This window comes from Psychrobacter sp., assembly GCF_041554015.1.
GTDB lineage: Bacteria > Pseudomonadota > Gammaproteobacteria > Pseudomonadales > Moraxellaceae > Psychrobacter.
The window spans coordinates 1-40828 of record NZ_JBFFMS010000027.1 but is presented as its reverse complement, the minus strand read 5'-3'; the positions used below and the strand labels follow the sequence as shown (position 1 = coordinate 40828).

Sequence of the window (40828 nt, the reverse complement as noted above, 5' to 3'; positions counted from 1 at the left end):
CCAGTACGTCTAGTTGCCCAAATGCCTGCATGATGGTTTGGGTCAGATGCTCAAGAGTATCAGCCTGATTAACCACTGCCAAATCTGCAACAATAACCGCGGCGCTATGAGCGCAATTATCATTTAGCTCATCTGCTAAGGCATGGGCCTCTTGCTCACTATGATGACAATGGATAATGACGCGATAGCCTTGATTATGAGCCGCACGAACAATAGCAGCACCGATACGCTTAGCACTGCCCGTAACGAGCATGACGGGCGCAGGTGTCGTCATAGTCTGAATAGGTGGAAGTTTTTGAGTCATATTAGTATTTTAATCAAAATATGGGTTTAAAGTTTCAAAGCGTATTCAGACTCTTTTAGTCAGACAGCTCGCATTTGTAAATGCTCAATCCTACCTTGACGCAGCGCTTGACCGATCGCTGGACCTTTGAGATTTTGATCAATATCATCCATACCAATAGCGTGGAAGCTATTCAACGCCAACATCATTTGTCGATGTTGTAATGCGAGCTGCATGACTTGGCTTGTGACCAAGAGTTGCGAGAGTTTTTCAGGTACTTTATGGGCGCTACAGGCTTGAATAAGGTCTACTTTTTCAGCCGCCGTGAGATGGTTAATAGTACTTAATTTTGCAATTTGTTGAATAAATAAGCTGGCAAACTGAGTTTGTGCCTTTGGTACTTTAGCCGTGTTGCCAATATCATTCATGCTTTTACAGGCCATTGTCACATCAGAGGTGTCTAAATCGCTAGGATTAAGGTGAGATATAGAGGATAACAGGCTGGTCATCAGTATGGCCCAGCGCTGCGATAAGTTAAGCTGCATTTGACCAGCAAAATATAGTGCTGTTTGTACCGTTTCTCGTATCTGTCCGTCATTCCAAGCCTGATGTAATGGGGCAAAGTATTCTGTAAGGGCACCGATATCAAATAACTGTTGCCAGTATACCTGAGGGGAGAGTTGCATCATTGCACGGCTTGATTCCTGCCAAATACGCTCGCTACTTAAATGGGTAAGCTCTTTTGAGTCCACCAATTCACGCATCAGTACTAACGTATCATGAGCGATGGTAAAGCCTAAATCATAGTAGCGGCTATAAAAGCGTGCTGTTCTTAACACGCGTAAAGGGTCTTCGCTAAAGGCATTTGAGACGTGACGTAAGGTCTTGCTTTTTATGTCGTCCAGTCCGCCATAATAATCAATCACGTCACCATTTATCGGCGTATCATCAGTTAAGCTCGTGACTTCTATAGCCATGGCATTAACAGTCAAATCGCGCCGCTGCAAATCGTCTTTTAAGCTGACATCAGGGCTTGCATGGACGCTAAAGCCCTGATAACCCAAACCTTGCTTACGCTCAGTACGTGCGAGGGCATATTCCTCGCGGCTTACCGGATGCAAAAATACGGGGAAATCTGCGCCTACTTGCTGAAAGCCTGCGTCAAGCATTTCAGTCACCGTTGCCCCAACGACAACGAAGTCTCTATCTTTAATAGGGCGCCCTAATAGCTGATCACGTACTGCACCACCGACGAGATACACTTGCATAATATTCTCTTTATATTTACTGCCCATTAACCTAAATTTTTACCAAAAAAACCAGCCAAGACTCAATGAGCATTGGCTGGTTTTAGTATAGCAGACGGTCTCCATAAAAAATGCTAGAGACCGCCTAAATGACGAACTTTACAGAGCGACATCGATTACTGCTACTCGTTGTCTAAATCCTGAGATTCTGTGACCGCAAGGGCTGTCATATTAACCACACGGCGCGCTGTGGCTGATGGCGTCAGGATATGTACAGGTTTGCTTGCACCTAACAAGATAGGACCAATAGAGGCGCTACCGGTTGCTGTCTTCAGCAGATTAAAAGCAATGTTCGACGCATCTAACGTTGGCAAGATAAGTAGATTTGCTGAACCTTTTAAATTGCTTGATGGCAAATCATTGGCACGGATATGCTCGTCAAGTGCTGCATCACCTTGCATTTCACCATCAAATTCAAAGTCGACATTCATTTCGGTCAGCAACTGATGCACTTTACGCATTTTGACGGCGCTGGCACGATCAGAGGTTCCAAAGTTCGAATGCGATACCAATGCCACACGCGGGGTGATGCTAAAGCGGCGCAGTTGCTCAGCTGCCAATACCGTCATTTCAGCCAATTGCTCAGCAGTTGGATCTTCATGAATATGGGTATCAGCGATAAAGATGTTACGATCTTGCATGAGTACTGCATTCATCGCATAAAAATCATTAACGCCTTCTTTTTTATCAATCACTCTACCAACGTATTTTAAATGTAGCTGATAGTGGCTGAATGTACCACAAATCATGCCATCGGCATCGCCATTTTCAACCAACAGCGCGCCGATTAAAGAGGTTTTGCGGCGTACATCACGGCGAGCAAGCTCGATACTGACGCCATTACGCTGGTTTTTCTCGTAATAACCTTTCCAGTAATCAGTATAGCGCGGGTCATCATCAACATTGACGATAGTGATGTTTACGCCATCTTTCAAGCGTAGTGCCAGCTTTTCGATATTTTTTTCAATCACCGAAGGACGACCGACCAAGATTGGATACGCCAACTGCTCATCGACGACCACTTGTACCGCCAATAGTACGTTGCTGTCTTCACCTTCACAGTAAACGATACGTTTTGGATCGGCTTTTGCACGAGCAAAGATAGGCTTCATCACAAACGCTGAGTTATAGACAAACTCAGACAGACGTTGGCGATAGGCTTTCATATCGGCGATAGGAAGCGTTGCTACGCCTGAATCCATCGCCGCTTTGGCAACAGCAGAGGCGATTTCAATGATTAAGTTTGGCTCAAGTGGTCCTGGGATTAGGTAATCACGGCCAAAGCTTGGCGTACTTTCCACGTTTTTGATATTGCTCATTGGCGTCGCTTCAACATGTGCCATGGCAGCAATGGCGCGTACGCACGCAATTTTCATTTCTTCATTGACGGTGGTTGCGCCCACATCTAGCGCACCGCGAAAGATATAAGGGAAACATAGCGCATTGTTTACTTGGTTCGGATAATCAGAGCGACCGGTTGCCATGATTACGTCTGGACGGACGGCATGAGCAAGCTCTGGCATGATCTCAGGCGTTGGGTTAGCAAGCGCAAAGATGATAGGGTCTTTTGCCATACGGCGGACCATATCTTCTGTCAATGTACCAGGCATAGATAAGCCTAGGAACATATCGACATCATCCATCAGCTCTTCGATGGTTGTCGCAGTGGTTTCACGAGCATAGCGCTGTTTGGTTTCATCCAAGTTTTCACGGGTAGTTGAGATAATACCGCGTGAGTCTGAAACGTAGATATTATTCTTATTGACGCCAAGGGCACAAATGATATCCAAGCAAGAAATCGCTGCAGCACCAGCACCAGAACAGATGACTTTAATATCTTCAATTTTTTTATTGGTGATAATCAAGGCATTGAGCATCGCTGCTGCCACAATGATTGAGGTACCATGTTGGTCATCATGAAAGACTGGAATGTTCATACGCTTACGCAATTCGCGCTCGATTTTGAAACATTCTGGTGCTTTGATGTCTTCTAAATTAATCCCACCAAAGGTAGGCTCTAAAGAAGCAACCGCCTCAATGAATTTATCCGGATCGTTTTGAGCAATTTCAATATCAAAAACGTCAATACCAGCGAACTTTTTAAACAGTACTCCTTTACCTTCCATTACAGGCTTCGATGCCAATGGACCAATATTTCCCAAACCAAGTACCGCAGTACCGTTGGTAATCACACCAACTAAGTTGCTACGTGCGGTATATTTTGCCGCAAGAGACGGGTCTCTTTGAATCTCAAGACAAGGTACCGCCACACCGGGTGAATAGGCGAGCGCCAGATCACGTTGGTTAGCCAATTGTTTGATAGGGGTGACCGAAATCTTACCTGGTCGTGGATGAGCATGATAATGTAAGGCAGCTTGTTCAAACTGTTCTTTTTCCGTACTAGGGGTGTCCGTATTCAAAGTGATATCGTCATTCATAATAATTGCCATGGTTAGGAGAAATTGGAATAAATTAAATGGTGATAAAAACTAATGCCCAATGCTCAAAAATCATCAAATAAGATCATGAGTGTACATTGATTGTTATGGAGTGCTATGCGGTGCCTAAACATCAGCAATAAACAATAATAGTGCCAAATAGAGAGTCTACATTATCGCTAATAACTTGCCTAGCTAAGGACTATGAACTGCGCACACAATATAATAAATTGATATTCATTATTTAGCTAGTTGATAATGCCAAAAAAATGACCCAAATATCAACCCTAAATGCAAAATATTTCAAAATATTACAGAATAAAAATATATTAAGACGAGCAGCTGATAGGCATTTGCGGTGCATGAGGCGCAGGCGGCAAGGTATCTAGGTCAGTGGCGCTATCATGTAGCATATAAGGCTTAGCAAGCAGCTCAAACACTCTATTTAGTTCATCCAACTGTCCTTGCTCGGCGGCGACGATAACACGCTGAGCCATGCTGTTACGCAATACATAGATAGGATTGCTGCTTTGCATCTCCTCAATTGCTTGAGTAATTGACCCCTGCTGTAGTTGAGCTAGATAACGGGTTGACCATGCTTGCAAGTCTTGCTGTGCTTTAGGATTTAGCTCCGCCGTCATGGTTGCCAGCAACTGCTGCTCATAAGGATGCGTGTCCGGTGCAATCAAGCCGAGTAATGCACGGAAACTATTGGTATAGTCGAGTAGGTTATCCTCTAACAATGTTAACCATTCAAAGGCTAAGCTTAAACTTTCACGCTGATGCGCCAAGCCAAGCTTACGGCATAGCCCTTGCTGATAATGCTGCATAAAGCTTGCCTCATAAGGTGCTAGACAATCTGCTAGCGTTTCACGCGTCACACCGTCGAGGCGCATAAAGTGCGGTAACCAAACATTGAGATTCCAATGTCCGATGGCAGGTTGATTCTGATAAGCATAGCGACCACTGTGGTCTGAATGGTTATTGATCCAAGCCGGGTTAAAGCGTTCCATAAAGCCAAATGGACCAAAATCTAAGGTGCTGCCAGTTATAGATAGGTTATCTGTATTCATAACGCCATGTGCAAAACCAATTAGTTGCCAGTCGGCGATCATCCGTGCGGTTCGTTCAACCACCGCCTGCAAAAATGTCAGTATGGGAGTATCGCTACCACGGCACTCTGGATAATAAGTATCGATCATATAATCGGTAAATTCAGCGAGCAAATCGGGCGCAAAGCTGGCAATCCATTCAACATGACCCAAACGAATATGACTGTCAGCGACACGCATCAGAGCTGCTCCGGTTTCGATACGCTCGCGGCGTACCTTGGTATCTGATATCACAAACCCCAACGCATTAGAGGAGGAAATACCAAGCTGGGTCAATGCATGACCACATAAATACTCACGAATGGTACTGCGTAATACCGCACGCCCATCGCCCATGCGTGAATAGGGCGTCAACCCCGCACCCTTGAGATGTAAGTCTTGTAACTGATTGTTTTTATCGAGTACTTGCGCCATCAATAAGCCGCGCCCATCGCCCAGTTGCCCCGCCCATTGCCCAAACTGGTGACCGGCATAGGCCATTGATAAAGGCTGAAATTCAGCTGGCACGTACTGTCCACCAAGTATCTCAACCCAACGATTCATCAAATCTGCATCTTGCGTCCAGTCCAGCTGCTCTGCAACTTGAGTATTAAAATGACCAGCACGAGGATTGTCTAATGGGTTTGGCAGTTGCTCATGATATAGGCGAGTGTCCAATTGAGCATAGGTGTTTTGATAGCGCATAAGAGCCGTTCCAATTGAGAAGTAAAAGCTAAAAAATGAGAGATAAACTCACTATAGCATAGCCTTGATATCGCAGCATTGCACTCTGTCCGTCTCTTGTAAATCATGATGTCTTATCATATGACATGATTGTTTAACACAGCATCAATTATCAAGAGATAAGATATGTAATGTCGCATAAAAAATCCCCCTATCTTTTACAGATAGAGGGAAGGAGAAACATCACAATAAAATATTAAATCGTTCAGCTTAAGCCGCTTTTGGGCGTTCACCGATAGAGCGGAATGCTGTTTTTAAGTTGCTGTTATGCGCCAATATCTTTTGTTCAATCTTAGCATAATCATTTTTCAGCTCATCCTCAACTTCATGCAGGCGATCAGCAAACTCAGTCTTTTTCAGCTCAATGGTTTTTGCTTTTAATGCTTGCCATTCTTCGACCGTTTGCGTAAAGGCTTCGTATTCAAACTTAATACGATCTTGGAAGCTTTTCATCGCATGAGGAATATCGATACCACTTGATGTTGCCGTTTCAATCTGCTGCTGCGCCGCTTTAAATTGCATTTGTACTTCAGCATGCTTGATAGTAGTGTCATCAACAGTGCGTAGCTCAGTGGTTAAGCCAAGCTTTGACAAGCCAGCGATGAGCCATTTGGTTGGATCATACTGCCACCATTTTACGCCATTACGATAATCGTACTGGAAGAAGTGATGATAGTTATGATAACCCTCACCCCACGTAAATAGCGCCAAGAAGAAGTTATCACGGGCAGTATTGGTATCGGTATAAGGACGCGACCCAAACATATGACAGAGTGAGTTGATAAAGAAGGTAAAGTGATGCGTCAGTACCAAACGTAGCAAACCGACGATGACTAGCGTACCCCAAACGTCACCCAGTAACCAACCGATCGCGGCGACTGCACCAATGTTCAATGCAGCGACCCATAAACCGTAATACTTATGCTGAATTTGCAGCGTTCTATCTTTGGTCAAGTCAGGAATATTTTTATAGTCAAACTTACCACTAGGATAATTGCGTAGCATCCAGCCCATATGACTAAAGAAAAAGCCACGTTTTGCTGAATACGGATCTTCTAAGCGATCATCGACATGACGGTGATGCGTACGGTGACCAGAAACCCAATCAAACGCCGAACCTTGTACCGCAAAGGTAGAACCTAGCAATAAAAAGTTTTTGACAATAGGATGCGCTTTATAAGCACGATGCGACAATAAACGGTGATAACCTGCTGTGATGCTGATGCCAGTCCAAACCATAAACGCACCAAATACGCCCCAAACCGGTGCGCTGACTTGATGGGTAAATAGATACCATGGCGTAATGATAGCCGCAGCAATAGGCGTGGCTACCAGAATAGTCGCTGGAATCCAGTTAATCGGTGCTTTGGTAAACTCAAACTCACGCATATCGATGCTGTCTGCACCAGTAGGCAGATCAGTCTGATTAGAGGCGCTTGCGTAGTTGCGTTTGGCAACAGGCATCTCATCGAGTGTGCTTTTTGCTTTGTTCTCATCGAAACGTGTTTTAAAACGGGTCACTTGAGTGCTGGCGGTCTTTACAAGCGCATCACCAGATTTGATAGCGAAACGTAAGCCTTTAAGCGGTAAGCCAAGTGCTTTTTTTGCAATCATATAATATCCCTAACGGTATTAATTTAAGCGTCTATATTACCCTAAAGCAATCATAAAGTGAACACTTATGCACTATAAAAATATTGCTAAATAACAATAACTTGTATGGGTTATAGTAGGTGTTACGACAAATAGGCCATGACTTATCAGCCATAAGGTAAAAATGTAACTAAAACAATAAATATGTAGACGATAAAAGTGAGTCTACAAGTGATAATAAGGCATTAAGGTCGCAATAAATAGCTCGGATAATCAGTAATAATGACATCAACTTGCCATTCTATAAGCTGTTTGATGGTATCAATATCATTGACCGTCCATGCACTGACAGGTAAATGGTAACGATGACAATACCTTATGACTTCACGACTCAAAAGTGGATAGTGAATACCTAATTGCTTACATCCAAGTTGTAAAGCGGTATTGGGCGCCTGTATCAATAGTTTAGGATCTCGAATAAGCAGCCCACGTGGTATGTGCCTCATAAGACTACTGCGTTGTAGGTAGGCGTGCAGCTCAACATCGAAACTGGTTAACACAATCGGCAGGGCAGCAAGCGGGCTATCAATCAAGTCGCGTACCAAGGCTTTTACGAGTTTGGCATAGTTAGTGCGACTATGGGTTTTAATCTCAAGCTCAATATAAGTATAGGTCGTGAGCGTAGGGGCAATATCAGATAAGCTAAGAATAGGCTGACCAAACTGCCGATAACGCTGGATTTTGCTGATATTTAGCTGATCTAAGCGTGCTTGCTGGGCGCACATACGTTCAAGCGTATCATCATGAAAGACGATAAGCTGTCCATCTTGGCTAAGTTGTACATCGAACTCAACGCCTACCAACCCAAAGCTTTGCAGCTTTTGCGCATACTCAAAGCCCGATAAGGTGTTTTCTAAGGCTTCACCGCGTGCACCGCGATGACCAAGTAGCAGGGTGTTCTTAAGATCTATCATAACCAGTAACCAACACATATTTTGAGCATTATAATGGAAATACTACACCCTCTGTTATTCAGCGCATCCAATCCTATCATTTATCCTGTGATGTTAAATAAAATATCTATAAAAGTTTTGTCCATATAAAAATTTCTGTCATCATTCTTATATTTATTTAAGTAAATATATATTTGTAGCTTTTTTGCAACTAAAGCCAGATTTCGGACACAATGTTGGACGTTATTTGTATATCGCTTGGCTACATAGATGAACATCGGCTGTAAACACCGTATAATAATGGGATTTTCAAATCTATCGCAGTGCCTGTTTCGGTTAGATTTGAGTTTTATAGGGTAAATGGCAAATACTGTCCGTGAGTGGCGGTACGAATCAGTGAATGGGAGCAAAAAAGATATGAGCGTAGCAAATAAAAGTGTGAGCAAGTGGTATAAAGTTGCTGGTATCGGCATGGTATGTGGTTTGGCGCTTGCTGGTTGTGATCGCTCAGACAAAGACGATACTGAAGTGGCGGATGTGACCGAGCAAGAAGCACAGGTCAGTGAAAACGCTGCTGCCACGGCCGTAAGCTGTGATGATCCTATGGTACAAGACCGTCTCAAATCCGCTTTGAAAAATACGTTCAATCAACAGGCGCAAACACTGGCTACAAGTTATGCTAACGATGCAGAGATTGCTCTAAATGGTGGCGCTGTTACCACTAAAGCAAATGGTATCATCATTGACGTGCAAAACGCTGCTGTATTGCAAGCGACCAATGAAAATGGTCTGACTACTTGTCAGGCAAGCGTTAGTATGACCTTGCCAAGTGAAGACTTATATCAAGCAAGCCAAGTGCAAGCCGCTAACAATCAGCCGAGTCTGCAAACACGCTTAGCCAATGACAATATTCGTATCAATAATAATATGCTCATTGATGATGCTTTCACTTATGTTGTCGGTACGCAAGGTGGACAAGTTCGTACACGTATCGCAGGACAGCCAGCATTACTGACAGTGGTATCAGAAGTGATCGCTAGCTCAACGCTGCAGTCAGCACTGGAGGAACAGCGCGCCAAACGTGCTGCTCAACAAGCTGAAAGCCGCCGTGAACCAGCACAGAATACACAAAGCAATAATAATGCCAGTCAGCCAAGAGCGGTAACGCCAGCTGCCCCTGTGCGTCCGGCACAACCTGCTAAGCCACCAGTCGTTAATCAAAGCAATCAAAATAGTATTCAAAGTACGCCAAAGACGCCAAATAGTAATCCGTCAGCGGCAGCCCCTAGTACTGCGGCTCCTACACCGGCTGCCCCAGAAGCACCAAAAGCCACGCCTAAAGATGAAAGCATTGATATGGTGATTATTGAGGATAAAAACGCGACTTACTAATCATCTTACTGCTGAACTTTGATAAATAGATTTCGATAAAAAACACCCGTCATTGATGAATGACGGGTGTTTTCTTATTTATTATTCAGTAATTTTTATTTATCTGCTTTATTATCAAATTTTTGTAATACTTGATTGTCCCATAACACTTCAGAGACTTGTTTAGGGTCTGTACAAAAACGTGCGGCGACAAAGAGCCAATCAGACAAGCGATTGATAAAGCTCACTGCTGTCGGGCGGATGGCTTGTGGACGCTGTGTTTGTAATAATACCGCTTGACGTTCAGCACGGCGACAAACTGTACGTGCTACATGCAATTGACTGACCAGCACTGAGCCTGTCGGCAAAATAAAATCTTTAAGCGGCGGTAATGTGGTATTCATCGCATCGATTTGCTGCTCAAGCCACTCAATATGAATGGCGTTGACGCCTTCATATTCGGGCATGGCGAGCTCACCACCGATATTGAATAATAAATGCTGAATAATGACTAGCGCTTGAGTAAAGTCAGCTGGTTGAGTGTGCTCAAGCACCGTTTGCGTAAGATGCGCGCGTACCAAACCAATGTGCGAGTTGAGCTCATCTACATCACCCATCACACTAAATAGACTATCAGCTTTACTGACGCGGCTACCATCTGCCATGCCGGTACTGCCATCATCACCAGTACGTGTATATATTTTACTTAAACGATTGCCCATGTCTTTATCCTTAACGGTCAGTATTTTTATCATCACGAAGTCTTACTTGCGTGCTCATTGTAGTATTTTACGAGCATTTTCGCTAAGATAATGGGTTAAGTTTTATATTGATATCCTCTTTGCCACGTATTTAGGCGTGATTTGCTGATATCAGCGCTTTTTTATTGGCGAAGTGGACATGATTGCTGGACTTGTTTTTTCCTATACTTTTAATTTAAAGGCTTTATGACTATGACCACACCTCTTGCAGACGCGATGTCTCAGCTCGTCATCTATGACTCACTTACTGGACGCAAGCAAGCATTTAAGCCGCTTGCCAAAGGCAAGGTTGGCATGTACGTGTGTGGCATGACGGTCTATGATTATTGTCATATTGGTCACGCTCGAGTGATGGTTGGCTTTGATATGGCGGTACGCTGGCTTGCACAATTGGGCTATGAGGTGAATTACGTGCGTAATATCACTGATATCGATGACAAAATCATCACACGTGCGGCCGAAAATGGTGAAGAGATTGGCGCATTGACTCAGCGTTTTATTACGGCCATGCATGAAGATGCGACAGCTCTTGGCTGCCAGTCACCAAATGCAGAACCGCGTGCGACTGATCATATCGAAGAGATGCAGCAGATGATTGAGACGCTGGTTAGCAATGACTATGCATACGCGGGCGATAATGGTGATGTCTACTATGCCGTCGATAGCTTTGAAGGTTATGGCAAGCTATCAAAACGTAACCTTGACGATATGCAGGCAGGCTCACGGGTTGAAGTCGAGAACGACAAGCGCAGTCCATTTGATTTTGTCTTATGGAAAGCGGCAAAGCCTGGTGAGCCGCAATGGGCATCAGCGTGGGGTCAAGGACGTCCGGGCTGGCATATTGAATGCTCAGCGATGTCGACCAAATGCCTTGGTAATACCTTTGATATCCATGGCGGTGGTCATGATTTGCAGTTCCCGCATCATGAAAATGAGATTGCCCAATCTGAAGCAGCAACGGGTTGCGAGTACGCCCGTAACTGGATGCACGTTGGCTTTATCAATGTCGATGGCGAAAAGATGTCTAAATCATTGGGTAACTTTTTTACTATTCGTGATGTCATGGCAAAATATTTACCAGAAACGGTGCGTTTCTTCTTATTATCCAGCCACTATCGTAGCCAAGTAAACTTCTCTGATAGTGCCTTGGATGAAGCACATAATAGCCTAAGCAGACTGTACCAAGCATTAAAGGTAGCTGAACAACAAAAAGGTCAAGAAATCATCATTGATGATGATTTGATTAATAGCGCCTATGCCAGTGCAGTAGGGCAAGATTTTATCAAAGCCATGAGTGACGATTTTAATAGCTCAACGGCTATCAGTGTGCTGTTTGGATTGGCTCGTGATATCAATAAAGCAAGTAAGGCTGAAAATGTAGAGAGTGCGTGGCAATTGGCACAGCACTTAAAGGCTTTAGCGCAAACGCTTAATATTTTACAGCAGCCTGTGCAGCAGTTTTTACAAGCGGTTATTGGTGAAGCGCCAGTTGACGGTTTAACAGATGAAGCTATCGATACACTCATCATCGAACGTGCTGATGCCAAAACCAATAAAGACTTTGCCCGTGCTGATGAGATACGGGTGCAGTTAAAAGATGCGGGTATTGAGCTTGAAGACAGCCGTGCAGGTACCACTTGGCGCCGTGCTTAATTTGAGTATGCGTCTTTAATATTGCTCATTCACAAACCGTAATAAATTAAGCCAGCTATCTGCTGGCTTTTTTGTGTCTTCTGCATTAGCTTAATATCATCTCTATAGTAGAAGATTTTTTATGCAAACTCCTTCTGAATTTCTCAGGCGTCATTCTTTACAGCCGCTACCGCGACTGCTTTTTATAGTAGGTAGCTTATTTATCCTGTTAACTATGGCATTGCCTGTCTATGCAGCAAGCAGTACTGAGATAGCAGATGACCGAAATAGTGAAGCGGCAGTCGCCAGTCAACCTGAGAACTTGGTTGAGTATGCAGGGCAAAAAATCGATAAGCTCAAAGAGGACGGGCTATCCGTCTCTTCCGTTGCAGCAGAAGTCATTAGCCCATTAGAAAAAAAGACCGTGCAGCAAGCAGGCGTGCTACAGGGAGATTCGGGTCTTACAGGTGATTATAACGAGGGCTATTATGCATTAGATAAGCTCAATATAGGTTTGCCGCCTTTATCTGAGCCGCCAAACTTGTCGACACCCTTTGCCACCTTAGAGTTTTTTCAGTCGGCAGTCATGAAGCAGCAATATGACTTGGCCGCTTATGCATTAAATATGAACTTGATTGATAGTGAATTGCAGTCGAATCAAGCAGGGGATCTGGTCAAACAGCTTGATTTTTTATTGGTCGAAAAGCAGCTATATGTATTTGATAAGCTGCCGGATCGTCCCGATGGCTTAATTGAACCGCCGCTTGGTAGTACCAGCAGTATTCAAGGAGTTCCCAGACGTTCGATCCAGCTAGGTTATATTGATTATCGCGAGCGCCGAGTACCCTTACATCTAGAGCGTGTACGTATTGATGATGGCGCGCCTTTTTGGGTATTTTCAGCGCAGACAGTGGCAAATATTGATAAGCTTTATGAGCAATACCATCCGGCAAAGTTTGAGCGCTATTTGCCCGACTGGACCAAGCTAAAGTTTTTTAATATCGCTATCTGGGAATTTTTGGCGTTATTGATATTTTTCTCTCTTACCATGGGCATTGGCTGGCTATTGAGTACCGCCGCTGGCAAACTCCTCAATTGGTATGTCATGGACAAAGAAGGTAACCGTCTTGGTACCCTTCATCACAACAGTGTAGAGGATTTGGTCAATAAGCTGACAGTCCCTTTGACCTTTACCCTCAGTTTCTCATCGGTTTATACCTTGGTTTCAGGGGGTTTTCCCTATCTGGATGCCTTGGCGTCCTCAACCCGTCCTATTATTTGGGTGGCGCTGGTCTTTAGTGCGATGTGGCTTGGCATTCGAGCGATTAACTTTTTTGCCAATCGCTATAAAGATTTGCAAATCGAAAATCTCAGTGAAGAGAATTTTGATAAAGGCCGCAGCCGCCGTACCTACATGTCTATCTTTCGCCGCGTCTTTATCTTTGTCATGATTTTGGGCGGTATTTGGATTGGTTTGAGCGAATTTACCAATATCGATGGACTTGGCAAGACATTATTAACCTCAGCTGGTATTGCAGGGGCTGTCATTGGTATCGCCGCGCAGCCTATTTTAGGCAATATCATCGCAGGGATGCAGGTTGCGATTACCCAGCCTGTGCGTATCGGCGACACCGTGATGATGGAGGGCGAGTGGAGTACGATTGAGGATTTAGGATATACCTATGCGGTACTAAAAACGTGGGATGAGCGCCGTTTGATTGTGCCTATGCGGCATTTTATCACTGAAATTGTAGAAAACTGGTCGCATACTGAATCACATCAGACAACGGTAATTTATCTCTATGTCGACTATGGAGCTGATATTGGTGCGATTCGGCAGAAATATATTGAGCTGGTCAAGGACAATGCACTGTGGGATGGTGAAACGGAGCCTGAAATGTTTACGATTTCTGTGTCAGAGACGACGATTAAGCTGCGTTGTAGCCAAGCTGCTAATAGCCCTATTGATGCATGGACACTTGAATGTGAGGTACGTGAGCAGATGCTCGGTTATTTACATAGCGAACAGAGAGACTACCTGCCAGCTGAGCGTTTGATTGTGAAGAGTAGCGACCGCTCATCATAGATAAAAGTAATCATAGCGTGAGGGCGTATCGCATTTGTTTTTAGAATATCATGCCCATATGAAGCAATAAAATAAGTTGCTAAATATGTTATGCGAGTGCTGGTATTATTTGTTATAATATGGCGTTATTTTTAAGGGATAATTCAGTTATTAAGCATTGTCTGATTAGATTTTGGAATCGGTAAAGGCGCTGTATTAGCGAGTCTACTGAGCCAATGATTTAATGAGCGATGATAAATTGATGATGTGCCGAGCGAATGGTGGTATTTAGTATTTGTTCCCCACGGTTTTATGATTCTCTGCTAGGTTTTTAGGACCTTATGATGGTGATAAAACGTTCGTTGATTTTCTTGATGCTGTATTGTCCACCCATCAAAATAACCACTACTAGGGGTCTGTATGTTGCGAATTGTCGATGAAGCCTTAACCTTTGATGACGTTTTATTATTGCCAGCTTATTCAGAAATACTGCCAAAAGCTGCTAATCTAACGACCCGCCTAACCAAGAATATCACGCTAAATTTACCGCTCATTTCTGCCGCGATGGATACAGTCACTGAGTCTGAGATGGCCATTACCATGGCCCAGCTTGGTGGTCTAGGTATCTTGCATAAGAGCATGGATATCGACAAGCAGGCGATGCAAGTGCGCCGCGTCAAGAAGTTTGAAGCTGGTACGGTAGTGGATCCTATTACTGTACATCCAGAGATGACCATCGGTGAGTTATTAAGACTGACCCAAGACAATAACATCTCAGGTGTGCCAGTGGTTGAGAAGGGCACTGATAAAGTAGTTGGTATCGTCACCCATCGTGACTGGCGCTTTGAAACCAATTTATCATTGCCTGTCAGCCATATCATGACGCCAAAAGATCAGCTGGTCACCGTAAAAGAAGGTGAAAGCAACGAGAATATTAAAAGACTGCTACATGAGCACCGTATCGAAAAAGTCATCGTGATCAATGATGATTTTCGTTTACGCGGTCTGATTACGGTCAATGATTTTGCCAAAGCAGAAAACAATCCAAATGCTTGTAAAGATGAGCAAGGTCGCTTGCGTGTTGGTGCAGCAGTTGGTACGGGCGCTGATACCCAAGCACGCGTTGAAGCATTGATTGCCGCTGATGTCGATATCATTGTTGTTGATACCGCGCATGGTCACTCAAAAGGCGTGATTGACAAAGTTTCTTGGATCAAAAAGCACTTCCCGAACGTGCAAGTTATTGGCGGCAATATCGCCACAGGCGACGCGGCAAAAGCCTTACGTGATGCGGGCGCTGATGCGGTGAAAGTTGGTATTGGTCCAGGATCTATCTGTACCACGCGTATTATCGCTGGTATCGGTGTACCGCAAATCTCAGCAATCGATAGTGTGGCAAGTGCTTTGCAAGACAGTATTCCTCTGATTGCTGATGGCGGTATTCGCTATTCAGGTGATATGGCAAAAGCCATTGCTGCTGGTGCATCATGCATCATGGTTGGCTCACTGATGGCTGGTACGGAAGAGGCGCCAGGTGAAGTTGAGTTATTCCAAGGTCGTTATTACAAAGCTTACCGTGGTATGGGCAGCTTGGGCGCGATGTCAGGTCAAAACGGCTCATCAGATCGCTACTTCCAAGATGCTAAAGACGGCGTAGAAAAATTGGTACCAGAAGGTATCGAAGGGCGCGTACCTTATAAAGGTCCAGTCGCTGGTATCGTTAATCAATTGGTAGGTGGCTTGCGCTCATCTATGGGTTATACTGGCTGTGCTACGATTGAAGATATGCGTAGCAAACCGCAGTTTATCAAGGTTACCTCAGCGGGTATGAAAGAGTCACATGTCCATGATGTACAGATTACCAAAGAAGCACCTAACTACCGAGTTGACTAATAGCATTTTGATGCTATAGGATGCGATGACCTTTATCCTAACCGCGTCAAGTGCTATCAAGATACAAACAGCCAACAATGCCTTGTTATTGTTGGCTGTTTTTTTTGTAAAATATGATAATAGATTATTCTAATAATAAGTCACTGTATTATCAGAGCAAGATTACCAGAGCAAGACTATCAGAGCGAGTTATCAGCTGACTCAGCTTGCGCCCGCGTTTGGTCTTTTACTTTTAGATTTAAGGAAAAATAATAATGAGCTATTTTGGCACTGATGGTATTCGCGGTAAATTTGGTGAACTACCAATTACGCCAGACTTTATCCTAAAACTGGGTTACGTCACAGGACTGGTGCTGATAGAAAGCAATCAAAATTTGGCTCGTAAGCCAAGTGTGGTGATTGGTAAAGACACGCGCTTATCAGGCTATGTGATAGAAGGCGCACTACAGGCAGGCTTTAATGCCGCAGGCGTCGATGTCTATATGTTAGGGCCGTTGCCAACGCCTGCTATCGCCCATTTAACCCGTAGTTTTAATGCTGATGCAGGGGTGGTTATTTCTGCTTCTCACAACCCCTATTATGATAATGGCATTAAATTTTTCTCAGCTGATGGTAAAAAACTTACCGATGAGATGCAAAATGCCATCAATGATAAGTTGGATATCATCATGGCGGCTGACGGCAATAATGATGCCGTAATGCCTATTCTTGATCCGGCACAATTAGGTAAAAACAATCGGATTGATGATGCAAAAGGGCGCTATATTGAATTCTGTAAAGGCAGCTTTCCTTATCAATACGATTTAGATCATCTGACTGTGGTTGTCGACTGTGCCAATGGTGCAGGCTATAGTGTGGCGCCTCGCGTCATGCGTGAGCTTGGCGCAAATGTTATTGCCATTAATAACAAGCCTGATGGCGTTAACATCAATGCTGATTGTGGCTCAACTCATCCCAGAGGTTTGCAAGAAGCGGTTCTTAAGTATGATGCCGATGTTGGTATTGCCTTAGATGGTGATGGCGACCGTATCGTCATGGTCGATGAAGCCGGTAAACTGGTCGATGGTGATGGTATCTTGTACGTGCTTGCTACCCAAGGTCAGACGAAGGCGGCAGGTGTGGTTGGCACCTTGATGAGCAATATGGGCTTAGAGTTGGCATTAAAAGCGGCTGATATTGCATTTACTCGCGCCAAAGTAGGTGATCGTTATGTGATGCAAGAGCTAGAAGCCAACGGCTGGATACTGGGCGGGGAGCCATCAGGTCATATTTTATGCTTAGATAAAAGCCGAACGGGCGATGCTATTATCGCAAGTTTGCAGATACTTGCTGTTATGCAAGCAAGGGGCAAAGCGCTGAGCGATTTAACCGAAGGTTTTGAGGTATTGCCACAAAAACTGGTCAATGTGCGCTTGTCTCAAATGCAAGATCCGTTTGAGCATGAAGAGCTGGTCGCCGCTTTTGATAAAGCGCGTGCTACTTTAGAAGGCCGTGGTCGCTTGCTTATTCGCCAATCTGGCACAGAGCCGATGATTCGAGTGATGGTTGAGTCGGATGATGAGATAGAGTGTGATGTGATGGCCAATGATTTGGCAGATAAAATCAAAGCCATCTTGGGTTAATCGTCTTTTATATAAACAGACCAGAATAGAAAAATAAGGGACAACCATGAGTATGGACTTTAGCGATCAGCGTTTGTCGTACGAAAAAGGTCAATTAGACCAACAATCAATACCCGCATCACCGTTTGAGCTATTAAATGCTTGGATGCATGAAGCGATAGAGGCGCAAGTGGCAGAACCTTATGCGATGAGTTTAGCGACTTGCGGGGCGGATCACAAACCTAGCGTGCGTATTGTGCTATTGCGTGAAATCACGGATAAAGGTGTTGTATTTTATACCAATTACGAAAGTGCTAAGGGTCACGATATTGCAGAAAACCCCAATGCAGAAGCACTGTTTTTTTGGCACAAACTTGAGCGTCAGATTCGTATTAGCGGCAGTATTGCTAAAATCGATGCCGATAAATCTGCTGCTTATTTTCAAAAACGCCCGCACGATAGCCAAGTAGGTGCATGGGTCAGTCAGCCGCAAAGCGGTGAAGTTGCCAATCGTGAGGTGATGGAGCAGAGGTTTGAGCAATTGCAAATAGAGTATCCTAAAGGCGCAGCTGTACCGACGCCCGCGTTTTGGGGTGGTTATGAGATTAGGATCAATAAGATTGAGTTTTGGCAAGGTCGTGCCAATCGGATGCATGACCGCATTGTCTATCATAAAGAAGCAGAGGATAGCTGGACGACCAAACGCTTATTGCCTTAAACGTCATCAATAAAACGCGATACGAGTTTAGAAAAAACTCATCTCTATCAAAAGCCCCTTTACTTGCCGTATCAATCTGGCAAATAAAGGGGCTTTCTCCTCTCTTTTATAGTGAAACTATTTGGCATCAACATTTACCGACACAGACATATCAGGACGCAATCGAGCAAGCTCATATTGGTTAAATCAATCAACATTTATCGTACTATAAAAGCGTGAGGCAGTGTATCATTGTTATGTTTTTCTACTGAATCTTTTATTGATAACGGCTCTATGTCTTTGAAAAGGACTGCAAAATGGATTTTGCTCAAATTATTCCACCAAAAATACCCAGTGCATGGCTCGATATGGATGCGCTCGATCACAATATTGAGCTGGTTAATCAAAAAACCCAACCGGTCAATCTGCGTTTGGCGACCAAGTCTATTCGTTCTCTTGATGTTCTACGCTATATCCAAGCGCGCTCGCCAAATTTTATCGGTCTGATGTCTTATGCTGCTCCTGAGTCGCTGTATTTATTAAAAAATGGCTTTGATAATGTGCTTTGTGCTTATCCGACTCTCGATATGGATAGCGTTGTCGCAACCTTTGTCTATACCAAGCAAGGCGCTACGATGATATGGATGGTCGATCGTCCAGAGCATGTCGATAGGTTGCATAAAGTCGCTAAAGCCCATAATGTCACTATCGAAGTTTGTCTTGATATCAATATGTCGATGCCGTTACCAAAGCTGTATTTTGGTACCAAGCGCTCGGCACTGATGACCATAAAAGATGTTAAAAAACTGCTCAAACATATCAAAACGTGTCCAAATATTTGCGTCAGTGCTGCGATGGGCTATGAAGCCCAAATAGCGGGTCTACCTGAGCATCTGCCAAATAAAGCTTTATTGACACCTGCTATCCGCTTATTAAAAAAACGCTCACAAAAACAAATCAGCAAGCGTCGCCGTGCGATGGTTGATTACTTGACCAAACAAGGTTATAGACTAAGGCTGGTCAATGGCGGTGGTAGCGGCAGTATGGACTTTACCTCAAAACAATCTGAGATTACAGAAATCACAGTTGGTTCAGCGTATTACAAGCCGGCGTATTTTGATTATATGGAAAGTATGCAAGCATTTAAGCCCGCGGCTGGATTTGTTTTACCGGTGACGCGCCAGCCTGAATCAGCGGTCATTACTTGCCATGGTGGTGGCTTTATCGCTTCGGGCTCGGTTGGGCTAGAAAAGGCACCGGTGATACATTATCCACCGCATTTATCTTTATTAAAGGATGAAGGCTTTGGCGAAGTACAAACGCCGATGGCAATTTTAAAGACTAAAAAGGGCAGTTATAGTAGAAATCCTAGCATTGGTGATGCGGTGTGGTGTCGTCATGCCAAGGCAGGGGAGCTGTGCGAGCATTTTAGCTCACTGATCTGCTATCGAGAAGACAACGATGCTAATGCTAAGTGTGATACGGCAATAAGCGATAAAAGGCTACCAGAAACGGTTGTTCAGCAAACAATAACAACATACCGAGGAGATGGGCAATGTTTTCATTAAAGCAGTGGAATCAAAGCCCTGAGTGGCAAAACTGGGTCGGCTATGAGACAGCGCAGCCACAACAAAAACTCAGCCCGTCATCGGTGACTGAGCTTCAAGAGATTATTAAAAAAGCACGCGCTGATAAGCAGCGTATTAGAGTGACAGGTGCGGCGCACTCGTTTAGTGGCTGCGCCAAACCTGAAGAGATTGCCGTTAGTCTGCATCATATGCGCGGTCTCATTTCAGTCGATAAAGATGCCAAGCTTGCTACCTTGTATGCGGGTACGTATCTATATGAGATAGGTGATGCGCTCAAAGAGTATGGTTTGGCGTTAGAAAATATGGGCGATGTACAAGCACAGACCCTTGCCGGCGCTGTCAGTACTGCAACGCATGGCACTGGCATCACATTAGGTTCCATTGCCAATCAAGTTGAGGTATGGGAATGGGTCGATGGATGCGGTGAGATACATACGCATCATCGCGGTGACCCAGAGACGGATGAGCTGGGCGATGCGCTACATGCAAGCCTTGGTATGCTAGGTGTGTTTACCAAGCTGACGCTTAGGGTGGTTGAGCTATATGGGCTTAAAGAGGACAATCAGCTGTTGGATTTTGAAGAGGGCTTGGAGTGCTTCTATGAGACTGCTTATAGCCATCGTCATTTGGAATGGTTTTTATTCCCAGGGACCAATAAAATACAGCAAAAAACGCTAACAATGATAGCGCCTGTACCAATGACCGCTAAGCAAAAGCGGCGAGATAAGTTTGATAGTATTGTGACGCTAAACGGTGCATTTTATTTGCTGTGCGAGCTGGCACGTATCAAACCGAGCTTGACTAAAAAAGTGAGTGCCATCTCTGCAAGCGCCATACCGAACACCAAGCGTGAAGGCTATAGCTATGAGGTATTTCCCACACCGCGCGGCGTCAAATTTAATGAGTCTGAATACTTTATAAAATTGGCTGATTTTGATGAATGTATCTCTGAGATCAATCATATTTTATTAGCAGACAATAAAGGCTCACATTTCCCGATTGAGGTACGTACCCATAAGGGTGAGCGCGGTATGCTAAGTCCTACACAAGGAGAGGACTGCGCGGTACTATCATTTCATGTTTATAAAGGTATGGACAGCGAACCATTATTTATGTGGCTATATGAGTATATGAAAAAATGGCACGGTCGCCCGCACTGGGGTAAAGTCAATAAATTGAGCAATGCAGAGCTGCAAATGCTATATCCAAAGCTGGATCGATTTTTAGAGATTCGCCGTCAGTATGATCCTGATAATGTGTTTATCAACAGCTGGCTGAACGAGAAGTTTTCTATTTTATAAAACGACCAAGCTATACGTAAAAAAGCAGCCCATCAGGTAGGCTGCTTTTTCATTATTATGGATAGATTAAACCGTCTTTAAAATCGATAAAAGATGGCTCTGACTCCATTATAAATGGGTTACTCAGTACTGGTTTGATCATAATTTGCTTCCAAACGCATGGCGCGCTGATAGCTATCAAGGCTTGCCAGTTGTAGCGCGTACTGTCTGATATGAGGGTAATCCTCTAGCGCCTCACGCTTGACAAGCATAATCAAATCAAACGACAGCATAAAGTCAGCCCCACTTAGCTTATTACCGACGATAAAAGATTTACCTGCGACCTCATCATTTAGATAGCTCAGCAGTTTATGTTTTTCGTCAGCAATATACCCTTGCAAAAATGCATTATCACCAGCGCCCGCTTTATTGGTAAATAACTCAAGCAGAAGTGGCAGCATCAGCGAGCTTTCTGCAAAATTAATCCACTGCAAATAATGACCATAATCTGCGCTATCAGTAGCAGGGCGCAACCTATCAGAGGCATAGCGCTCAATCAATAGCTCAGTAATCGCGCCTGACTCTGCATAAAGCTCGCCATCCATCTCAATAACCGGAGATTTACCGAGAGGATGCACCGCTTTTAAGCTGTCTGGCGCAAGATGCGTTTTTGCATCGCGCTGATGGCTAATAAGCTCGTAAGGTTGCCCCAATTCTTCTAAAAGCCATAAGGTACGTAATGAGCGTGATTGATTAAGATGATGCAGACGAATCATAACTTTTGCCTTGATGATAGAGTGTTATTTGCCATTCTCGCTGTGATATTGCTTTCAAGATTTATGCTGAAATTAAGCTTGAAGCTTAGCAAGCAAACGCTTCGCCGCCTCTTCAGATGATGCTGGATTTTGCCCTGTGATCAGTAAACCATCTTCAACCACAAAAGACTCCCAATCAGCGACTCTTTCGTAGTTGCCGCCATTGGCTTTGAGCACATCTTCTAATAAGAATGGCACGACATCCGTAAGCTGAACCGCTTCTTCTTCAGTATTACTAAAGCCAGTCACGGTTTTACCTTTGACCAGATACTCGCCATCGACTTTAACGTTTTTAAGGGCAGCAGGAGAATGGCAAACAAAAGCCACTGGTTTGTCTTGTTTGATAAATGTCTCAATCAATTCAATCGAGTTTTTATCGACAGCCAAATCCCACATTGGACCATGACCACCAGGATAAAATACCGAATCAAAATCTTCCGCACTTACATCAGCGAGTTTTTTGGTCGTTGCTAGGCGCTCTTGTGCCTCAGCGTCTTCTTTGAAACGTTTGGTGTCTTTGGTTTGCGCATCAGGTGTGTCACTACTTGGATCAAGTGGTGGTTGACCGCCTGCAGGAGAGGCAAGTGTGATATTGACACCGGCATCCAAAAAAGCATAATAAGGCGCGGCAAACTCTTCTAGCCAAAAGCCAGTTTTCTTACCAGTATCGCCAAGCTTATCGTGTGAAGTTAATACCATTAAAATATTCATAGTTATCCCTGTTTATTGTTGAAAGTTATTATTGAGGTTTATTATTAACGCTGATAATTGCTGTGTCGCAGCCGGTATTGAAAATCCGTAACACTAAAAAACCGACTGCTGACAGTATTCCTCTTTTAACCATGACTTTCAGTAGCTGTCTTAACAAGTTATGTTGTTAACTGGTTGTTTTCATGATTTTTATGTTAGCTACCAGCTATTTAACGTCAGCCACTTTAATCACTGTCTTACCAAAATTCTTACCCTCGAGCATATCAAAGAACGCTTGTGGAGCTTGAGCTAAGCCATCGACCTGATGCTCTTTGGTCTTAATATCACCCGCTTCAAGCCATTTGCTCATCGTCGCTAAGAATTCTGGGAAGTGGTCGCCGTATTCTTCAAAGATAATAAAGCCTTTAATCGTTAGGCGTTTGCTTAGAATATTACCCATTAGGACACCCAAGCGGTCTTTACCATCAGGTAGCTCAGTAGCGTTATATTGTGAAACTAACCCACAAACTGGGATACGTGCATGGGCGTTTAATAGTGGCAATACGGCGTCAAAGACTTTACCACCGACGTTTTCATAGTAGATATCGATACCATCTGGGCAAGCGGCAGCTAGTTGCTCAGCAAAGTCATCGGCTTTATGGTCAAAACACACATCAAAGCCTAATTCTTCAACCGCGTAAGCACATTTCTCAGCACCGCCAGCGACGCCGACAGTACGTAATCCTAACTGATTACCAACTTGGCCAACGGTTGCACCAACAGGACCTGTTGCCGCTGCAACGACTAAGGTTTCGCCTTTTTTTGGTTTACCGATATCAGTCAAACCCATGTAGCCTGTAAAGCCTGGCATGCCAAGCACACCCAAACCGTATGACGGATTCGCCATATTTTTATCGAGCTTCAAGACACCTTCGCCATCACTGACGCTATAGTCCTGCCAGCCTGAGTTCGATACTACCAAATCACCGACTGCAAATTTATCGATATTAGACTCAACGACTTGAGCAACTGTTCCACCTAGCATGACATCACCGATCTGTAGCGGGTCAGCATAGCTTGCAGCATCACTCATACGTCCGCGCATATAGGGGTCAAGTGATAGATAGACGGTGCGTAATAGCATCTCGTTGTCATTAGGTTTTGGAATCTCGCCAGTAGCCAATTCAAAGTTATCGGCAGTTGGTGCGCCATGTGGGCGGCTGGCAAGTTTGATTTGACGGTTTTGTTGTTGGTTTTGCTGCTTATTAAAATTATCGTTAAAGCTCATAATAAAGCTCCTTATATTATTTATTTTTTTGATAAAGTTACCTGCCACTCTGGGGTGGCAGGCTAATGATGCCTATAAAAACAGTGTAACAATGGATAATTACTGCGACGTTAAAGGTGTTAGGCGTCAGCAGTAATGGCACGCTCTAGGATACGACGTGATACCGCTAAATCGTTTTTGCCATGTTCACCCAATTTCACCATACCATGTACTTCTAACTGCTTGATGATAGGATCAATGGCAGCAGCATCTAACTCGACATCTGCTAAGCTGACCGGCAGTCCAAGCTCACGGAAGAAGTTTTCAGTTTGTTTGATAGCGGCTTCAATGATGGCGTCATCGTTCAGCTCAGCACCATTATCGTCAGCGGTAATATTCCAAACGTTACGTGCATATTGGAGTAATTTGTCTTTTTTGCTGTCTTTAAGCTCACGTAGCACCGATGGCAAGACGATGGTCAACGTACGGGCATGATCAATCGCATGCAATGACGTCAGTTCATGACCGATCATATGCGTCGTCCAATCTTGCGGCACACCTGTACCGATCAGACCATTTAGCGCCATGGTTGCTGTCCACATGATATTTTTACGCGTCTCTATATTTTCTGGATCAGCTTTGACCGCTGCGCCTTCTTCAATCAGGATTTTTAACAGGCTCTCAGCAAAGGCATCTTGAACTTTTGCGTTAACCGGATAGGTCAGATACTGTTCCATTACATGAACAAAAGCATCCGCAACACCATTCATCACTTGGCGTTCAGGTAAGGTCATGGTTTTGGTTGGATCTAAAATTGAAAACTTAGGGAAGGCGAGTGGATTACCAAAGGGTAGCTTTGCTTGGCGCTCACTAAAGTTGATCACGCCGCCCGAGTTCATCTCAGAGCCAGTCGCCGGAATGGTCAATACCGCGCCCAAATCTATCGCTGAATCAATATTTCTGCAATAGCTGGTTAGTGCATCCCATGCTTTATCGCGTGATACCGTACCATCGGTGCTGCCATCTTCGGTTAATGACGATACGAGCGCGACAAACTTACTGCCATCAATAACTGAACCACCACCAACCGCTAATAAAAAGTCAATATCGTGCTCATTGACCATGTCCGCAGCTTTTAACAAAGTGGTAAACTCTGGATTGGCTTCGATACCGCCAAACTCAAACACTTGTCGCTGACCATTAGCAGTTAATGCTGTTTTTACTTCATCCAATGTACCAGTACGCTGCGCTGAACCACCACCATAGGTAATCAGGACACGAGCATCTGTCGGTACAAGATCAGCTAACTTCTCGATTTGACCTTCACCAAAGACGATACGGACGGGATTGTAATATTGAAAATTATTCATAAAATTCCTAATAGTTTTTTTTGAGCATAAAAAGCGTATTTAGTATTAAAGATAAAGTCTGCAACTCATTTGCAGTTGTCCGCATTATATATTAATTAGACCGGTCGTCTAGTAATTATGATAAATGGTTACAAAACTATCGTATAAACATGCTAGCCGATATTAGTTTGAATGCATCGTTCAGGTAGAGTATTGCTCGTACGGCTTCATATTTTCGAGATAAAATCTTAAAAAGATATCCTTGTTTAACACTGGATGATGCAGCGTCAAACAAGGGTGAGTAATGCAGAAAGGTAGACGAAACGAGAGCGGTAAAGTGTGAGAATATTAGTAATAAGATAGAGTATTAGCGACCCATAGCAGTAGTCGTCATCAGCCATACTTCGGCTAATGGTGTATCTGTTTGGCTGATCTTAGTCACCAAACTTGCGCCCAGCCAGGCAAAGTACCAACGCTTTGCCATACTCTCCGCAGCCACGTTCGCAGGATGAGGGACAGAGCCGTCGACCCAGCCTGCTTTGATTTGGGTCGCAAGCCACGTAATGGTCTGTTGGTAACCTGCATGTAATACCTTACGCATGGGCTCGGACATATCTGACACCTCAGCACTCAGCTTTACCACCAAGCACTTTTCATGATCGCAGCCGCTTTGCTGGGTGTCATACCAATTTTGAAAATAGTCATACAGTTTTTGCTGCGCGCTAACGTCTTGTGACCCGATAATATCAAGGCGACGCTTATACTGAGTAAAGTAGTGACTGATAATGGCCTCGCCAAAGGCTTCTTTGGAGGCGAAATAATGATAAAAAGAACCTTTGGGCACGCCTGCGGTATCTAAAATTTGTTTGATGCCTACAGCGGTAAAGCCTTTTTGTGCAATCAGCTTATAGCCCGTCGCTAATAGATGGTCTCTGGTATTTGATAACGCAATATGAGATGGCGCACTATCTGGTTGAAGATATTTTATAGCATTGGGTGTAGACATATGACGTATGTTCTCCTTAGAGAGACTGATTATATAAGAGGGTTTAATACATTTATAAATGCAGCTAAAAAAGTTACGTTTGTTCAACAAACAATAGGATAGAAATATTCTAATTTTTATAACGTTTATGGTAGCATTAGACCAGTCGTCTAGCAAGTTACGTTTGTTATCGTATGCTGCTATTGCTTATTAAACCTGTTACGGAACACGATAGGCGCTCATGATACGGTATAAGCATACTCTAATAATATTATTAAATAAAAAATAGGAATAATTATGTCAACAGAAGCTAAAAATACGCCAGTAAAGGTTTATACAGATTTTCATTTGCAATATATTGCAGGCGAATGGAAAAAGGGTGAGGACGATAGTATCAATACCAATACCAACCCATATAATGGTGAGACCTTGGTTGAGATTCAGCAAGTAACGGATAAGCAGCTGGATGAAGCTTATCAAGCGGCGAGTGCGGCTCAAAAACAGTGGGCACAGCAAACTCCGAACGAACGCGCTGCTATTCTTTATAAAGTAGTTAGTATCTTTGATCAGCGTCAAGATGAGATTGTCGATTGGCTTATTAAAGAGTCGGGCAGTACCCGTATCAAAGCGATGGTCGAGTTTAGTAGTGCGCGCGCGATTACCCTTGAAGCCGCCAGTTTCCCTAACCGTATACATGGCGAGATTCGCCCGTCAAATACACCGGGCAAAGAGAACTTTATTTATCGTGAGCCGATGGGCGTGATTGCGGTAATTAGCCCATGGAATTTCCCACTACATCTAACCCAGCGCTCGATTGCGCCAGCATTGGCGTTAGGCAATGCAGTAGTGCTAAAGCCTGCCAGCGATACACCGATTACCGGTGGGTTGCTGCTGGCAAAGATATTTGAAGAAGCGGGTTTGCCAAAAGGCTTATTAAATGTCGTCGTCGGTAGCGGCGGCGAGATAGGTGATGCGATCGTCACCCATGATATCCCAAGTTTGGTTTCTTTTACTGGCTCAACCTCAGTGGGCAAGCATATCGGTGAATTGGCAAATGGCGGTGATTATATCAAGCAAGTGGCGCTAGAGCTTGGAGGCAATAGCCCGTTTGTGGTGTTAAAAGATGCTGATATTGAGCAAGCAGTAAAAGCTGCTGCGTTTGGTAAGTTTTTGCATCAAGGTCAGATTTGTATTGCGATCAACCGTATCATTGTCGAAGATGAGATTTATGATGATTTTGTGACGCGTTTTGTGGCGCATGTTAAGACCTTAAATGTTGGTGATCCTAACAAAATTGATACTGCAGTCGGTCCTATTATCAATCAAAAACAAGTCAAATCCTTGAAAGATAAAATCGCTAAAGCTCAGAAAGAGGGCGCAAAACTGCTATTAAGTGATGAGATAAAAGGTCAAGTGGTGCCGCCGCATATTTTTAGTGATGTCACGCGTGAAATGGATTTGTCTTGCAACGAAGTATTTGGTCCTCTGGTGGGTATCATCCGCGCCAAAGATGAGGCCGATGCATTGTCGATAGCCAATGATTCTATGTATGGCTTATCGAGTGCGGTCTTTACTCAAGATATGGCAAAAGGCCTGCGTTTTGCTCGCGGTATCAAAGCTGGCATGACTCATATCAATGATATCTCGGTCAACGATGAAAGCAATGTACCCTTTGGCGGGGAGAAAAATTCAGGTATCGGACGTTTTAACGGCGAGTGGATACTAGAAGAGTTTACTACCTTGCATTGGATTTCAGTGCAGCATATGCCGCGCGATTATCCTTTTTAAAGACTTTAGATAAGTTTATGATAAAAAAGACTGCTCATCGGCAATCTTTTTTATGACATTAGAATGGTTTTATTTTCTCATTTACTATGGAAACCTAACAGCCCTTGTATCTCCTCAACGGTCATATGTCTGATAAGCGCCTGCTCCTCAACGCTCAAGCGATTGGTATGTTCTTTTAACATACTATAAAGACTACGAGCTATCTCAGAAGTCGTCGCATAATACATCTGCGGCTGCTCTTTGGTCAGTTTTATCAAAAATTTATCAATCAATTTGCGCTTGTGAGTAGCAGCATTTTCTTCGATTTTTTCAGTCATAATATTCTCCTAGGGATAAAGCATTTAAGCAGTCGGCGTGATTATAGTCAATGAGTGTATGGTGTCCATCCACTAATACCATCTACTAATATTAAGACCGCCCCTAAAATCATCATCTTACTTTATAATGAATGGCGCGCCAAACCCTATCAAAGGTAGTATCCCATAATGACCACGACCATTTTTGCCACTCACCATTATAATTATCCGCAAAATTTCATGGAGATGAAACCAAAGCTTATGCGGCTCGAGCAGGCGATCAAAAAGCTTGAAGCCAATTTGATCAATGCCGATGCCGAGGTATTAGATCAAAGGCTTGCCAGTCATTTAGGGTTGCAAGTAGATTATGCCAGCGAGCTTAATGCCAATCAGCTATTGGCTGCCACCACTATTGATGGCAAGGTATTGGTGATTGCTGGTGCGGGATCTGGCAAAACCAAGACTTTGACCTATAGAACCAGTTATTTGATAGAAAATGGCGTCTCGCCAAAAGAGATTTTACTATTAACCTTTACCCGTAAAGCCGCTAATGAAATCAAAGGACGGGCTAAAAAACTGCTGGCAAGCACACCATTTTTTGCTCAAGGGTTAAATGAGAGCTTGGCAGAAGATAGATTGCCAAAAAACAAAGCTTTAAATGACATTACCAGTGGCACTTTTCATTCTTTTTGCAATATGCTGTTGCGCCAATACTCGGGGCTACTGGGTATCAATCCGAGATTTACTATCTTAGATACGGGCGACAGTGAAGATGCTATTGATCTCATTCATAAAGAAAAAAAGTATCCGACCAAGGTAACCAGTCAAGCATTTCCGCGCAAAAAAACCTTACAGAATATCTTTTCAACTTCTAGAAATCGCCGCATTCATATACGTGACTTAATAGAAAACAGTTATCCTGATATCGCCGTCCATATTCCCGTCATTGAACAATTGGCCGTTGATTTTCATGAGTATAAGCGCGCCAACCACTTATATGATTTTGATGACATCATTAGCCAAGTGGTACGCCATCTAAAGACCAATGATACTTTTCGTCAGCTGCTACAAAATCAGTATCGCTACATCATGGTCGATGAATATCAGGACACCAATATTCCGCAAAAAGAGCTGATTGATCTTATCTGTGCGCCTGCATCAGTGTCGCTGATGGTCGTTGGCGATGATAATCAAAGTATTTATGCCTTTCGCGGTGCCAATTATGAAAATATTCTACTGTTTGGCGAGAGCTACCCTGAAGCTAAGCTGATCAAACTTGAACAAAATTATCGTAGTACCCCAGCGGTGCTTGATTATATCAATGCTTTATCTACTCAAATCACCTTTGGCTATCAAAAGCAGTTGTATTCTGACGTGTCGATAGAAGGTATAAAGCCGGTATTTCGCCGACTTAGCGATGAAACCCGCGAGGCAAGATATATCGCTGACAAAATTATTGAATTAAAACCGGATTATGATTATGAGGATTTTGCCATATTATGCCGAACGTCTTTTCAGTCCAACTACGTTCAGCTTGAATTTATGGAGCGCAATATTCCGTTTATTGTCGTAGGTGGTATTCGTTTTATTGAAAGACGCCATATAAAAGACGTCTTGGCGTTTGTCAAAATTCTTTATAACCCGAATGATACCATTGCATGGCACCGTATTTTGACCTTATTTAAAGGGGTAGGGTCTGTGACCGCGACGCGCTTGACCCAAGCAATCAACGCCGACAACAATTCTTTTGAGCCATTGATAACGGCAAAGTTTGCCAAAAAAAGCACCCAACTTGAGCCACTTTATCAGATGCTAAATAAAGCCAGTCAAGCAGAGTCGGTCGAAGTTATTATCGAGCTGATTCTGGATTTTTATATGCCCGTTTTAAAGATTAATGAGGACAATTGGCGCGAGCGTAGTGAAGATTTTCGGGTCCTAAAAAATTTAGCCACAGAGCATGACAGTCTGGATAAATTTTTAGAAAATCTGGCACTTGATCCGCCCAATGACTCTATTGCCACGACCGCCGCGTCCGAGACAGGGGATGAAAGTGGGGACGAGAATAGTGACAAAGTGATGATATCGACCATTCATAGCGCCAAAGGGCTTGAGTGGCCAGTAGTGTTTGTCAACTCATTGGTCGATGGTATGACGCCGCATTACCGCTCGCTAAGCGATTTTGAAGAATTAGAAGAAGAGCGCAAGCTGTTTTATGTTGCTTGTAGTCGCGCTAAGAGTAGGCTATTTTTAACGGCACCTGAGTATTTCTCAAGCTATTCAGGCTATTTTGACAAGGTATCACGGTTTATCGCTGAAATAGCAGCTGATAAAATAACGGTGGCAACGGTAAAACAGCCTTTAGACAAGAGTCCTGATCCAGTTTGGTGGTAATAAAGGCAACTATAAGGGCTAAAAATAGCTTAGATAAAACTTTTGTTTTGTAATATGTTGTTATTATTCCTATCAAAAATACCTTAGATAAAATCGCATAAAAAAAAGTATGGAATAGTAAAAATATTTATTAGATAAGGGTTTAAAATATCCGTCAATGCGTTACTATGACTACCTTGTCCATTATATTCATCTATTTGACATTCTGTATCAAAGCCATAAAAAAAGGATATGTTATGCGTCATGAAGTTATCGTTATCGGTGCAGGTATGGTTGGCACCTCGGTTGCTTGGCATCTACAAAAGAACAATGCTGAAGTTTTACTTATAGACAAAAAGCTACCGGGTTCAGAGACTTCATATGGCAATGCTGGCTTGATTCAGCGCGAGGCGATTCACACGCATCCGTTTCCACGTCAGTTGACTGAAATGATACGCGTATTGCCAAACCAAGGGACTGATATCCGCTATCGTATACCTGCGATTTTGCGTTATCATCAAGCGCTACTACAGTACTGGAAATACTCTACCCCAGCTTCAGTCAAAAAAATCGAAAGCGAGTGGCAGACACTGATTGAGCATTGCACCAGCGAGCATCAGACCATGATTAGTGCTTCTGGCGCAGATGAGCTGATTACCCGTGATGGCTGGTTGCAGCTGCATCGCTCTGAAGACACCTTTAAAGAAGCTATTGCTTCTGCTATCGATGCGCGTAATCAAGGTGTTGAGCACAAGGTATTGACGGTTGAAGAGTTAAGAGTCATGGAGCCTAGCGCCAATTTTGATGAGTTCGTCGGCGCAATTCATTGGCTTAACTCTTGGCAGGTCTCAAACCCAAGCTTTCTGGTCAAAGCCTATGCAAAAAATTTCCAAGAAATGGGCGGCACCATTAAAGAGACTGGCGTTCAAGAAATCGTACAAGAAGAGGGCGGCTGGAAGATTGTCACCGATACCGAGACTTTCTATAGTGATAAATTAGTCATCGCAGCAGGCCCTTGGTCAAATGATCTCATCAAGCCGCTTGGTTATGATTTACCATTATTCCCGATGCGCGGCTATCATCAGCATTTTAAAGTCAATGAAAAGAACACCATCCATCATAGTATGTTTGATATGGATAAAGGCTTTGTCATGGGACCAATGCAGCAAGGTATCCGTATTACCACTGGTGCTGAGATGACGACCATGAATGCGCCAAAGAATTTTGGACAGTTAAAAACCGTGCTTAAACTGGCGCGAAAAATCTTGCCATTAGAAGATGCAGTTGAGAGCGAAGCATGGGCAGGCTCGCGTCCTTGTATGCCAGATATGAAGCCAGTTATTGGTCCTGCGCCTAAGCACGATAAATTGTGGTTTGCCTTTGGTCACAGTCATCAAGGCTTCACCTTAGGACCGATGACCGGTCGTCTGGTTGAAGAGATGATCCATGAAAAGCCATTGCTGGTCGATATCAAGCCCTTTAGCGCTGATCGCTTTTCTCGCCAGTAAGATGTCATAAAACTTGAGTCATTTATATATTTTCAAGTATTAAAAATTAAGGATAATAATCCATGCAAAAGCTCCATAGCAATCAACGTATGAGTAAAATTGTGGTTCATAATCAGACTGTTTATCTATGTGGTCAAGTAGGTAATAGCGATGATGACATTCAAGCCCAAACATTGACGTGTTTAGAAAAGATACAAGCCTTGTTAGAAGAAGTGGGTAGCGACAAATCAAAGCTACTGTCAGTGACTGTCTGGATAAAAGATATGTCAGATTTTGCCGCCATGAATGAAGTGTGGGATAAGTGGTTTGAAGGCGTACAGCCACCAGCTCGTGCTTGTGGCGAGTCGGCATTGGCACGTCCTGAGCTATTGGTTGAGATGATTGCCATCGCTGCTGAGTAAATACCAGTACCTGCTACCTAAAACTGAATAATAATGAGAGGGCATGATATGACTATCATGCCCTTTTTGATGAGCGACGCATGCAAATAGTCTATAATCAACCTCGTTGACAGTATTGACAGTTATCTGATAAGTAGCAAAAAAGGGTTATAAAAAATGATTAATACTAAAATCTATCATTCAATTTATGTGTTGGCAGAAAAGCTATTAGAAGCGGACAGTGCCAATGATAAAAAGGCATTTGATACATTATATGTACAGTTAAAAGACTTATGTATTGAAAACGAGAAAGGCAATAAGGATCATCCGGAGCAGTGGGAGACATTGGCTGATTTTACGGAAGATTTGGATGAGGCGCTGGTTATTTACCAAAAAGCCTTGGATAAAGCCGCTGCAATTGATTCAAAAGAGCATTTATCGTCGATAGCCTTTTCAATGGCTGAGCTACAGAATGAGCTTGGACAGACGGAGGCAGCAATTAAGAGCTTACAGAGTGCTAAAATAACTGCCAGTAAGCTCGACGATAAAGCATTTAAAAGTGAGATAAATCAGATGCTTGCCAAATTACTGGCTGAGCAACCTTAGTTATCGATTTAAAAAAGTGGCGCTGTCAAAGCAAGCAGAAGTATTTTACATTATAAAATCATTATATCGCTCTTATCGTCCTGTCCATACGGCAGGACGCTTTTCGATAAAGGCATCAATGCCTTCGCTCACATCCTCCGCCATCATATTGCAGCTCATCACCTCGCTGGCATACTCATAAGCCTCTGCCAATTCCATATCTAGTTGCTTATAGAACATGGTTTTGCCAGTGGTTAGCGCGACTGAGGATTTAGCGGTGATGGCGTCTATCAGAGACTGTAGTGTCTGCTCTAACTGCTCAGCGCTTGCTACCCGATTGATCAATCCTTGCTGTAGTGCGGTATGGGCATCGATAAACTCACCGGTAATCAGCATCTCAAATGCGTGTTTACGAGAGAGGTTGCGACTGACAGCGACGGCAGGGGTAGAACAAAACAGACCTACATTGATACCAGAGGTGGCAAATTTGGCATTGTCCGAGGCAACAGCTAGGTCACAGGCTGCGACCAGTTGACAGCCAGCAGCAGTAGCGATGCCTTGTACCTTAGCTATCACCACTTGCGGCATACGATTGATGGTCAGCATCATCTGACTACATTGCTCGAATAACGCACGCTGAAATGCTTCCTCTGGATTGGCGCGCATTTCTTTTAAATTATGACCAGCACAAAATGCTTTGCCATTTGCGGCAATCACCAGCACTTGTATGGTTGCGTCTTGGGCAATCCTGTCCAGCTCCGCTTGCATCGCAGCTAACAATTCAACCGATAACGCATTAAATTGTTTGGGACTGTTCAGTGTTAACGTTACAACGCTGCCTAAGTTTTCTCTAATAACCAATGGCTCATTGGTATTCGTCGAGGGAGTCGCTGATTGAATAGGGTTAAACTGGCTCATTTATCGTCCTTGATAATAGGTATAGTGAATTCAGTATTAAAACGATACAGCGGGACTGGGATAAATTTTACGCAGCCTCTGTCGGCGTAGGCACAGCAAGCCAGAAAAATTTATAACAGTTCCGCGTTATAGTATGGCGTATTTGTTTTGTTCAAAATCGACTATATTTAAACTTAAGATAAAAGTGTAAAAGCTAATTAAATAATAATCCAAATAGTAGCATGCTTACTTGGTTAAGTAATAGGTTAGTGATGCTGAGATAGCTCACATAAAAATAGCGCCCTTATATGATAAGAGCGCTATTTTTATATTTTAAAGTATTTATTTGGCATGAGATTTTATAATAAAGTCTTGTACCTTGCTGTACGCCGCCAACAGGTACTACCAAATAGAATGCAAACCGTCCTCAATGAGGTGCAAAAATGGCTATAAAAGCGTCTAAAAGAGTATCTGAAATAGCCGTATAAAGCCTAGTTGATGCTTTGCCCAAGTTTTATTGCTGCAGCAATATTGGAAGCAGTGATTTCAATATTACGATGAGCGTTTTTAAAGATAGTATCGATGGACGCTAGCTTTTGGATACTGGGCATAATGACATCAAACTGACTGGTCTGCGCCGGCTCTAGCCCATCCACACTACCGCAAATAGCAATCACGGGCGTATGGCTGGTTTTGGCGATTTGGCTAATACCGCCAGCCACCTTGCCCATCGCAGACTGCGCGTCAAGCTTGCCTTCACCCGTGATGACCAAGTCTGCATCGGCGATATGCTGTGATAAGTTGGCAACTTCTGCCACTGTATCAAAACCTGACTTTAACTCAGCTTGGCAAAAGCTCATTAACGCATAGCCAAGACCACCTGCAGCGCCCGCACCTTCGACATGCTGGCAGTCTTTATAACCATGATGACCACACATATTGGCAAAGTGACTGAGCGCCTTATCTAAGACGTTGACCTGTTGCAAGCTAGCGCCTTTTTGAGGGCCAAATATCGCGCTGGCACCCAATGCCCCACATAAAGGATTGGTGACATCACAAGCGACTTCAAAGACGGTATCTAGCACACCAGTATGAAAGCTTTTAGCGTCCAATCGTTGCAAGTTGGCAAGCGCGCCGCCGCCGTGGCTCAGTACATTGTCATCGCTATCATGAAACGTCATGCCAAGCGCCATCAGCATGCCAAGCCCCGCATCATTGGTAGCACTACCACCAAGACCGATGATGATACGCTTAACACCTTCATTTAGTGCATCGGCAATCAGCTCACCGACGCCATAACTGCTGGCGACGACAGGGTTACGCTCTGCGGCAGTCAATAGATGTAAGCCACACGCTTGCGCGATTTCGATAACAGCAGTTGCATCAGGCAGCAATAAATACTTGGCGTTAATAGGGCGCATTAAGGGATCATTGACCACCACTTCTTTCCAGCGCCCGCCTAGCACATAAGACAATACCGCAGAGGTGCCTTCGCCGCCATCTGCCATGGGCAGTAGCGTATAGTCAGCGTCAGGGAATACTTGACTAAAGCCAGATTGGATAGCATGGCAAACATCTAGCGCGTCTAAGCTTTCTTTAAATGAGTCAGGGGCGATCAAAATTTTCATGACTTTCTCTTTAAGTATTTCTCTAAATCTATGTTAATAACGTAACTTTCAACAACTTAACTTTCAATGATCTAGTTTTTAATGATTTAACTTACAACCATTTATTTAAGACGTTAAATAAATACCAAGGTTAGTAACCAGATAAAGATGATGCTGGTCACGCCTTGAATACCAGTCGCCATAGAATGGGCTTTATAAGCCTGCGCCACACTCATACGGCTAAACTGGCTTACAATCCAAAAGAAGCTATCGTTAGCATGAGAAATAGTCATGGCGCCTGCACCAATAGCCATCACACAAAATACACGGCCAAGCTCACTATCGAGACCTATTTGACCCAATAACGGTGCAACCATCGCAGAGGTGGTCACTAAGGCAACCGTGGTTGAGCCTTGTGCTGTTTTTAGGGCAGCAGAGACGATAAACGGCATAAAGATACCAAGCCCCAAGGCGGATAACGTCGTGCCTAAATAGTCGCCAATTGGGGTGACCTTTAGCATAGCGCCAAACGCGCCACCAGCACCAGTGATTAACAGAATAGGCGCTGCGACCACCAAGCCTTGAGAAATACTGTCGCTGATTTGCTGCGTTTTTTGTTCAGTATTGATGAGTAAAAATGATAAGAATAAACCAATCAGTAAGGCAGTGAGAGGATTACCAATAAATACTAAGATGTCTGTGAGGCTGCCAGCACCAAATGGTGCGCTTGGTAAATTGGCAACAGACGATAAGCAAATCAAAACGATCGGCACGATAATAGGTAAAAACGCCATGGTCGCTGATGGTAGCTTGCTATACTCGTCACGAGTTTTCATATTAGCGGGCACAGTCGCAGCTGGAGCATCAAGTGCATCGATATTGTCAGGCGTGGCGTTAAGGAAGCGATTGGACCACAGCCAACCAGCAAGGACGGCAACAGCTGTTACAACCACGCCAACCATGATGACCAAGCCCAAATTTGACTCAAGTCCCAAGTTTCCTGCTGCTGCAATCGGACCAGGTGTTGGCGGTACAAAGGTATGAGTGGCATATAAGCCAGTTGCTAAGGCAATACTCATTGCCACGCTTGATACCTTCAGGCGCTCAGCCAAAGACTCTTTTAACGAATTTAAAATAATATAGCCTGAGTCGCAAAATACAGGTACAGATACCACAGCACCAACGATAGACATGGTCAAAGTCGGGAAGCGTGGTCCCAAGACTTTGATGACCGTCTCTGCCATCACGATGGCGGCACCCGTTTTTTCAAGGATTAAGCCGATAATAGTACCAAATACAATCACCAGACCGATATACCCTAAAATGCCACCAAAGCCATCAGAGATGGTTTTTGCGACCGTATTAAGCGGTACTTGGTAAAACAGCGCGACCAAAAATGCGGATAATATCAATACCAAAAAAGGATGCCACTTGAGTTTTGCGGTGGCAAAAATAATAAAAAGAATGGTCAGCAGTAGCCAAAATACGATCATGATGGTCTCTATATGGTGGTTAAGATCTTATAACTACTGATGAAGCATAGGTAGTGTACACCTCATTAAGCAGCAATAGTCATATGAATTTTTAAAGGGGCATATTCTATAGTAAATCCATGTAGCTAGGGAATCTATTCGGCGCATATTTGATTTTATTCATAGTAAAGTCTAGAGACTCTGCTAGTATGTGTCTTTTGTTTGACACGTACCAGAGGTAGGATGATTGCTTTGACCAAATTTACTGCTCCAGCCATTCCCAATATCGATAATAACGATCTGCGTCAGCAGCTACAACAGATTATCGATCTAAAAACCAAACCACTTGGCGCACTGGGACGCTTAGAGAGTCTTGCGCTGCAATTGGGTATGATTCAAGGGACGACTACGCCGCAGATTGATCAGCCGCAAATCCGAGTATTTGCTGCCAATCATGGTCTGACCAAACACGGTACATCAGCCTTCCCAAGTGCTGTGACCGCGCAAATGGTGTATAACTTTTTGCAAGGCGGCGCGGCTATCAATGTCTTGGCACGCCAGCATAATATTGAGTTAAAGGTTGTTGACGCTGGGGTAGATACTGACTTTAGCAATTCTGCTTTTAAAGACCATCCGCAATTGCTGGATTATAAAGTTCGTTATGGTAGCCGAGATGCGCTGACAGAGCCTGCTATGACAGAGGCGGAATGCTTAGTCGCGTTAGAGAGCGGCATGAAGGTGGTTCAAAATATGGCAGGCAATCTGCTAATTGTCGGTGAGATGGGTATTGGTAATACTTCAGCGGCAAGTCTGTTGCTGGCAAGACTTGGCGACTTATCCCTTGCTGATTGTATCGGTCGCGGTACAGGGCTGGATGATGCAGGATTACAGCACAAGGCAAATATTTTGACGCAAGTGTTAGAGCGTCATAGTAAGGCACGAGCGCCATTTGACGTACTTGCTGCATTAGGCGGGCTTGAGATTGCTATGATGGCAGGGGCGCTGATTCAGGCTGCCAGTGAGCGCCGTATTTTATTAATAGATGGCTTTATCGCCAGTAGTGCTTTGCTGGTCGCTGAACGTTTAGCGCCGGGTGTGGCGCAGTATGCTATCTTTTCGCATCATTCAGTTGAGCCAGGGCACGCGCATTTATTAAAACTGCTAAATGCTGAGCCATTACTCAATATGGGGATGCGCCTAGGCGAGGGTAGCGGTGCGGCATTGGCTTATCCATTGCTTCAGTCGGCTTGTGCGATTATCAATGAGATGGCAAGCTTTAATGATGCTGGTATCAGTGAGCAAAGTAAGTGATGCCACGCTCATCATCAAAGCCGTCTGTATTGCAGCGCCTTCGCTATGAAGCGCGATTGCTATTGGTCGCTGTACAGTTTTTAACGCGCTTGCCCGTGCCACCGTTTGCCGATTACGATTCACAGTGGCTACACCAGAGCAGCCGCCATTTCCCCGCTGTTGGCTTGCTGGTTGGACTGCTTTGTGCAGGCGTATTTTGGCTGGCCAGTCTCCTATTTACGCCACTGGTTGCAGCGGTGTTAAGTACTGCTTTTGGTATTAAGCTGACGGGGGCTTTTCATGAAGATGGACTTGCTGATAGCTGTGATGGCTTGGGCGGCGGTTTGACCCGTGAGCGTACGCTCACGATTATGAAAGACTCACGCTTAGGGACGTATGGTGTATTAGGTCTGGTGTCCGCGCTGCTACTCAAAATCAGCTTGCTTGCTACTATGCCAACTTTTGTTGCTATCGCGGCTCTCATCATTGGACATACGGCATCACGCTTATGCTGTATCAGTTTGCTTACCTTGTTGCCTTATGGCGGCGAGATTGAACATGCTAAGGCCAAGCCGATGGCACAGCAGTTGACGCTATTACAGGGGTTATTGAGCAGCGGTTGGCTATTATTGGCTATTATTTTACTGATAGGGCTACTGCCAGATATCATGCAGCAGATAGGTATATGGCAATGGCTAATGGCTTTATTGCTCGGCATAGTAGCAACGGACTATATGCGCCGTTTATTACGCAGACGTTTGGATGGCTATACGGGTGATGGTTTAGGCGCTACTCAGCAACTGAGTGAGATTGCCATTTATATAGGACTTGCGGCTTCTATACCGCTTATCTGATGTACAACAGATGGTTAAAAAAGGATGCTCACACTTATGATTCTGTATATTTGGCGTCATCCCAAACCTATTGCTACTAACGGACTGTGCATTGGACAGACAGATATAAAGGTCGATAGACGTAAACTAAAACGCTTGGCTAATAAAATACAGCGCTTTGTCCGTCTTCATCAACTACCAAAAGTGATTTGGGTCAGCCCGTTACAGCGTTCATTAAAAGTTGGGGAGCTACTGGCACAGCGCGGTTTTCAGTATCAGATTGCACCTGAGCTAGCTGAAATTGACTTTGGCGCGTGGGATGGCAAGTTTTGGGCGCAAATTGAGAAACAACATATTGATAAGTGGTGTAATAACTTTACTGACTATGCACCTGATAATGGCGAAAGTCTGCAGCAGCTGTTTAATCGAGCGGAGAGTTGGTTGGAGAAAATTGCAGTTGAGCAAAAAGGTCATCCAGTATTAGTCATCGGTCATGCTGGTTGGATAAATGCCGCTAAGATAATAGCGGCTGGTCAAAAAGTACCAAACCTTGCAATTGACTGGCCTCGTTCTGTTACCTACTTGTCCTTGAATCGTATCAACATTTCACCAAAATAGTTAAGATAAAAATGGTTTAAAAAAATACTAACCACCACGGGATAAATCATCGATTTTCTCAAAACAGGCTCGTTCAGTTGCTGCTATAGCCGAATCAAAGCTCACATAAATGCCTTTGTCATCTAAGGTTGCATACCAATGGTCAGTATTGTTATCGGTTAATATTTGAAAATATTTATTATTAACGATTCTACCAACCTTATAGATTTTGCCTTCGGTATAAAAATCATTACCTTGGATACAGCGTAAAGTGTCATCAGTATTTATCATGGTGTCCTATATATCATTCGTTCAATCAAATGAGGCTAGCATAGCAATCAGAAGCATGGAAATATAGAAGACTTTATCGGTAGTATTTTATCATTGCGTGTACAGTGTTTACTGTCTGTATCAGTATTAATCTAAAAACTAGAGTCTAAAATCAACACAAAAAAAACCAGCAACCTAAAGTTGCTGGTTTTTTATTGCGACTAAAACTTAGTATGCTAAAGATTACTCTTCAGAATAGTCTTCGTTTTCGTCTGTAGCGTTGTCTTCGTCTAAATCTTCATTGTCGCCATCTTCAGAAAGAATGGTAACTAGAATAGTAGCGGTCACATCATGATGTAGTTGAATATCAACATTGTATTCACCAATTTGACGCAACGTGCCTTCAGGTAGCTTGATTTCAGCACGGTCAACTTCTAGACCTGAGTTAGTCAATGCTTCAGCGATATCACGAGTACCGATAGAGCCGAATAGCTTGCCTTCGTCACCTGATTTAGCGCGCATGATAACATT

General features: G+C 43.8%; 34 protein-coding genes. 16 read left to right on the top strand and 18 right to left on the bottom strand.

All coding sequences use genetic code 11. The features are described from left to right. The 6 genes from ABYU67_RS08300 to ABYU67_RS08275 form a co-directional block, all read right to left on the bottom strand. Positions 1 to 304: SDR family NAD(P)-dependent oxidoreductase (locus ABYU67_RS08300; RefSeq protein ID WP_372844529.1), on the bottom strand; the 304-nt coding region annotated here is incomplete at its 3' end. Between the two features lie 59 nt (positions 305 to 363). Continuing rightward, entirely contained in the window at positions 364 to 1551 is a 1188-nt protein-coding gene (locus tag ABYU67_RS08295; RefSeq protein WP_372844528.1) for a tRNA nucleotidyltransferase, read from the bottom strand. 161 nt (positions 1552 to 1712) lie between these two features. Beyond that, positions 1713 to 4028 (bottom strand): NADP-dependent malic enzyme, encoded by a 2316-nt coding sequence (locus tag ABYU67_RS08290; protein WP_372844527.1) that lies wholly within the window; start codon positions 4026 to 4028, stop codon positions 1713 to 1715. Between the two features lie 329 nt (positions 4029 to 4357). Beyond that, positions 4358 to 5824 (bottom strand): YdiU family protein, encoded by a 1467-nt coding sequence (locus ABYU67_RS08285; protein WP_372844526.1) that lies wholly within the window; start codon positions 5822 to 5824, stop codon positions 4358 to 4360. A gap of 249 nt (positions 5825 to 6073) precedes the next feature. Then, complete coding sequence (locus ABYU67_RS08280) at positions 6074 to 7252, bottom strand: acyl-CoA desaturase (protein ID WP_372844532.1); 1179 nt, start codon at positions 7250 to 7252, stop codon at positions 6074 to 6076. 449 nt (positions 7253 to 7701) lie between these two features. Continuing rightward, positions 7702 to 8430, bottom strand: a complete 729-nt coding sequence (locus ABYU67_RS08275) for a glycerophosphodiester phosphodiesterase (RefSeq protein WP_372844525.1) — start codon at positions 8428 to 8430, stop codon at positions 7702 to 7704. 396 nt (positions 8431 to 8826) lie between these two features. Between ABYU67_RS08275 and ABYU67_RS08270 the strand changes: the two genes are divergently transcribed. After that, entirely contained in the window at positions 8827 to 9801 is a 975-nt protein-coding gene (locus tag ABYU67_RS08270) for a hypothetical protein (protein ID WP_372844524.1), read from the top strand. Between the two features lie 95 nt (positions 9802 to 9896). Here ABYU67_RS08270 and ABYU67_RS08265 read toward each other — a convergent pair whose 3' ends face one another. Then, positions 9897 to 10502 (bottom strand): cob(I)yrinic acid a,c-diamide adenosyltransferase, encoded by a 606-nt coding sequence (locus ABYU67_RS08265; protein WP_372844531.1) that lies wholly within the window; start codon positions 10500 to 10502, stop codon positions 9897 to 9899. A gap of 225 nt (positions 10503 to 10727) precedes the next feature. Here ABYU67_RS08265 and cysS point away from each other — a divergent pair, with 225 nt between their 5' ends. From cysS to ABYU67_RS08230, 7 genes are all read left to right on the top strand, one after another. Continuing rightward, positions 10728 to 12194, top strand: a complete 1467-nt coding sequence (gene cysS, locus ABYU67_RS08260; RefSeq protein ID WP_372844523.1) for a cysteine--tRNA ligase — start codon at positions 10728 to 10730, stop codon at positions 12192 to 12194. A gap of 121 nt (positions 12195 to 12315) precedes the next feature. Then, the gene (locus ABYU67_RS08255) at positions 12316 to 14259 is read left to right on the top strand and encodes a mechanosensitive ion channel family protein (protein ID WP_372844522.1); all 1944 of its coding nucleotides are present in this window, start codon (positions 12316 to 12318) and stop codon (positions 14257 to 14259) included. Between the two features lie 399 nt (positions 14260 to 14658). Further along, positions 14659 to 16131 (top strand): IMP dehydrogenase, encoded by a 1473-nt coding sequence (gene guaB, locus ABYU67_RS08250; protein WP_372844521.1) that lies wholly within the window; start codon positions 14659 to 14661, stop codon positions 16129 to 16131. A 254-nt stretch (positions 16132 to 16385) separates the two neighbouring features. Then, positions 16386 to 17753: a phosphoglucosamine mutase gene (gene glmM / locus ABYU67_RS08245; protein ID WP_372844520.1), complete on the top strand. Its 1368-nt coding sequence runs from the start codon at positions 16386 to 16388 to the stop codon at positions 17751 to 17753. A 46-nt stretch (positions 17754 to 17799) separates the two neighbouring features. Then, entirely contained in the window at positions 17800 to 18450 is a 651-nt protein-coding gene (gene pdxH, locus ABYU67_RS08240) for a pyridoxamine 5'-phosphate oxidase (protein ID WP_372844519.1), read from the top strand. A gap of 296 nt (positions 18451 to 18746) precedes the next feature. Next, complete coding sequence (locus tag ABYU67_RS08235) at positions 18747 to 19997, top strand: alanine racemase (RefSeq protein ID WP_372844518.1); 1251 nt, start codon at positions 18747 to 18749, stop codon at positions 19995 to 19997. Then, positions 19985 to 21319 carry a D-arabinono-1,4-lactone oxidase gene (locus tag ABYU67_RS08230; RefSeq protein ID WP_372844517.1) on the top strand — a complete coding sequence of 445 codons (1335 nt, stop codon included), beginning with the start codon at positions 19985 to 19987 and terminating at the stop codon, positions 21317 to 21319. Before ABYU67_RS08235 ends, ABYU67_RS08230 begins: the two co-directional genes overlap by 13 nt. Before the next feature lie 119 nt (positions 21320 to 21438). Here ABYU67_RS08230 and ABYU67_RS08225 read toward each other — a convergent pair whose 3' ends face one another. From ABYU67_RS08225 to ABYU67_RS08205, 5 genes are all read right to left on the bottom strand, one after another. Beyond that, positions 21439 to 22074, bottom strand: a complete 636-nt coding sequence (locus tag ABYU67_RS08225; RefSeq protein ID WP_372844516.1) for a glutathione S-transferase family protein — start codon at positions 22072 to 22074, stop codon at positions 21439 to 21441. A gap of 72 nt (positions 22075 to 22146) precedes the next feature. Next, positions 22147 to 22824: a type 1 glutamine amidotransferase domain-containing protein gene (locus ABYU67_RS08220; RefSeq protein ID WP_372844515.1), complete on the bottom strand. Its 678-nt coding sequence runs from the start codon at positions 22822 to 22824 to the stop codon at positions 22147 to 22149. Between the two features lie 205 nt (positions 22825 to 23029). Beyond that, complete coding sequence (locus ABYU67_RS08215; RefSeq protein WP_372844514.1) at positions 23030 to 24091, bottom strand: NADP-dependent oxidoreductase; 1062 nt, start codon at positions 24089 to 24091, stop codon at positions 23030 to 23032. Positions 24092 to 24210: 119 nt separating this feature from the next. Then, positions 24211 to 25440 (bottom strand): iron-containing alcohol dehydrogenase, encoded by a 1230-nt coding sequence (locus ABYU67_RS08210; protein WP_372844513.1) that lies wholly within the window; start codon positions 25438 to 25440, stop codon positions 24211 to 24213. 346 nt (positions 25441 to 25786) lie between these two features. Beyond that, entirely contained in the window at positions 25787 to 26425 is a 639-nt protein-coding gene (locus ABYU67_RS08205) for a TetR/AcrR family transcriptional regulator (RefSeq protein WP_372844512.1), read from the bottom strand. Positions 26426 to 26701: 276 nt separating this feature from the next. Between ABYU67_RS08205 and ABYU67_RS08200 the strand changes: the two genes are divergently transcribed. Continuing rightward, positions 26702 to 28192: an aldehyde dehydrogenase family protein gene (locus ABYU67_RS08200; RefSeq protein WP_372844511.1), complete on the top strand. Its 1491-nt coding sequence runs from the start codon at positions 26702 to 26704 to the stop codon at positions 28190 to 28192. 77 nt (positions 28193 to 28269) lie between these two features. Here ABYU67_RS08200 and ABYU67_RS08195 read toward each other — a convergent pair whose 3' ends face one another. After that, positions 28270 to 28509, bottom strand: a complete 240-nt coding sequence (locus ABYU67_RS08195) for a hypothetical protein (RefSeq protein ID WP_372844510.1) — start codon at positions 28507 to 28509, stop codon at positions 28270 to 28272. Between the two features lie 168 nt (positions 28510 to 28677). Between ABYU67_RS08195 and ABYU67_RS08190 the strand changes: the two genes are divergently transcribed. From ABYU67_RS08190 to ABYU67_RS08175, 4 genes are all read left to right on the top strand, one after another. Continuing rightward, positions 28678 to 30879 carry an ATP-dependent helicase gene (locus tag ABYU67_RS08190; RefSeq protein WP_372844509.1) on the top strand — a complete coding sequence of 734 codons (2202 nt, stop codon included), beginning with the start codon at positions 28678 to 28680 and terminating at the stop codon, positions 30877 to 30879. Between the two features lie 236 nt (positions 30880 to 31115). Further along, complete coding sequence (locus tag ABYU67_RS08185; protein WP_372844508.1) at positions 31116 to 32366, top strand: NAD(P)/FAD-dependent oxidoreductase; 1251 nt, start codon at positions 31116 to 31118, stop codon at positions 32364 to 32366. Between the two features lie 62 nt (positions 32367 to 32428). Beyond that, positions 32429 to 32767: a RidA family protein gene (locus ABYU67_RS08180; protein ID WP_372844507.1), complete on the top strand. Its 339-nt coding sequence runs from the start codon at positions 32429 to 32431 to the stop codon at positions 32765 to 32767. Between the two features lie 156 nt (positions 32768 to 32923). After that, positions 32924 to 33352: a tetratricopeptide repeat protein gene (locus ABYU67_RS08175; RefSeq protein ID WP_372844506.1), complete on the top strand. Its 429-nt coding sequence runs from the start codon at positions 32924 to 32926 to the stop codon at positions 33350 to 33352. 72 nt (positions 33353 to 33424) lie between these two features. On the opposite strand, the gene ABYU67_RS08170 is transcribed toward ABYU67_RS08175, so the two are convergent. The 3 genes from ABYU67_RS08170 to ABYU67_RS08160 form a co-directional block, all read right to left on the bottom strand. Continuing rightward, positions 33425 to 34249 carry an enoyl-CoA hydratase gene (locus ABYU67_RS08170; protein ID WP_372844505.1) on the bottom strand — a complete coding sequence of 275 codons (825 nt, stop codon included), beginning with the start codon at positions 34247 to 34249 and terminating at the stop codon, positions 33425 to 33427. Between the two features lie 470 nt (positions 34250 to 34719). Next, positions 34720 to 35856 carry a glycerate kinase gene (locus tag ABYU67_RS08165; RefSeq protein ID WP_372844504.1) on the bottom strand — a complete coding sequence of 379 codons (1137 nt, stop codon included), beginning with the start codon at positions 35854 to 35856 and terminating at the stop codon, positions 34720 to 34722. Positions 35857 to 35969: 113 nt separating this feature from the next. After that, on the bottom strand, positions 35970 to 37328 hold the full coding sequence (locus ABYU67_RS08160) for a GntP family permease (RefSeq protein ID WP_372844503.1): 1359 nt from the start codon (positions 37326 to 37328) through the stop codon (positions 35970 to 35972). 222 nt (positions 37329 to 37550) lie between these two features. Here ABYU67_RS08160 and cobT point away from each other — a divergent pair, with 222 nt between their 5' ends. From cobT to ABYU67_RS08145, 3 genes are read left to right on the top strand one after another with little or no spacing between them, the layout of a single operon-like run. Continuing rightward, complete coding sequence (cobT, locus tag ABYU67_RS08155) at positions 37551 to 38618, top strand: nicotinate-nucleotide--dimethylbenzimidazole phosphoribosyltransferase (RefSeq protein ID WP_372844530.1); 1068 nt, start codon at positions 37551 to 37553, stop codon at positions 38616 to 38618. Beyond that, positions 38618 to 39451, top strand: coding sequence for an adenosylcobinamide-GDP ribazoletransferase (cobS, locus tag ABYU67_RS08150; protein ID WP_372844502.1), 834 nt, complete (start codon positions 38618 to 38620; stop codon positions 39449 to 39451). Before cobT ends, cobS begins: the two co-directional genes overlap by 1 nt. A gap of 36 nt (positions 39452 to 39487) precedes the next feature. Further along, positions 39488 to 40048, top strand: coding sequence for a histidine phosphatase family protein (locus ABYU67_RS08145; protein ID WP_372844501.1), 561 nt, complete (start codon positions 39488 to 39490; stop codon positions 40046 to 40048). Between the two features lie 27 nt (positions 40049 to 40075). Here the strand turns inward: ABYU67_RS08145 and ABYU67_RS08140 are convergent, their stop codons facing one another. Further along, positions 40076 to 40318 carry a hypothetical protein gene (locus ABYU67_RS08140; RefSeq protein WP_372844500.1) on the bottom strand — a complete coding sequence of 81 codons (243 nt, stop codon included), beginning with the start codon at positions 40316 to 40318 and terminating at the stop codon, positions 40076 to 40078. Between the two features lie 222 nt (positions 40319 to 40540). Then, positions 40541 to 40828: 50S ribosomal protein L9 (gene rplI / locus ABYU67_RS08135; RefSeq protein WP_372844499.1), on the bottom strand; the 288-nt coding region annotated here is incomplete at its 5' end.

Excerpts from the sequence above, each read along its gene's own strand:
- ABYU67_RS08170 (WP_372844505.1), bottom strand. The coding sequence starts at position 34,249 with ATGAGCCAGTTTAACCCTATTCAATCAGCGACTCCCTCGACGAATACC.
- ABYU67_RS08145 (WP_372844501.1), top strand. The coding sequence starts at position 39,488 with ATGATTCTGTATATTTGGCGTCATCCCAAACCTATTGCTACTAACGGA.
- glmM (WP_372844520.1), top strand. The coding sequence starts at position 16,386 with ATGAGCTATTTTGGCACTGATGGTATTCGCGGTAAATTTGGTGAACTA.
- ABYU67_RS08215 (WP_372844514.1), bottom strand. The coding sequence starts at position 24,091 with ATGAGCTTTAACGATAATTTTAATAAGCAGCAAAACCAACAACAAAAC.
- ABYU67_RS08210 (WP_372844513.1), bottom strand. The coding sequence starts at position 25,440 with ATGAATAATTTTCAATATTACAATCCCGTCCGTATCGTCTTTGGTGAA.
- ABYU67_RS08180 (WP_372844507.1), top strand. The coding sequence starts at position 32,429 with ATGCAAAAGCTCCATAGCAATCAACGTATGAGTAAAATTGTGGTTCAT.
- ABYU67_RS08185 (WP_372844508.1), top strand. The coding sequence starts at position 31,116 with ATGCGTCATGAAGTTATCGTTATCGGTGCAGGTATGGTTGGCACCTCG.
- ABYU67_RS08270 (WP_372844524.1), top strand. The coding sequence starts at position 8,827 with ATGAGCGTAGCAAATAAAAGTGTGAGCAAGTGGTATAAAGTTGCTGGT.
- ABYU67_RS08235 (WP_372844518.1), top strand. The coding sequence starts at position 18,747 with ATGGATTTTGCTCAAATTATTCCACCAAAAATACCCAGTGCATGGCTC.
- ABYU67_RS08195 (WP_372844510.1), bottom strand. The coding sequence starts at position 28,509 with ATGACTGAAAAAATCGAAGAAAATGCTGCTACTCACAAGCGCAAATTG.
- ABYU67_RS08280 (WP_372844532.1), bottom strand. The coding sequence starts at position 7,252 with ATGCGTGAGTTTGAGTTTACCAAAGCACCGATTAACTGGATTCCAGCG.
- ABYU67_RS08285 (WP_372844526.1), bottom strand. The coding sequence starts at position 5,824 with ATGCGCTATCAAAACACCTATGCTCAATTGGACACTCGCCTATATCAT.
- guaB (WP_372844521.1), top strand. The coding sequence starts at position 14,659 with ATGTTGCGAATTGTCGATGAAGCCTTAACCTTTGATGACGTTTTATTA.
- ABYU67_RS08295 (WP_372844528.1), bottom strand. The coding sequence starts at position 1,551 with ATGCAAGTGTATCTCGTCGGTGGTGCAGTACGTGATCAGCTATTAGGG.
- pdxH (WP_372844519.1), top strand. The coding sequence starts at position 17,800 with ATGAGTATGGACTTTAGCGATCAGCGTTTGTCGTACGAAAAAGGTCAA.
- ABYU67_RS08165 (WP_372844504.1), bottom strand. The coding sequence starts at position 35,856 with ATGAAAATTTTGATCGCCCCTGACTCATTTAAAGAAAGCTTAGACGCG.
- ABYU67_RS08265 (WP_372844531.1), bottom strand. The coding sequence starts at position 10,502 with ATGGGCAATCGTTTAAGTAAAATATATACACGTACTGGTGATGATGGC.
- ABYU67_RS08225 (WP_372844516.1), bottom strand. The coding sequence starts at position 22,074 with ATGATTCGTCTGCATCATCTTAATCAATCACGCTCATTACGTACCTTA.
- ABYU67_RS08205 (WP_372844512.1), bottom strand. The coding sequence starts at position 26,425 with ATGTCTACACCCAATGCTATAAAATATCTTCAACCAGATAGTGCGCCA.
- cobS (WP_372844502.1), top strand. The coding sequence starts at position 38,618 with ATGCCACGCTCATCATCAAAGCCGTCTGTATTGCAGCGCCTTCGCTAT.
- ABYU67_RS08255 (WP_372844522.1), top strand. The coding sequence starts at position 12,316 with ATGCAAACTCCTTCTGAATTTCTCAGGCGTCATTCTTTACAGCCGCTA.
- ABYU67_RS08160 (WP_372844503.1), bottom strand. The coding sequence starts at position 37,328 with ATGATCGTATTTTGGCTACTGCTGACCATTCTTTTTATTATTTTTGCC.
- ABYU67_RS08275 (WP_372844525.1), bottom strand. The coding sequence starts at position 8,430 with ATGATAGATCTTAAGAACACCCTGCTACTTGGTCATCGCGGTGCACGC.
- ABYU67_RS08200 (WP_372844511.1), top strand. The coding sequence starts at position 26,702 with ATGTCAACAGAAGCTAAAAATACGCCAGTAAAGGTTTATACAGATTTT.
- ABYU67_RS08190 (WP_372844509.1), top strand. The coding sequence starts at position 28,678 with ATGACCACGACCATTTTTGCCACTCACCATTATAATTATCCGCAAAAT.
- cysS (WP_372844523.1), top strand. The coding sequence starts at position 10,728 with ATGACTATGACCACACCTCTTGCAGACGCGATGTCTCAGCTCGTCATC.
- ABYU67_RS08230 (WP_372844517.1), top strand. The coding sequence starts at position 19,985 with ATGTTTTCATTAAAGCAGTGGAATCAAAGCCCTGAGTGGCAAAACTGG.
- ABYU67_RS08175 (WP_372844506.1), top strand. The coding sequence starts at position 32,924 with ATGATTAATACTAAAATCTATCATTCAATTTATGTGTTGGCAGAAAAG.
- ABYU67_RS08140 (WP_372844500.1), bottom strand. The coding sequence starts at position 40,318 with ATGATAAATACTGATGACACTTTACGCTGTATCCAAGGTAATGATTTT.
- cobT (WP_372844530.1), top strand. The coding sequence starts at position 37,551 with ATGATTGCTTTGACCAAATTTACTGCTCCAGCCATTCCCAATATCGAT.
- ABYU67_RS08290 (WP_372844527.1), bottom strand. The coding sequence starts at position 4,028 with ATGAATGACGATATCACTTTGAATACGGACACCCCTAGTACGGAAAAA.
- ABYU67_RS08220 (WP_372844515.1), bottom strand. The coding sequence starts at position 22,824 with ATGAATATTTTAATGGTATTAACTTCACACGATAAGCTTGGCGATACT.